The 57,671-nt window shown below is 70.5% G+C and carries 46 protein-coding genes and 7 pseudogenes; 40 read left to right on the forward strand and 13 right to left on the reverse strand.

The window, feature by feature from the left end; genetic code table 11:
• The first annotated feature begins 930 nt into the window (after positions 1 to 930).
• A complete protein-coding gene (locus tag ACI2LW_RS30245) occupies positions 931 to 3,033 on the forward strand; it encodes a serine/threonine-protein kinase (RefSeq protein WP_404734440.1) in 2,103 nt (700 codons plus the stop codon).
• Positions 3,034 to 4,098: 1,065 nt separating this feature from the next.
• Here the strand turns inward: ACI2LW_RS30245 and ACI2LW_RS30250 are convergent.
• The gene (locus ACI2LW_RS30250; RefSeq protein WP_404734492.1) at positions 4,099 to 4,647 is read right to left on the reverse strand and encodes a transposase; all 549 of its coding nucleotides are present in this window, start codon (positions 4,645 to 4,647) and stop codon (positions 4,099 to 4,101) included.
• Positions 4,644 to 5,183 (reverse strand): winged helix-turn-helix domain-containing protein, encoded by a 540-nt coding sequence (locus ACI2LW_RS30255; RefSeq protein WP_404734441.1) that lies wholly within the window; start codon positions 5,181 to 5,183, stop codon positions 4,644 to 4,646. Before ACI2LW_RS30255 ends, ACI2LW_RS30250 begins: the two co-directional genes overlap by 4 nt.
• Positions 5,184 to 5,435: 252 nt before the next feature.
• Here ACI2LW_RS30255 and ACI2LW_RS30260 point away from each other — a divergent pair.
• Positions 5,436 to 5,627: pseudogene (locus ACI2LW_RS30260) on the forward strand (DUF6881 domain-containing protein); the annotation flags it as partial.
• A gap of 397 nt (positions 5,628 to 6,024) precedes the next feature.
• Here ACI2LW_RS30260 and ACI2LW_RS30265 read toward each other — a convergent pair.
• Together ACI2LW_RS30265 and ACI2LW_RS30270 are read right to left on the reverse strand one after the other, a co-directional pair.
• Positions 6,025 to 6,627, reverse strand: a complete 603-nt coding sequence (locus ACI2LW_RS30265) for a DJ-1/PfpI family protein (protein ID WP_404734442.1) — start codon at positions 6,625 to 6,627, stop codon at positions 6,025 to 6,027.
• 146 nt (positions 6,628 to 6,773) lie between these two features.
• A pseudogene (locus ACI2LW_RS30270) lies at positions 6,774 to 7,040 on the reverse strand (ATP-binding protein); the annotation flags it as partial.
• Positions 7,041 to 7,755: 715 nt separating this feature from the next.
• Here ACI2LW_RS30270 and ACI2LW_RS30275 point away from each other — a divergent pair.
• From ACI2LW_RS30275 to ACI2LW_RS30295, 5 genes and pseudogenes are all read left to right on the forward strand, one after another.
• On the forward strand, positions 7,756 to 10,584 hold the full coding sequence (locus tag ACI2LW_RS30275; RefSeq protein ID WP_404734443.1) for a Pls/PosA family non-ribosomal peptide synthetase: 2,829 nt from the start codon (positions 7,756 to 7,758) through the stop codon (positions 10,582 to 10,584).
• Positions 10,585 to 10,912: 328 nt separating this feature from the next.
• Positions 10,913 to 11,916: pseudogene (locus tag ACI2LW_RS30280) on the forward strand (TauD/TfdA family dioxygenase).
• Positions 11,917 to 12,104: 188 nt separating this feature from the next.
• Positions 12,105 to 13,700 (forward strand): acyl-CoA ligase (AMP-forming), exosortase A system-associated, encoded by a 1,596-nt coding sequence (locus ACI2LW_RS30285; RefSeq protein ID WP_404734444.1) that lies wholly within the window; start codon positions 12,105 to 12,107, stop codon positions 13,698 to 13,700.
• 152 nt (positions 13,701 to 13,852) lie between these two features.
• Positions 13,853 to 14,125 (forward strand): acyl carrier protein, encoded by a 273-nt coding sequence (locus ACI2LW_RS30290; protein WP_404734445.1) that lies wholly within the window; start codon positions 13,853 to 13,855, stop codon positions 14,123 to 14,125.
• 245 nt (positions 14,126 to 14,370) lie between these two features.
• Positions 14,371 to 14,562, forward strand: a pseudogene (locus tag ACI2LW_RS30295) (ATP-binding protein); the annotation flags it as partial.
• Positions 14,563 to 15,170: 608 nt separating this feature from the next.
• Here ACI2LW_RS30295 and ACI2LW_RS30300 read toward each other — a convergent pair.
• Positions 15,171 to 15,401, reverse strand: a complete 231-nt coding sequence (locus ACI2LW_RS30300) for a hypothetical protein (protein ID WP_404734493.1) — start codon at positions 15,399 to 15,401, stop codon at positions 15,171 to 15,173.
• A gap of 111 nt (positions 15,402 to 15,512) precedes the next feature.
• Between ACI2LW_RS30300 and ACI2LW_RS30305 the strand changes: the two genes are divergently transcribed.
• The 17 genes and pseudogenes from ACI2LW_RS30305 to ACI2LW_RS30385 form a co-directional block, all read left to right on the forward strand.
• Positions 15,513 to 16,586 (forward strand): lytic transglycosylase domain-containing protein, encoded by a 1,074-nt coding sequence (locus tag ACI2LW_RS30305; RefSeq protein ID WP_404734446.1) that lies wholly within the window; start codon positions 15,513 to 15,515, stop codon positions 16,584 to 16,586.
• A gap of 99 nt (positions 16,587 to 16,685) precedes the next feature.
• Positions 16,686 to 17,780: a sigma-70 family RNA polymerase sigma factor gene (locus ACI2LW_RS30310; RefSeq protein WP_404734447.1), complete on the forward strand. Its 1,095-nt coding sequence runs from the start codon at positions 16,686 to 16,688 to the stop codon at positions 17,778 to 17,780.
• A gap of 109 nt (positions 17,781 to 17,889) precedes the next feature.
• Positions 17,890 to 18,819: an ABC transporter ATP-binding protein gene (locus ACI2LW_RS30315; protein WP_404734448.1), complete on the forward strand. Its 930-nt coding sequence runs from the start codon at positions 17,890 to 17,892 to the stop codon at positions 18,817 to 18,819.
• On the forward strand, positions 18,816 to 19,586 hold the full coding sequence (locus ACI2LW_RS30320) for an MlaE family ABC transporter permease (protein ID WP_404734449.1): 771 nt from the start codon (positions 18,816 to 18,818) through the stop codon (positions 19,584 to 19,586). Before ACI2LW_RS30315 ends, ACI2LW_RS30320 begins: the two co-directional genes overlap by 4 nt.
• A 3-nt stretch (positions 19,587 to 19,589) precedes the next feature.
• Positions 19,590 to 20,414 carry an ABC transporter permease gene (locus ACI2LW_RS30325; RefSeq protein WP_135791989.1) on the forward strand — a complete coding sequence of 275 codons (825 nt, stop codon included), beginning with the start codon at positions 19,590 to 19,592 and terminating at the stop codon, positions 20,412 to 20,414.
• 5 nt (positions 20,415 to 20,419) lie between these two features.
• Entirely contained in the window at positions 20,420 to 21,679 is a 1,260-nt protein-coding gene (locus ACI2LW_RS30330; protein ID WP_404734450.1) for an MCE family protein, read from the forward strand.
• Positions 21,676 to 22,716, forward strand: coding sequence for an MCE family protein (locus tag ACI2LW_RS30335; protein WP_404734451.1), 1,041 nt, complete (start codon positions 21,676 to 21,678; stop codon positions 22,714 to 22,716). The genes ACI2LW_RS30330 and ACI2LW_RS30335 overlap by 4 nt, the downstream gene beginning before the upstream one ends.
• Positions 22,713 to 23,906, forward strand: a complete 1,194-nt coding sequence (locus tag ACI2LW_RS30340; protein WP_404734452.1) for an MCE family protein — start codon at positions 22,713 to 22,715, stop codon at positions 23,904 to 23,906. Before ACI2LW_RS30335 ends, ACI2LW_RS30340 begins: the two co-directional genes overlap by 4 nt.
• Positions 23,903 to 25,012: an MCE family protein gene (locus ACI2LW_RS30345; protein ID WP_404734453.1), complete on the forward strand. Its 1,110-nt coding sequence runs from the start codon at positions 23,903 to 23,905 to the stop codon at positions 25,010 to 25,012. The genes ACI2LW_RS30340 and ACI2LW_RS30345 overlap by 4 nt, the downstream gene beginning before the upstream one ends.
• A complete protein-coding gene (locus tag ACI2LW_RS30350) occupies positions 25,009 to 26,301 on the forward strand; it encodes an MCE family protein (protein WP_404734454.1) in 1,293 nt (430 codons plus the stop codon). Before ACI2LW_RS30345 ends, ACI2LW_RS30350 begins: the two co-directional genes overlap by 4 nt.
• Entirely contained in the window at positions 26,298 to 27,587 is a 1,290-nt protein-coding gene (locus tag ACI2LW_RS30355) for an MCE family protein (protein WP_404734455.1), read from the forward strand. Before ACI2LW_RS30350 ends, ACI2LW_RS30355 begins: the two co-directional genes overlap by 4 nt.
• Positions 27,584 to 28,057, forward strand: coding sequence for a hypothetical protein (locus ACI2LW_RS30360; RefSeq protein WP_404734456.1), 474 nt, complete (start codon positions 27,584 to 27,586; stop codon positions 28,055 to 28,057). The genes ACI2LW_RS30355 and ACI2LW_RS30360 overlap by 4 nt, the downstream gene beginning before the upstream one ends.
• A 34-nt stretch (positions 28,058 to 28,091) precedes the next feature.
• A complete protein-coding gene (locus tag ACI2LW_RS30365; RefSeq protein ID WP_404734457.1) occupies positions 28,092 to 28,859 on the forward strand; it encodes a hypothetical protein in 768 nt (255 codons plus the stop codon).
• A 268-nt stretch (positions 28,860 to 29,127) separates the two neighbouring features.
• Entirely contained in the window at positions 29,128 to 30,789 is a 1,662-nt protein-coding gene (locus ACI2LW_RS30370) for a hypothetical protein (protein ID WP_404734458.1), read from the forward strand.
• Positions 30,790 to 31,323 carry a hypothetical protein gene (locus tag ACI2LW_RS30375; protein WP_404734459.1) on the forward strand — a complete coding sequence of 178 codons (534 nt, stop codon included), beginning with the start codon at positions 30,790 to 30,792 and terminating at the stop codon, positions 31,321 to 31,323.
• 341 nt (positions 31,324 to 31,664) lie between these two features.
• Positions 31,665 to 31,862: a hypothetical protein gene (locus ACI2LW_RS30380; protein ID WP_404734460.1), complete on the forward strand. Its 198-nt coding sequence runs from the start codon at positions 31,665 to 31,667 to the stop codon at positions 31,860 to 31,862.
• A 130-nt stretch (positions 31,863 to 31,992) separates the two neighbouring features.
• Positions 31,993 to 32,510: pseudogene (locus ACI2LW_RS30385) on the forward strand (transposase); the annotation flags it as partial.
• Here ACI2LW_RS30385 and ACI2LW_RS30390 read toward each other — a convergent pair.
• Entirely contained in the window at positions 32,495 to 32,830 is a 336-nt protein-coding gene (locus ACI2LW_RS30390) for a hypothetical protein (RefSeq protein WP_404734461.1), read from the reverse strand. The pseudogene ACI2LW_RS30385 and the gene ACI2LW_RS30390 overlap by 16 nt on opposite strands.
• A 33-nt stretch (positions 32,831 to 32,863) precedes the next feature.
• Complete coding sequence (locus tag ACI2LW_RS30395; protein WP_404734462.1) at positions 32,864 to 33,526, reverse strand: GntR family transcriptional regulator; 663 nt, start codon at positions 33,524 to 33,526, stop codon at positions 32,864 to 32,866.
• Positions 33,527 to 33,981: 455 nt separating this feature from the next.
• On the opposite strand from ACI2LW_RS30395, the gene ACI2LW_RS30400 reads away from it, so the two are divergent.
• The 13 genes from ACI2LW_RS30400 (at position 33,982) to ACI2LW_RS30460 (ending at position 48,986) form a co-directional block, all read left to right on the forward strand.
• Positions 33,982 to 34,857 carry an FAD binding domain-containing protein gene (locus ACI2LW_RS30400; RefSeq protein ID WP_404734463.1) on the forward strand — a complete coding sequence of 292 codons (876 nt, stop codon included), beginning with the start codon at positions 33,982 to 33,984 and terminating at the stop codon, positions 34,855 to 34,857.
• Positions 34,854 to 37,139: a xanthine dehydrogenase family protein molybdopterin-binding subunit gene (locus ACI2LW_RS30405; protein ID WP_404734464.1), complete on the forward strand. Its 2,286-nt coding sequence runs from the start codon at positions 34,854 to 34,856 to the stop codon at positions 37,137 to 37,139. Before ACI2LW_RS30400 ends, ACI2LW_RS30405 begins: the two co-directional genes overlap by 4 nt.
• Positions 37,139 to 37,651 (forward strand): (2Fe-2S)-binding protein, encoded by a 513-nt coding sequence (locus tag ACI2LW_RS30410; protein ID WP_404734465.1) that lies wholly within the window; start codon positions 37,139 to 37,141, stop codon positions 37,649 to 37,651. Before ACI2LW_RS30405 ends, ACI2LW_RS30410 begins: the two co-directional genes overlap by 1 nt.
• The gene (locus ACI2LW_RS30415) at positions 37,648 to 38,619 is read left to right on the forward strand and encodes a polysaccharide deacetylase family protein (protein ID WP_404734466.1); all 972 of its coding nucleotides are present in this window, start codon (positions 37,648 to 37,650) and stop codon (positions 38,617 to 38,619) included. The genes ACI2LW_RS30410 and ACI2LW_RS30415 overlap by 4 nt, the downstream gene beginning before the upstream one ends.
• A complete protein-coding gene (locus ACI2LW_RS30420; protein ID WP_404734467.1) occupies positions 38,612 to 39,718 on the forward strand; it encodes a hypothetical protein in 1,107 nt (368 codons plus the stop codon). The genes ACI2LW_RS30415 and ACI2LW_RS30420 overlap by 8 nt, the downstream gene beginning before the upstream one ends.
• Entirely contained in the window at positions 39,715 to 40,716 is a 1,002-nt protein-coding gene (locus tag ACI2LW_RS30425) for an asparaginase (RefSeq protein WP_404734468.1), read from the forward strand. Before ACI2LW_RS30420 ends, ACI2LW_RS30425 begins: the two co-directional genes overlap by 4 nt.
• A gap of 233 nt (positions 40,717 to 40,949) precedes the next feature.
• Positions 40,950 to 42,332: an MFS transporter gene (locus ACI2LW_RS30430; protein WP_404734469.1), complete on the forward strand. Its 1,383-nt coding sequence runs from the start codon at positions 40,950 to 40,952 to the stop codon at positions 42,330 to 42,332.
• 85 nt (positions 42,333 to 42,417) lie between these two features.
• Positions 42,418 to 43,029: an SRPBCC family protein gene (locus ACI2LW_RS30435; protein WP_404734470.1), complete on the forward strand. Its 612-nt coding sequence runs from the start codon at positions 42,418 to 42,420 to the stop codon at positions 43,027 to 43,029.
• Positions 43,030 to 43,116: 87 nt separating this feature from the next.
• Positions 43,117 to 44,787, forward strand: a complete 1,671-nt coding sequence (locus ACI2LW_RS30440) for a class I adenylate-forming enzyme family protein (RefSeq protein WP_404734471.1) — start codon at positions 43,117 to 43,119, stop codon at positions 44,785 to 44,787.
• A complete protein-coding gene (locus ACI2LW_RS30445; protein ID WP_404734472.1) occupies positions 44,784 to 45,251 on the forward strand; it encodes a PaaI family thioesterase in 468 nt (155 codons plus the stop codon). Before ACI2LW_RS30440 ends, ACI2LW_RS30445 begins: the two co-directional genes overlap by 4 nt.
• Complete coding sequence (locus ACI2LW_RS30450; RefSeq protein WP_404734473.1) at positions 45,239 to 46,234, forward strand: NADPH:quinone oxidoreductase family protein; 996 nt, start codon at positions 45,239 to 45,241, stop codon at positions 46,232 to 46,234. Before ACI2LW_RS30445 ends, ACI2LW_RS30450 begins: the two co-directional genes overlap by 13 nt.
• Positions 46,235 to 46,329: 95 nt before the next feature.
• Positions 46,330 to 47,814 (forward strand): FAD-dependent tricarballylate dehydrogenase TcuA, encoded by a 1,485-nt coding sequence (tcuA, locus tag ACI2LW_RS30455; RefSeq protein WP_404734474.1) that lies wholly within the window; start codon positions 46,330 to 46,332, stop codon positions 47,812 to 47,814.
• Positions 47,815 to 47,879: 65 nt separating this feature from the next.
• Complete coding sequence (locus tag ACI2LW_RS30460) at positions 47,880 to 48,986, forward strand: XdhC family protein (RefSeq protein ID WP_404734475.1); 1,107 nt, start codon at positions 47,880 to 47,882, stop codon at positions 48,984 to 48,986.
• A gap of 279 nt (positions 48,987 to 49,265) precedes the next feature.
• On the opposite strand, the gene ACI2LW_RS30465 is transcribed toward ACI2LW_RS30460, so the two are convergent.
• The 5 genes and pseudogenes from ACI2LW_RS30465 to ACI2LW_RS30485 all read right to left on the reverse strand — a co-directional run.
• Entirely contained in the window at positions 49,266 to 51,293 is a 2,028-nt protein-coding gene (locus tag ACI2LW_RS30465) for a HelD family protein (protein WP_404734476.1), read from the reverse strand.
• Positions 51,294 to 51,438: 145 nt separating this feature from the next.
• Entirely contained in the window at positions 51,439 to 51,627 is a 189-nt protein-coding gene (locus ACI2LW_RS30470) for a hypothetical protein (protein WP_404734477.1), read from the reverse strand.
• 91 nt (positions 51,628 to 51,718) lie between these two features.
• Positions 51,719 to 52,063 (reverse strand): hypothetical protein, encoded by a 345-nt coding sequence (locus tag ACI2LW_RS30475; RefSeq protein ID WP_404734478.1) that lies wholly within the window; start codon positions 52,061 to 52,063, stop codon positions 51,719 to 51,721.
• 145 nt (positions 52,064 to 52,208) lie between these two features.
• A pseudogene (locus tag ACI2LW_RS30480) lies at positions 52,209 to 52,523 on the reverse strand (MFS transporter); the annotation flags it as partial.
• Between the two features lie 315 nt (positions 52,524 to 52,838).
• A pseudogene (locus ACI2LW_RS30485) lies at positions 52,839 to 53,213 on the reverse strand (transposase); the annotation flags it as partial.
• An 845-nt stretch (positions 53,214 to 54,058) separates the two neighbouring features.
• On the opposite strand from ACI2LW_RS30485, the gene ACI2LW_RS30490 reads away from it, so the two are divergent.
• On the forward strand, positions 54,059 to 54,775 hold the full coding sequence (locus ACI2LW_RS30490) for a Clp protease N-terminal domain-containing protein (protein WP_404734479.1): 717 nt from the start codon (positions 54,059 to 54,061) through the stop codon (positions 54,773 to 54,775).
• Positions 54,776 to 55,151: 376 nt separating this feature from the next.
• Here ACI2LW_RS30490 and ACI2LW_RS30495 read toward each other — a convergent pair whose 3' ends face one another.
• On the reverse strand, positions 55,152 to 55,511 hold the full coding sequence (locus tag ACI2LW_RS30495) for a hypothetical protein (protein WP_404734480.1): 360 nt from the start codon (positions 55,509 to 55,511) through the stop codon (positions 55,152 to 55,154).
• Positions 55,512 to 55,785: 274 nt separating this feature from the next.
• On the opposite strand from ACI2LW_RS30495, the gene ACI2LW_RS30500 reads away from it, so the two are divergent.
• Positions 55,786 to 57,009, forward strand: a complete 1,224-nt coding sequence (locus ACI2LW_RS30500; RefSeq protein WP_404734481.1) for a hypothetical protein — start codon at positions 55,786 to 55,788, stop codon at positions 57,007 to 57,009.
• Positions 57,010 to 57,218: 209 nt separating this feature from the next.
• The gene (locus ACI2LW_RS30505) at positions 57,219 to 57,650 is read left to right on the forward strand and encodes a hypothetical protein (protein ID WP_404734482.1); all 432 of its coding nucleotides are present in this window, start codon (positions 57,219 to 57,221) and stop codon (positions 57,648 to 57,650) included.
• Positions 57,651 to 57,671: the final 21 nt, after the last annotated feature.

Here is a 57,671-nt window from a genome sequence, read left to right on the forward strand (position 1 = left end):
GGAACTCCTTCGGATACGGCTTGGGCACTGCAACATCCTTCCAGGCCGCTTCTCAGCAAGCCAGGTCAGGTGTCACCCAACCCTGCAGCAGTCCCGACAGTTCCTAGTAGTGCTTGATTACGTTGGGTGATCTCGGCTGGCGGTGGGAATTTCTTCTCCGGTATGAGGTCGAGGCCGGCCGATCCCGGCATCGCTCCCAGCCGGCTGGATGCGGCCCCGGCGGCAACAGGGTGGCGGCAGGTGCGACGGCGGCATGACGGACGTGGCACTCGGGCTCGCCCGCGACAGGACGGCTCGGTGGCCGCGTTCTTTGCACTGCGTGTGCAGGCCGCTCGCACGCGCCTGCCCCGGCGCAGGGTTTTCCCTGGCGTGGCTCCGAGGCCCCTTCGGGCTCCAGGAAGCCCGAAACTTCCGGCCCGCTCCTGCCAACGGCCGGCCCCCCCGAGACTCCCGGGCGCCGACGACGGCACCCGGGAGCCTTTTCCGCACCGCCCCGAAACCGGTTTGCGCCCCGGCGGCGTCCTGCGGGAGTGCATGGCCCGGACCGTCCTGCCGCCGGGGCGGGCGCTGTTTTCCGGGGCCTCCGCGGTCGGGCGGTCCGGGCCCTTGCCCACCAGCATGATCCTGCCGGGGTGGGACGTACCAGGACGGTACTCAGTGAGGTGCGCGGGCCGGGCGGGGCGCGGATTGCCCGGCCTCGGGGGCGCGGGTGGCACAGCGCCCTGCCTGCCCGCTGGGTGATGCCCCGATGCTCGCGGCTCGCGGCTCGCGCGTGGTCGTTCCTGATGGCGGCACCGCCGAGTGGAGCGAGTGTAGTTTGCCACCTGTTTAGGACGACTTGCCGTTTTTCCAGCGATATGCAATACGTGGAGAGAGACTCTTCAGCGCTCGCCGAGGCACCACTGTCGGCCGGCCTGGAAGAGGGGCGACATGTCAGGAGCGCAAGAGGCCGCCGGGCGTGTGATCATCGGACGTTACCGGCTTCTGCGCCGGCTCGGTACCGGCGGCATGGGATGCGTGTGGCTGGCGTACGACCAGGAACTGGCGTGCGAGGTCACGCTCAAGGAGATCATTCTGCCGCCGGGCGTCTCCGAAGACGAGGCGCGCAGCAGGATCGCCAGGGCCCGCGGCGAGGCCCGGCACGCCGCCCGCCTGCGCAACCATCCGCATGTCGTCACTGTGCACGACATCGTGGAGGAGGACGGCCTGCCGTGGATCGTCATGGAGTTCGTCCCCGACGCCATGGATCTGGAGGCTGTGGTGCGCGAGCAGGGGCCGCTGCCGCCCGGCGATGTCGCCCGGATCGGCCTGGCGGTCCTCGATGCCCTGCTGGAGGGACACCGGCTCGGTGTCCTGCACCGGGACGTAAAACCGGCCAACATCCTGTTGGCCCATCTGGCACACCAGCCCTCCCCGACGGAGAGTGGCGGCCAGGTGATGCTCACCGACTACGGCATCGCGCTGGAGCCGAGCTCCGGAGAGGACCGTCTGACTGCCACTATGGAACTCCTGGGGACGCCGCGCTTCATGGCCCCGGAGCGGGCCAACAGTCATCCGCCCACCCCTGCCGCAGACCTCTTCTCGCTAGGGGCCACCCTGTACTACGCCCTCGAGGGAGCCGGTCCCTTTGACCGCGACACCGCCGTCGCAACGCTGAGCGCCCTGCTGTTCGAGTCCCCGAACCTGCCGCGCCAAGCGACGGAGCTGACCCCGGTCCTCATCGGCCTGCTGGCGAAGGACCCCGTGGACAGGATGGACGGTGAGGAGGCCGCCCGGCGGCTCGCCTCCATCGTCGACCAGTCGGACCCCTCCCTTGTGCAGCAAGCGGCTCCCTCGCTGAAGATGCGCGAGCAGCCTCCCGTCTCGAAGCGGCCGTGCCCCCCGGAATCGGCCCCGCCGACCGTGCTCCTGTCGTCGGCCGAGCCGGAGGCGCCGGGGGAGCCGGCCGAGCCGGAGGCGCCGGAGGCGCCGGGGGAGCCGGCCGAGCCGGAGGAGCCGGGGGAGCCGGCCGAGCCGGAGGAGCCGGGGGAGCCGGAGGAGCCGGGCGAGCCGGCTGAGCCGGAGGCCGTGGCCGGCCCGGCCGGGTCCGTCGCGTCGGGTCGGACACCGCTGCGGAACACAGGGGACGAGGCCCGGCTGCGGCCCCGCCCGCCGCGGCCCGGAAGACGACGCGCCAGGCTCATGGCGGGCGTGGCGCTGGCAGCGCTTGTCGCGACGGGCGCGGGCATCTACCTGGCACAGTCCCATTCCTCGGGTCCCGCCGCACCGACCGTGTCCTCGATCCAGGTCGGCAAATCCCCGGGCGGGGTGGCGGTCTCCCAGGACGGGCGCCGGGCCTATGCGACCAACTACTTCGGCCCGGCCTCAGTCTCGGTGATCGACACCGCTACCAACCGCACCGTGGGCAGCCCCATCCCTGTCGGCGACAAGCCCTACGGGGTGGCGGTCTCCCCGGACGGAAGCCTGGCCTACACGGCCAACTCGGGCTCGGACTCGGTGTCGGTGATCGACACGGCCACCAACCGCACCGTGGGCAACGCCATCCACGTCGGCAAGAGTCCGGTCGGGGTGGTGGTCTCTCCAGACGGACGCTGGGTCTACGTGGCCAACGCCGGTTCCGATTCGGTGTCGGTGATCGACACGGCCACCAACCGCACTGTGGGCAGCTCCATCCCTGTCGGCGACAAGCCCTACGGGGTGGCGGTCTCCCAGGACGGAAGCCTGGCCTACACGCCCGACTCGGGTTCCGATTCGGTGTCGGTGATCGACACGGCCACCAACCGGACCGTGGGCAGCCCCATCCGTGTAGGCGACAAGCCGGTCGCGGTGGCGGTCTCCCGGGACGGACGCCGGGCCTACACAGCCAACGCCAGCCCTGATTCGGTGTCGGTCATCGACACCGACGCCCAGCGCACCGTGGGCAGCCCCATTCGTGTCGGCGGATATCCAGTGTGGGTGACTGTCTCCCCGGACGGACGCCGGGCGTATGCGGCCAACGCCGGCTCGGCCTCGGTGTCGGTGATCGAGTTCTGACCTCCCCTTCTCCTCTGGGGCGGCCACGTCGTGCGCCGCGGCGGGCCGGTGGTGTGCGGCTGCCGGTCGCCGGTCGGGCCTTCGCTGCGGTTCCACGCTGCGGTCCCACGCTGATGGTCACCACCCCACCGCACTCCCATCCCCCCCGACCGTTGACCAGGAAGGAGCAGTGGTTGACAGCCGTCCAGGCTGCAGACCAAGCTGGAGCACTAAACCGACAAACGCGGACTATTCGCCCCAGGTCATGGGAGATCATCATGGTGACAAGGACCCGGAAACGCATCCGGCACCTCCTCGGTGCGTTCTGCGTTGCCGCGCTGCTCGCCGGAACGGTGGGCGTGGCCAGCGCCGAGGCAACGCCTCAGCCGACCAAGACACCGACTCAGTCGGTGAATGAGGACTGCATGGGCCCCCAGAACCCGCCGGGCTGTGTGTGAGGCAAGGCCCGGGACAGGTGTTCACGCTCTGTGTGTGGAGTCCGTCCTAGAACCGCTGCGCGCAGTCGCCGGCGCACGGCTTTACCCACCCCGCCCATATACGAACTGACCTCCATCTTGCACGACGGTCCGCCGACGGAGTCGATGGACCGTTTCGCCTTCTGTGGCTGATGCGCGCACGCCAGGACGAGGGTGACTCCCCGTGTCGCCGCCCGGCTCCACGCTCGCGCCGGGTGCTTCTGCTCGACGGCTTCTCCGAGCAGGGACAGACCGAAGCGAAACCGGGCCCGACCCTCGCGCGGAAAATCGGTGATGTGGCTGGCTGCCTCATTCTTGAGCTGCTTCATCACCCGCTGGACTGGGCGGATTGCTCCACCTTCAGCGGGCTGCAGTTCGACGTTGATCTCTCAGGCCCGGCGCCGGTTGGGCGCTGCGGCAAGTGCCGGCCACCACGAGTTCTCGGCCCCGCGTCTGCACGGAGACGCGAGGAATACCTCGCGCGCCCGCCGACCCGTCGGTGCTCAGTGCTCAGTGCTCAGTGCTCGGTGCCCGCCCGCGCACGTGCTGTGCGAAATCCTAGGACGTCCCGGCGAACCAGGGGCGTGGGTCAGCCGCGGGCGAGATCCCGCTACTGACGTTGTCGCTGTGATGTCGTCAAGGTGAGGCCGGTTTCGGCGAGGCATCCGTTGATGAGGTTGCTGCGGTACTGGATCTGGCGGAGACCGTGTCGGAGGGTGCTGATGAGGTGGTCGGGGTCGGTGAAGGCGGTGTTGGCCTGGCTGCTGCGCCGCAGCAGGGACCAGATGCCCTCGACGGGGTTGAGGTCGGGTGCGTAGGCGGGCAGGAAGTAGCAGGTGATCCAGTGGTGGGTGTCGGTGAACTCCCGTAATCGGCGGTCTTTGTGGACGTTGAGGTTGTCCCACACGAGCACGATGGGCGCGCCGGGTTGCTGGTGTGCGGTGATGAGCAGGTCGCGGTAGTCGGTCCAGGTGAAACTGCGTCTGCCGCCGCGCTTGTGATCAACATGCCGCTTGGGCCGGTAGATCAGCCGTGAGCGTTCACCGTGCTTGTAGCAGGCCAGAGCGGCGACGGAGAAGCGGCGCTGGGAGCGTCTCCGCACCCGGATGACGGGTGTGCGTCCGCGTCGGGCCCCGGTGCGGGTGGTGGGCGGCGTCATCGGGAAGCCGGCTTCGTCTTCGAAGCACAGCCAGGCGTCGAGCGCCGCCACGGACCTTCCACCTGCGGCCAGGTCTCCTTCACCCAGCCCACCACGGCCTCCTCGTCACGCTCGATGGCCCGGCGGGCCGGGACCTGGTGGCTGAAGCCGTGCCGGTGCAGCATCCGCGCGATCGCCGACAGCGTCATGCTCTTGTGGAATCGGCGCCCGATCAGCGTCTTGATCCGCGCCAGCGTCCACGTCTGGTCCGGCCAGCCGTGCGCGACCGGCCCCTTGGCAAGCTCCTGCTCGAGCACGGTGAACAGGGCCTCACTCAGCTTGGGCCGTGAGACGGGCCCGGCAGAGCGCAGCCCCTGGGTGCCGGCGTCGTGCCAGGCCCGGCGCCAGCGCTGCACCGAGCGCACACTCACCCGTAAGTTCTTGGCGATCTCGGCGTTGGAGGCACCCGCAGCGAATCGCTCCGCGGCCTCCAGCCGGATCCGCTCGCGAAACGCCTGTCGTTCCGGCGTCAGCCCACCACCCTGCGGATATCTCACACAACCGGCATACCGCGACGATCACACATCGTCAGCCCCCAACGACAAGACCCCGCAAAGGTCAGTAACCGCGGCCCAACCACCGGCCCGGTGGGGCGAGGCCGACCGGGTCATCGGACACGAGCAACCGCATCGAGAGCCGGGGGAGGAGGAACTGATGACGTCGTATGTGAAGGCGCGTTGGGACCATGAGTTCGCGGAGGAACCAGTGGAGGTCTTCAGTGAACTCGGTGATGACCCCGCTACGAGGCCCGCAAGGTCGAGGTCTACCGGGACGGACGGCTGGACCGGGCCGATACCGGCCGGGACGCGGACACGATGAGCCTGGGCGAGGCCCCGTTCCCGGACCTGGAGGAGATCGACTCCAAGGAGGAGTTCCACGCGGAGACCATCACCGCCGCAGAGTTCGAGGCAGCATGGGCACGCGCCCGCCGCGCGAGATGACGAGAGTTTAAGCGACGCACCGGCATCGGGCAGGCGGAAGCCATGCGTCAGTGGTGAAGAGCTCCGCCATCGCGTCCAGCTTGTCGTGTCGCCACTTCCCGGCGCAGGACAGACAGCACTGGCCGGTCGCGAAGTCCGCGAGGCGAGCTACGGTGCGCCAGCGGTCCACGGAGGTCCGCTGCTGGACGCTGGCCGGCCGCTGGTCGGTTATGGCCGCTCTGCTGTTCATCGATCGCATCTCAGAGACGATCGAGCGCCCCGTTTCCTGGTGCCGGGCGGCTTGTGGCGGTCCAGAAACTCGAACAGAGGCTGGCCGCCGCACACGGCGAGATCCTCCGCCTGCGACGACGGCTCAGCCAGCGTGGCGTGCCTGACTGACCGTCGGCGAGGTGGTCAGTCACACCGGTGGCTGCGGATCGTACTGAATGCCGCGGCGCACCTGACGCGCGCGTTCCGGAGACGACAGCCGGGCGACGAGGTGGAGAGCCATGTCTATGCCGGCCGAGACCCCCGCGGAGGTGACCGTGTCACCGTCATCGACGAACCGCTCGTCGGCCCGCATGTCGATGGTCGGGTCGAGTTCCTTGAGTCGTTCCAATGCGCCCCAATGGGTGGTGGCCGGACGCCCGGTCAGCAGGCCGGCCGCGGCGAAGACCAGCGAGCCGGTGCACACGCTCGTCATGAGCGGAACCGACTGGCGCTGGCGGCGCACCCACTCCAGATGCTGGCTGTCGTTGAGCAGAGGCCGGGTCCCCCGGCCGCCAGGATGCAGCAGGACGTCCAGCGCGGGCATGTCGTCCACTGAGTAGTGCGATCCGATCGTGAGTCCCTTCGAGCAGGTCACGGGCTTGCCGTCGGTGGAGAAGCAGAACGCCGCCCACCCGTCCTCAGGGAAGACCCGAGTCCAGTAGGACAGGACCTCCCAGGGGCCGACCGCGTCCAACTCCTCGACGTCGGGGAACAACAGGATCCCGATCTGCCGCACGTTTTCGTTGCTCATACAGTGATCCAAGCAGGCTCGATCTCGCGCAGTCACGACGTTTCCGCCCGGCCCTCAAGCCGACTTCTACCCGGCACATCACCGACGCGTCAGCAACGTTCCGGACCAGGGCATACGCCAGTCCATTGAACTCTAATCCCGGATAAGTCGAGCGTTTTGTGGTGTGTGAGCCGGGAGAGCCGTAGTCCCTGGGGGAAGCGACGGTCGTCACGGACGGCAAGTTTCTCGGACAGCACCAGGTCAAGAAAATCGAGGTAGCCCATCTTTCCTTCGTCGTCGGCCCGCCGGATGTACTCGTTGACGGTTTCGTTGAGGTGAGGCAGGCCGAGCTTGCCGGACGTGGTGCGGATGCGGATGCGGGTACTGACCAGCTCGCTGTGCGACGGCTCTTGCCGGTGGGCAGGCCGTCCCAGTGGCTCTCCTCGACGACACGGACCGTGCGGCCCACCGCGCGGGGGTGTATGGGCAACCGCGTCTCGCCACTGGTGTCCGCGACGGTGGAGTGCAGCCTGACCTGTGGCTTCGTGGCCCGGACCTCGACCAGATGCCGAGGGCGGACCTTGCGGGCGGGCACTGAGTAGAGGTTGCCGTCGAAGGACGTGAACCGGGACAACCCGCCTGAAAGCCGGGGCCCTGGCTCCCGCCTCTCCTGCTCGGCAGGCGTCGGCTCGCCCCCTTGCGCACACAGTCGTAGCCTGAGAAAAGACCCGTGGTTTTCTGCTCTCACGGCCACTGTTCAGGACACCAGGATTGCGCCGAGGGGACGGGGTAAGGGATCGAGGCGGGGCTGGCCGCGAAATCCGGTGTGATCTTCCCGCACCTGGATGAACGGCAGCAACGGTTGCCGATGGGGACGGAAGATCCATCGGCCGGCCCCTTGCCGCCGCGGTCGAGGGAGGCGTTGCACGTAAGCAATATTGTCGATCCAGTCGGCCGGATCAGACCGCTGAGTCGGGCCAGCCAAAACCGCCACGGTCAAGGTGGGCGATCACTTAGCTGTGTTCCGGCCTCAGCCTCCGTAGCAGTCCAGGCGAGTGCGTAAATCTCGTTCATGCAGTTCAGCGTGCCCGCCTCGACCACTCTGACCTTCTTCAAGGGACCCAGCCGATGGGGAACTCTCACGACGTCTTGACCGCTGGTCCGGCTGACAATTCGACCACTCTCGCCAGGTGTGAGCAGCGCTTCGCCGAGGTGCTCGCCGATATTATGGGCGCCGAAAGCCTGTCTGTTGACAGTCACTTCTTCGATGACGTGGGTGCCGATTCGATGGTGATGGCGCGTTTCTGTGCCCGGGTGCGGAAGCAGGCCGATCTGCCCTCGGTGTCGATGCCGGACGTCTACAAGTATCCGACGATTCGAAGGCTCGCAGCGGCCCTTGTCAACGACGTCTTGACCGCTGGTCCGGCTGACGCTCCGACGACTCTGGCCAGGTGCGAGGAACGCTTCGCCGAGGTGCTCGCCGATATCACGGGCGCCGAAAGCCTGTCTGTTGACAGTCACTTCTTCGATGACCTGGGCGCCGATTCCATGGTGATGGCGCGTTTTTGCGCCCGCGTGCGGAAGCAGGCCGATCTGCCCTCGGTGTCGATGCCGGACGTCTACAGGCACCCGACGATTCGAAGGCTCGCAGCCGCCCTCGCCACCACCAAAACCGACACCACAACCAGGCCTGCCTCGCAGCCGGCAACTCCGGCAGCTCTCGTGGAGCCGCCGAGGCGGGCGCGCAATGGTGAGTACATCCTCTGCGGGGCGTTGCAACTCCTGTTCCTCCTCGGCTACCCCGCCCTTACCACGATCGTCGCGGTGAAGGGCTACGCATGGGTCATGGCCGGCCCGGGCCCCGTCAACATCTACCTGCGTGCGGTCGCGTACGGCGGCGCGATGTTCCTCGGCCTCTGCGCCCTTCCGATCCTGATCAAGTGGGTGCTTATCGGCCGGTGGAAGCCGCAGCAGATCCGTGTCTGGAGCATGGCGTACTTCCGCTTCTGGCTCGTCAAGACCCTGGTCCAGCGGAACCCGATGGCCCTGTTCGTCGGTTCACCGCTCTATTTGCTCTACCTCAGGGCCCTGGGCGCGAAGGTCGGGCGCGGCGCCGTCATCTTCTCCAGGAACGTGCCCGTGTGCACCGACCTGCTCAGCATCGGCGACGGCGCGGTGATCCGGAAGGATTCGTTCTTCAACGGCTACCGGGCCCACAACGGCATCATCCACACGGGCGCGGTCAGCCTGGGCAAGGACGCGCTCGTCGGCGAGATGACGGTGCTCGACATCTGGACCTCGCTGGGTGACGGGGCCGAGCTGGGGCACTCCTCCTCGCTGCACTCGGGACAGACCGCGCCCGACGGGGAGCGCTGGCACGGCTCGCCGGCGCAGCCGGCCGACGTCGACTGCCAGCGGATGCCCACGATGGACGTCAGCACCCGGCGACGCGTCGCCTTCGCGACCGTGCAGCTGGTGAACCTGCTTCTGGTGGGTACGCCGCTGATGTTCGGCGTCGTGGTCCTCGTGCTCACGAAGGTCCCGCAGCTCGCCACGCTGTCGGCCGCGGGACCGGTCTCCTTCACGAGCTGGGCGTTCTACCGCGACGACGCGCTGGTCACATCCGCCGTGCTCTTCTTCGGCGCCGTGCTCGTGGGCCTCGTGTTCGTGGGAACCGTTCCGCGCGTGCTGAACCTCTTCATCAAGCCGGACAAGGTCTACCCGCTGTACGGATTCCACTACTGGATCCACCGCGCGATCGCCCGCACGAGCAACAGCAGGTTCCACACAACTCTCTTCGGTGGCACCTCCTGCATCGTCCACTACCTGCGTTGGCTGGGCTACGACCTTCGCGGAGTGCGACAGACCGGTTCGAACTTCGGTGAAACGGTCAAGCACGACACCCCGTTCCTCAGCGCTGTCGGCAGCGGAACCATGGTCGCGGACGGGCTGTCCATCATCAATGCCGATTTCTCGAACACGTCGTTCCGGATGTCCCGCGTGTCGATCGGGGCAGAGAACTTCCTTGGGAACATGATCGCCTATCCCGCGCAGGGCAGGACGGGGGACAACTGCCTCCTCGCGACGAAGGTCATGGCTCCCGTCGGCGGACAGGTGCGCGAAGGCGTGGGCCTGCTGGGCGCGCCCAGCTTCGTGATCCCGCGGTCGGTCAAGCGTGACAAGCAGCTCGACGTGGGGAGCGAGGACGAGCTGCGCCGCCGCCTCCGGGCCAAGAACGTCTACAACACCATCAGCATGACGCTGTTCCTGCTGGTGCGCTGGCTCCTCATCTTCATCGTCACCGTGCTCTACCTGGCCGCCCTTGACCTCTGGGCCTCCCTGGGCGCGCTCGCGTTTGCACTGGCCACCGCCGGGGTCTTCGTCCTCACCGTCGCCTACAACGTCCTGGTCGACCGGCTGGTCCGGCCGCTGCAGGCCTTGCGGCCGCAGGGCTGCTCGATCTACGACCGCGCCTTCTGGCGGCACGAACGCTTCTGGAAAATGAGTTCCCTCGCCTATGTCCTCCTCTTCAACGGCACCCCGCTCAAGAACGTGATCTGGCGGCTGCTGGGTATGCGGATCGGCCGCCGGGTCTTCGACGACGGCCTCCGCGTGCCCGAGCGGACGTTCACCACGATCGGGGACGACTGCACCCTCAATGCGGACACCGTCATTCAGTGCCACTCGCAGGAGGACGGAGGATTCAAGTCGGACCGCGTCGCGATCGGTGCCGGCTGCACGCTCGGTGTCGGCGCATTCGTCCACTACGGCGTGACCATGGGCGACGGCGCCGTGCTTGCCACCAGCTCCTTCCTCATGAAGGGCGAGGAGATGCCGCCGCACGCGCTGTGGGGCGGGAACCCGGCCAGGAAAATGCGCGAGCAGTCGGCCGACGTTTCAGGTGCGCAGGATCAGCCTCCACGACTGCGCCGCCGTGCTGGTCCCCATCGACTGACACCCGGCAAACGTCCAACGTAGGGACGATTCGATGGACAACCGGGTGGAAACCGGCCGGGAGTTCTGGCGGGCCGTCCCGCGCGCGGGCCGCGCGACCGCGATCCCGCGGTGGACGCTCGACCCGGCACCGGGCGTCACCGAGCACGTCGCTGTCGGCGGTGCGGCCGGCGATCGCCCTGGATCGCGCAGTCTGTCTCGAGGACTTCACCCACCACCCGGTCCGCGCCGATCTGGCCGTGCTGGTCGACGACAGGCTCGAGACAGCACCGGGCGTGCCACGTGTCACCGAATCGGTGGCTCCTTCCTGCGTGGAAATCGAGGAATCAAGGAGAAGTCAAGGAGAGATGAGATGTCGTCCTCTTCCCAGGCGGCTCTGCTCGAGGTCGGCCTGCAACCCGGCAAGCCGCCGATCCTGCACACCAGACCTGCCGGCGACGCGGTGCGCTGGGCAGCCGAGCACCGCGTGACGCTGCGCGCGGTGGTCGCCGAGCACGGATCGGTCATCGTCCGCGGCCTCGGGCTGCGCGACGCGGCCGAGACCGTCGCCGTTTTCCACCAACTGGCCCGCACCGGCCCGATGACCGAGAGAGAGGCCTTCGCCTCCCGCCGGACCTACGCAGAGGGCGTGTACTCCTCCTCGAAGTGGCCGCCGAACCAGCCGATGTGCATGCACCACGAACTGAACTACCGGCTCGAGTTTCCCGGCCTGATGCTCTTCGCGTGCCTGTCCGCGCCCGCCGAGGGCGGCGCGACCGGTGTGGCGGACTCGACGGCCGTGCTCGACGCGCTGCCCGGTGACCTCGTCGAACGGCTCGAGCGAAGGGCTGGATGCTCGTCCGCAACTACAACGAGGAGACCGGCACGTCGGTCGCCGAGGCGTTCGGCACCGAGGACCGTGGCGCGGTCGAGAGCTACTGCCGCGCTCATGCCATCGAGTTCGAGTGGCAACCCGATGGAGGGCTGTGCACCTGGCAGCGCCGCAGCGCGGTGGTGCGGCATCCGGTCACCGGGCGGCGCTGCTGGTTCAACCAGATCGCCTTCCTCAACGAGTGGACGCTCGACCCCGAGGTGCACGAGTTCCTGGTCGACACCTACGGCGCCGAGGGGGTGCCGTTCACCACCCGCTACGGGGGCGGCGACCCGATAGGCGAGGACGTCGTACAGCTGGTCAACGATGTGTACGAGGCCGAAACCGTGCGGGAGGCCTGGCAGGTGGGCGATCTGATGCTCGTCGACAACATCCGCAGCGCACACAGCAGGGAGCCCTTCACCGGACCGCGTGAAGTCCTCGGGATGGTCGACCCGGTGCGCCTGGCCGACTGCTCGCAGGCCGTCGGGGTCAACGCCGGATGACCACGTCCATCGTGGAACCGTTCGCGGTCATCTCCGGTGCTGGTGCCCAGGTCCACCGCGCGAGCTGCCGACCTCCGCGTCCAGCGCCCAGGCGGTCTGGGCCCTGCCCCAGGAGACGAGCCGGCGCAGGGCAGAGGGCTGGGATACGTCGGCTGCCAGGCAGAAGCGACAGAAAGGAATCCGCCGAGATGATCACCCGTTTGCCGGACCTCGTTGCGAGGTCCGCCCAACGCGACTGCGACGCGCCCGCCCTGACCGCACGGACGACCACACTCTCCTACACCGATCTGCACGAGCGGACGGAGCGCGCGGCCGCCGGCCTGCGCGACCTCGGCCTCGATGGTGGCGAGCGCGTCGCGATCTTCCTCGACAAGCGGATCGAAACCGTCGTGGCGCTGCTCGCCTGCTCGCGGGCCGGTGGCGTGTTCGTCCCGGTGAATCCCATGCTGCGGGCCGGGCAAGTCAGGCACATCCTCGACGACTGTGCCGTCCGGGTACTGGTGACCTCCACGGACCGGCTGCTGACCCTGCGCGCCGAACTCGCCGCCTGCAAGTCACTTTCCCACGTCCTCGTACTGGGCGACTCGCTTGTTGAGGACGATGAAGCCCCTTACCGCGTGCTCCCCTGGCCGCAGGTCGCCGAGCGCGCGAGCCAGGCCGTGTGCCCTGCGGCGGACGGCGTCGATACGGATGTGGCCGCGATCCTCTACACGTCGGGGAGCACCGGCGCCCCCAAGGGCGTCGTGCTGTCGCACCGCAACCTCGTCGTCGGCGCGGAGAGCGTCAGCACGTACCTGAACAACACGGCAGAGGACCGGATCCTGGCCGTTCTCCCGCTGAGCTTCGACGCCGGACTGAGCCAATTGACGACCGGCTTCTGTGTCGGCGCCCATGTGGTGCTCGCCAACTACCTGCTGCCGGGGGATGTCGTCCGGCCGTGCGCCGAGCACCGCATCACCGGGCTGGTGGGCATACCGCCGCTGTGGAGCCGGCTGGCGGCCCAGACGTGGCCGCCCGAGGCCGTGGCCGGGGTGCGCTACTTCGCAAACACCGGGGGGCGGCTCCCACGCGTGACCCTGGAACGACTGCGAGGGATCTTCCCGACCGCAAGGCCGTACCTGATGTACGGGCTCACAGAGGCGTTCCGCTCCACCTACCTCGATCCCCGCGAGGTCGACCGGCGGCCCGATTCGATCGGCAAGGCCGTCCCGAACGCCGAGATCCTCGTGGTCCGGGAGGACGGCGGCCCGTGTGGTCCCGGAGAGCCGGGTGAGCTGGTGCACCGGGGTCCCCTGGTCGCGTTGGGTTACTGGAATGACGCGGAGCGTACGGCCGAGCGGTTCCGGCCGCCGCCGAACCGTCCGGTCGAGCTGTGTACGCCCGAGCTGGCGGTCTGGTCCGGCGATGTCGTCGTCCGGGACGAGGAGGGCTTCCTGTACTTCGTCGGACGGCGTGACGACATGATCAAGACACGGGGATATCGGGTCAGCCCGCAAGAGATCGAGGAAGTGGCGTACGAGACCGGCCTGGTCCACGATGCCGTCGCGCTCGGCCTCGAGGACGAGGTACTTGGCCACCGGGTCGTCCTCGTCGTGACACCGTGCGATCCCTCCGGCTTCGACCCGGCCGCGGTCACCGCACGCCTGGCGCAGGAACTGCCCGGCTACATGGTGCCCGCCGAGGTGGTGGTTGTCAGTGACCTGCCCCGAACGTCGAACGGCAAGTTCGACCGGGCATTGCTTCGCCACGAACTCACCGCCTCCCGCCCTCCCGACCCTGTATGAACGCAGCCCCACGCGATGAACGCAGCCCCACGCGCACCCCGCGAGCAGCCGGTTCGCGATCGCCGACAGCATCTTCCACATCGGCGGCCTCCCGGTCGGGTTGCTTGCTGAGCGCGCCCGTGTCGTCTGCACGACCGATGAGGAGAAGCCATATGACTCGCTCGCCAGAGATCTCGCAGGCGATTTTCCAGGACGTCAAGGCCGTCGTGGTGCTCACGCTGCGCATCGAGGACCAGGCCGATCACCTCGGGCCGGAGACGGGACTGTACGGCAATCTCCCTGAGCTCGACTCGCTCACCGTCGTCAAGCTCATCGTCGCGTTGCAGAAACGGTTCGGGATCGGGATCGAGCGCGAAGAGATCGTCGGTGACACCTTCGACACCCTCGGGCGGCTGGCGGCCTTCGTGGAGTCCAAGATGCGCTGAGGGGCACTCCTCGAAGTCGGGTACCAAACCCGGATCCACCGTCCGGACCTGTCGAAGAGCGACGTGCCCGGAAAATCAGATGCCTTCTGACCAGGAACGACATGCCCTGCGACGGAGACATCAACCGGAGGTCGCGGGCGTGTGCTTGAGCGTCCCGACCGTTTCCCTGACAGCCGCACAGTCTGTGTGGTTCCGGTCGGCCGCAGGCCGGGCGCGTGCTGAGTGGGCCGTGGCGGGTGAGGGAACTGTGGGACTCCGACCCGGTGCTGCCCGTCGCCCGAGCCGCAGACGTCGGTCGGGTGGGCCAACACGGCCTGGAGATCGTCATGGCCGTCTGTCAGAGCTTCGAAGCACAGAGGGAACCGGCCGGCAAACGCATCACCGCCCGAATCGCCCTGCTGGACGACCCAGGCGGCGCCCTCGCCGGCCACCGCCCCCTGTGGCAACGGGAGCGACGAGCGCTCGCGGAGCGAGTGTCCCCCGCTCTGGAGCCACGATCATCCGGATGACGGCGGTCGCGACCTCTCCCCTGCCGAGTGCGCGTCGCTTCTCGTCCGGCTGGAGGCGATCACCGGCCAGCTCCTCCAGCAGCACATCGAGGACGGCCGCCAGCTGACGGGCGTCCCACGGGTCTGCATGGAGAGGAACGTCCTGCTGGCGTTCCTCTGAAGCGCCACCAGGCACCCGCCTGGGCTCGGCCCTGCAGGCGCGGCCTGCCCCACGCGGCCGAGTCCCGGCCCTGCTGGCTGCCGGCGCCGCGGAGGCGGTACTGGAGGACGGCCGGTCCGCGCTTGGCGCGGCACAGGCCGGCGACGCCTGCTCGCACCCGGACGGCACGGCCCGCTTCCTGCTCACCGCGCTGGACGTCTTCGCCGAGGACGTCGAGGTCCATCCGACCGGCCCAGGGCTGCGGCCGTCCCGCACGCGGGGTGCTGCCCCTCCCGCCCGCCAAGGACGCCCGGCTGGGGGTGGACTGGTCCCGCTGCACCGGTCACGGGCTGTGCGCGGTGCTGGCCCCCGACCTCATCCGTCTCCGCCCGCACGGCTACCCGACGACCACCAGCGTCCCGGTCGCCCCCTGGCCGGAGCAGGCGCCCGCCGCCTCGTCAGCCAGTGCCCAGCCTTGGTGTGCGGCTCCAGCACCACCGGTGACGTACTGCGGCACCCCACCGCGGTCCAGCAGGAGCAGGCCGCAGGCGAACACCCCGTCGGTGGCGGTGAGGCCGCGCGCCCGCATCACCGAACTCCCGGTGGACCAGCGGTCCTTCGCGGCCACCGTGCCCGCTCCCTCGGAAGCGCCCGCCCGATTCCGCCGGTTCCGTGCGACGGACCAGCCCGCCGGCCGCGTAGAGCAGACGACGGACTCGCCCAGGGAGGGGACTGCACAGTGACAGCGCGTGCACTGAAGGGTGCCAGAGGTACGGCGATAGCGGCGGCGGCGATGGCCGTGCTCACGGCGTCGCAGGCGCCGCGAGCGGTCTCGGCCGAGGCCGCGCAGCCGGCGCGGAGCACGGCACCGGCCGAGCACGGCCCCAGCGTGTCGGGGGACGCCCCGTACCGCACCGGCCTGCCCCCGCTGCGGACGCGGAAGGAGGGCCGCCCGGCACAGGAGGCGACGGGCGGCGGCGGTGCCCTGCCCGCGAGCGTGTTCGCCGCGTACCGGCGCGCCGCGGCGGAGCTGGCGCGCAGTGCGCCGGGCTGCCGGCTGCGCTGGCAACTGCTCGCCGCGCTCGGCCAGGTGGAGTCCGGGCAGGCACGGGGCGGCCGGGTGACCCGGGACGGTACGACCATGACGCCCATCCTCGGTCCGCGCCTGACGGGCGGCGCCTTCGCCGCCGTCGCGGACACCGACGGCGGCGCGTACGACGGGGACGCGGTGTACGACCGCGCGGTCGGCCCCATGCAGTTCATCCCGTCCACCTGGGCCCGCTGGGGAGCGGACGGCAACGGCGACGGACGCAGGGACCCGAACAACGTCTACGACGCGGCGCTCGCCGCCGGCCGCTACCTGTGCGCGGGCGGCCGGAACCTGTCGAACCCCGCCGACCTGGACCGGGCGATCCTCGGCTACAACCACTCGGACGCCTATCTGCACACCGTCAAGGCGTGGTACGCGTACTACCTGACCGGGCACCGCGTGGTGCCCGACGCGTCGGGGGGATCGCCGTCGGACCGGCCGGAGCCGTCCGGTCCGAAGAAGCCGAAGCCCTCGCCGTCGAAGCCGTCGAAGCCGTCGAAGCGGTCGAAGCGGTCGAAGCCGTCGGACGACCGGAAGCCGGTCCCTGGTCCCTCGCGCACGCCGTCGGCGCCGCCCGCCCCACGCGCGCCCGGCCCGTCCCCCACGGCCGGTCTCCCGAAGGCGTCCGGGACGCCGCTGGTTCCGATCCCCGGACCGACCCTCACGCTGCCCGGCGGCGGTGTCCTGCCCAGCGCGGGGCAGCTGACCACCGGCAACGGCTAGAACACGATGGGCGCCGCCCCCTCCACAACTTTCCCTACTCGGCGGTAATGTCGCCCCCGTCGTAAGTACAGGACCGGCGGGTGGTGCGAGGGGGCCCTCATGGCGACGGACGTGCCTGCGGACACAGTGGCCGCCGACGAGCGTTGGCAGCGCATGTGGAGCCATCGTGAGCAACTGCTCAAGGTGGCCCGGCGGCGGTCCATGAGCCAGGAGGACGCCGAGGACGCCGTGCACGAGGCGATGCTGCGCGCCGCGGAGCGCCCGGACCTGGACGACGAGCGGCTCGGCGCCTGGCTGACGACGGTGACGATGCGGCTGTGCGTCGACCGGTACCGGCAGGTCAACCGCGAGGCCGAGGTGGGCAGTCGCCCCACACTCGTCGCGCCCGGCCCGGTACCCGTCGAGGAGGCGGTGTGCGACCGGGCCGAGGCCAAGTGGCTCGCCGTGCGCAGCGGTGAGCTGCCCGCCCGGCAGGCGGAGGCGCTCCGGCTGAGGTCGGAGGACCTGGACGTGAGCCAGGTCGCCGTGCGGATGGGGCTCAGCTACCGGACCGTCGAGTCGCTGCTCGCCCGGGCCCGGCGGACGCTGCGCGCCTCGCTGGCCGGGACGCTCGGGCTGGTGCTGTTCCTGGTCGGGCGCGGGCGGCTGCGCGGCGGCGGCCATGTGCAGGCGCTCGCGGTCACCTCGACGGCGGCGACCGTGGTGGTGGCGGGGTTCGTGCTGCCGTACGCGCTCGGCGGCGGCGGAGACGGGAACGGTCCGGCGCCGTGGCCGGCCGTGTCCGGCCACGCGCAGGTCCCGGACGGCGAGACCGCGGGCCAGGGGCGTGCCCCCGGGACGCCCGCCACCTCCCCCTCGGCGCCGGGGGACCGGGGCCGGACGCCCTCACTCACCGGAGAAACGTCTCTGCTGCCGGGGTCCGAGGCACCGAGGATGCCGAAAGTGCCGTCCCTGCCCGACATGTCCGCGTCCGCGCTCCCGAAGCTGTCGGTGCCGCGGGTTCCCCAGGTGCCCGAGGTGCCGGGCCCGACGGCCGCCGCGCCGGACCTGCCGACCGCGGTGCCGGACCTGCCGGCGAAGTCGGCCGTCCCGTCGCTCCCGTCGCTTCCCACGGTCTCCGTCCTGCCCGCCGCCCCGCTCCCCGTCCCCGTCCCGGGGACGCCTTCGCGCACGCCGTCGCCGACGCTGCCGTAGCACCCCGTACACGCGGCCGTAAAAAAATCCCCGTCCGCAGCGACGGACGCCCCTTCCCTCCCCGTAGAGCAGATGTCGGAGCCGCTCCACGGGCGAAGGGTGTGACCGGATGGGTGTCGAGATCTGTGTGGAAGGGCTGACCAAGTCCTTCGGCCACCAGGTCATCTGGCAGGACGTCTCGCTGACCCTGCCCGCCGGGGAGGTCTCGGTGATGCTCGGCCCCTCGGGGACGGGCAAGTCGGTGTTCCTCAAGACGCTCGTGGGGCTGCTGAAGCCGGAGCGGGGCTCCATCACGGTCCAGGGCCGGGACATCACCAGGCTCCGCGAGCGCGACCTGTACGAGGTACGGAAGCTGTTCGGCGTGCTGTTCCAGGACGGCGCGCTGTTCGGCTCGATGAACCTCTACGACAACATCGCCTTCCCGCTGCGCGAGCACACCCGCAAGTCCGAGAGCGAGATCAGGCGGATCGTCCTCGAGAAGATGGACATGGTCGGGCTGCTCGGCGCCGAGGGGAAGCTGCCCGGCGAGATCTCCGGCGGCATGCGCAAGCGGGCCGGACTCGCCCGCGCCCTGGTCCTCGACCCGGAGATCATCCTGTTCGACGAGCCGGACTCGGGCCTGGACCCGGTCCGCGTGGCCTACCTCAACCAACTCATCGTCGACCTCAACGCACAGATCGACGCGACCTTCCTGATCGTCACCCACGACATCGCCTCGGCCCGCCAGGTCCCGGACAACATCGGGCTGCTGTTCCGGCGCGAGCTGGTCATGTTCGGGCCCCGCGAGAAGCTGCTGGCCAGCGACGAGCCCGTGGTACGGCAGTTCCTGAACGGCCGGATGCGGGGGCCGATCGGCATGGCGGAGGAGAAGGACGCGGCCCAGGTCGAGCAGGAGCTGGCCCAGATCGACGAGGACGGTCCGGCTGTCGCGCCCGCTCCCCGTCTGCTGCCCGGCCCCGGCATCACCCGCCCGCCCCGCTGGGAGGCGATCGCCAGACGTGAGGCGGAACTGCACGGGGCGGAGGTGACGAGCCCGTGAGGCTCTCCCCGACGGGTGCCCTCCGCCAATCGGGCAACCTGTTCGCGATGGCGCTGGACGTCGTCCGGTCCCTGCCCCGACGGCCCTTCCAGGCGCGGGAGTTCATCCAGCAGGCGTGGTTCGTCGCCAGCGTCACGATCCTGCCGACGGCCCTGGTCTCCATCCCCTTCGGGGCGGTCATCGCCCTGCAGATCGGCAGCTTGACCCGGCAGTTGGGCGCCCAGTCCTTCGCCGGGGCCGCGTCCGTGCTCGCCGTGCTGCGGGAGGCCTCGCCGATCGTCACCGCGCTGCTGATCGCGGGCGCGGGCGGCACGGCCATCTGCGCGGACCTCGGAGCACGCAAGATCCGGGACGAGATCGACGCGATGCAGGTGCTCGGCATCGACCCGATCCACCGGCTCGTCGTACCGCGGGTGCTGGCGTCGATGGTCGTGGCCGTACTGCTCAACGGCCTCGTCTCGGTGGTCGGTGTCGCGGGCGGCTACTTCTTCAACGTCGTCCTCCAGCACGGCACGCCCGGCGCCTACCTGGCGTCCTTCACCACCCTCGCTCAGCTGTCCGACCTGTGGGCGGCGGAGATCAAGGCGCTGGTGTTCGGGGCCATCGCGGCGATCGTCGCCTCGTACAAGGGGCTGACGGCGCAGGGCGGCCCGAAAGGCGTGGGCGACGCCGTCAACCAGTCCGTGGTGATCACCTTCATGTTGCTGTTCGTGACCAACTTCGTGATGACCGCCGTGTACTTCCAGGTCGTCCCCCAGAGGGGTTAGCCGATGAGACCGAGAGACGTCCTCGACCGCCCCCTGCGCTCACTCGAAGAGCTGGGGACGCAACTGTCCTTCTACGGGCGCTCCCTGGCGTGGACGGGCCGCACCCTGCGCCGCTACAAGAAGGAGATCCTGCGGCTGCTCGCCGAGGTGAGCTTCGGGCGCGGCGCGCTCGCCGTCGTCGGCGGCACGGTCGGCGTGATCGCGTTCCTGTCCTTCTTCACCGGCACCGAGGTCGGCCTCCAGGGTTACGCGGCCCTCAACCAGCTCGGCACCTCCAACTTCGTGGCGTTCCTGTCGGCGTACTTCAACACCCGGGAGATCGCCCCGCTGGTGGCCGGGCTCGCCCTGTCCGCGACCGTCGGCGCCGGGTTCACCGCGCAGCTCGGTGCGATGCGGATCAGCGAGGAGACCGACGCGCTGGAGGTGATGGGCGTCCCCTCGCTGCCGTTCCTGGTGACGACGCGGATGATCGCCGGCTTCGTCGCGGTGATCCCGCTGTACGTGGTCGGGCTGCTGTCCTCGTACCTGGCCGCCCGCACCATCACCACCGGCTACTACGGGCAGTCGACCGGCACGTACGACCACTACTTCCACCAGTACCTGCCGCCCGTCGACGTGTTCTGGTCCTTCGGCAAGGTGATCGTCTTCGCGGTGCTGATCATCCTGGTGCACTGCTACTACGGCTACCACGCGAGCGGCGGCCCGGCCGGAGTCGGCGTCGCGGTGGGCCGGGCGGTGCGGACCTCGATCGTCGCCGTCAACGTCCTGGACTTCTTCCTGAGCCTCGCGATCTGGGGCGCCAACACGACCGTACGGATTGCGGGGTGAGAGCGGTGCGGACGCACAGAACAAGGCTCAGGCTGTACGGCATCGCGTTCCTCACCGTGCTCGCGCTGCTGCTGTCGCTCGCGGTGGCCGTCTACCAGCAGGCGTTCACCTCCGTCGTGCCCGTCACCCTGGAGGCCGACACCCTCGGCAACCAGCTCGACCCGCGCGCCGACGTCAAGCTGCGCGGGCTGCTGGTCGGCGAGGTGCGCGCGGTGCACGCCGACGGCACGAAGGCGACCCTCGACATCGCGCTCAAGCCGCGGTACGTGCCGTACATCCCCTCGGACGTGCACGCGCGGCTGCTGCCCAAGACGCTGTTCGGCGAGAAGTACGTCGACCTGGTCGCTCCCGCAGGCGCCGTGCGGCCGGCCCGGTCCATCCGCGCGGGCGACGTCATCACCCAGGACCGCACCAAGGTCGGCATCGAGGTGCAGCAGCTGATGAACGACCTGCTGCCGCTGCTGCGCACGGTCCGGCCGGGCGAACTCGACGCCACCCTCTCGGCGTTCGCCACCGCCCTGGAGGGCCGCGGCGACCGGATCGGCGGCAACCTCACCCGGGTCGAGGGCTATCTGCGCCGCCTCAACCCGCACCTGCCCTCCCTCAAGGAGGACATCACGCGGTTCGCCGACGTCGCCGAGGTGTACGGCGACGCGGCGCCCGATCTGATGCGGATCCTGCGCAACACGGTCACCACCAGCCGGACGATCACCGAGAAGAAGGACCAGTTGGCATCGGCCCTGCGCGCGACCGCCACCGTGGCGGGCACGGCGAACGACTTCCTGTCCGAGAACGGCGACCGGCTGATCACCCTGGGCCGGGTCTCCCGCCCCACGCTGGAGCTGTTCGCCCGCTACTCCCCGGAGTACCCCTGCCTGTTCCAGGGCCTGGCCCGGCAGGAGAAGGCGTCCGAGGACGCTTTCCGGGGCGGCGAGATGCGGATCACCCTCGAGGTCGTCCGGCCGCAGGGGGCGTACCGGCCCGGTGAGGAGCCGGTGTACGGCGAGCGGTCCGGACCGGACTGCCGCGGCCTGCCGCATCCGCAGGTGCCCGGGACGAAGCCGCACCTCCGCGACGGAACGTCGGCCCCAGGATCCGGCGGCGCCCAGCCAGGAGGCGCCGGCGTGTCCGCCACCCGGGCCGAGCAGCGGGCCGTCGGCTCGCTCGTGGCCCCCCTCATGGGCGTCCCGGCGGACCGGGTGCCGCCCGTGGCGACCCTGCTGTTCGGGCCGCTCGCGCGCGGGACGGCGGTGAGTGTCGCATGAGCAGGTCAGGAGCCCGGCAGACCGCTGCCCCACTGGTCAAGTTCAGCCTCTTCGCGCTGGTCACGATCGCCGCGACGGCGCTGCTCGCCGCCACCGTCGTCAACATCTCCTTCACCCCCAAGGACACGTACCACGCGGTGTTCACCGACGTCACCGGGCTGGAGACCGGCGACGACATCCGGGTGGCCGGAGTGCGGGTGGGAGAGGTCCAGGGAATCCGGATCAAGGACCGGACCCTGGCGGAGGTGACGTTCACCGTCAGCACGGAGCGGCCGCTGCTCGCCGGGACCCGCGCGGTCGTCCGCTACCGCAACCTGGTCGGGCAGCGGTACATCGCGCTCACCGAGGGCGCCGGCGACGCCACCGCCCGACTGCGGCCGGGCGGCACCATCCCGCTGTCCCGGACCCAGCCGGCGCTGGACCTCAACGCCCTGCTGAACGGCTTCAAGCCGCTGTTCGCCGCGCTCAGCCCGAGCGACGTCAACCAGCTCGCCACCGAAATCGTCCGGACCCTCCAAGGCGAGGGCGGCACGGTGAACAGCCTGCTCGCGCACACGGCGTCGCTCACCAGCACCCTCGCCGACCGGGACAAGCTCATCGGGTCGGTGATCGACAACCTCAACACCGTCCTGCAGACGCTCGACGAGCGCGGCTCCCGTTTCTCCGGGCTGCTCACGCAGCTGCGCCGGGTGATCTCAGGGCTGTCCGCCGACCGCAAGCCCATCGGGGCGTCGCTGGTGAGCATCGGCGACCTCACGGACGTCACCGCGGGGCTGCTGAAGGACGCGCGTCCACCGCTGAAGGACGACATCGCCGGGCTCGGCGATCTCACCGGAACGCTGAACAAGAACGAGAACACCGTGGAGGGCGTCCTGAAACGGCTGCCGAACAAGCTCGAGAAGCTCACGGGGACCGCCTCGTACGGCTCGTGGTTCAACTTCTACCTCTGTGACTTCGACGGCCGGATCGTGCTGCCGAAGACCAAGCAGGTGATCACCCCGGAGCTGCACGTGGCGCGGGCGAGGTGCGGCGGATGAGCACGCGTGTCTGGCGGCGCGACGCCCGCCGTCCCGAGCCGCTGGTGAAGGTGCGTGTCCTGCCGCCGAAGCTGCCAAGGCTTCCCCGGCTGCTGCCCAGGCGCGCACCTCGTCCCGAGCCGCTGGTGAAGGTGCGCGTCCTGCCGCCGAAGCTGCCCAGGATCCGGCTCCAGCGCCCGCGCCTGAAGCCCTTCCGCGTGGGGGCACCTCCCCGCGGCAGCGGGGGGAGGAACCCGGTCGTGGTCGGCGCCGTCGGTCTCACCGTCCTCGCGCTGCTCACCGTCGCCGCCTTCAACGCCGACAGCCTGCCGCTGATCGGCGGCGGCGACACCTACAGCGCGGCGTTCTCCGAGGCCGGCGGACTCAAGCCGGGCGACGAGGTACGCATCGCCGGGGTCAAGGTCGGCAAGGTCAAGGGCGTCGACCTGGACGGCGACCACGTCAAGGTGACCTTCAAGGTGAAGGACCGCCCGGCGTTCGGCACCGGCACGGGCGCGGCGATCCGGGTCAAGACGATCCTCGGCGCCAAGTACCTGGCCCTGTACCCGAAGGGGCCCGGCCAGTTGAAGCCCGGCAGCGAGATCCCGCTCCGGCGGACCGTCTCGGCGTACGACGTCGTCCAGGCCTTCAGCGACCTGACGACCACCACCGAGGAGGTCGACACGGACCGGCTCGCGAAGGCACTGGACACGATCTCCCTCACCTTCCAGGACTCCCCCGGGGAGGTGCGGGCGTCGATCAAGGGGCTCTCGCGGATCTCCCGGACCGTCGCCGCCCGCGACGAGGCGCTGCGCGGACTCCTCGACCACGCGAACTCAGTCACCAAGGTGCTGGCCGGCCACACGAAGGACTTCTCCGCGCTGGTGAAGGACGGTGACGCCCTGCTCAAGGAGATCGACCGGCGGCGCGCGGCGATCCACCAGCTGCTCAAGAGCTCCGCGCTGCTCGGCATCGAGCTGTCCGGCCTGGTCGACGACAACAGCAAGGAGATCGGGCCCGCGCTGAAGAACCTCAACACCTTCGTGACGATGCTCGAACGCAACCAGGCGAGCCTCGACCGCAGCGTCCGGCTGCTCGCCCCCTACGTACGGCTCTTCACCAACACCCTCGGCAACGGCCGCTGGTTCGACTCCTACATCCAGAACCTGGTCGCCACCCCGGTCACGCCGCGGACGGGAGGCACCCGATGACCCGCAGACTCCTGGCCCTGTTCACCGCGCTCGCGCTCCTCGCCGGCCTGGCCGCCGTCCTGTGGCCGGGCCCCGGCCCCGTCCGCGTCACGGCGTACTTCCCGCGCACCGTCGGCATCTACCCCGGCTCCGACGTCCGCGTCCTCGGCGTCCGCATCGGCGAGGTCAGGAAGATCACGCCGGAGGGCGGCCGGGTGCGGGTCGAGCTGGAGTACGACCGGGGCCGCAAGGTGCCGGCCGGCGCACAGGCCGCCATCGTCAACTCCTCCGTCGTCAGCGACCGTTACGTGCAGCTGCTGCCGGTGTACCGCAAGGGCGCCGTGCTGGGGGACGGAGACGTCATCCCCGAGTCCCGGACGGCCGTCCCCGTCGAACTGGACCGGATCTTCGACAGCCTGCACACCACCGCCGACGCGCTCGGCCCGAACGGCGCCAACAAGAAGGGCTCGCTGTCCCGGCTGCTCGGGGTGAGCGCGGACAACCTCCGCGGGCAGGGCAAGGACCTCAACCAGACCGTGGAGGACCTGTCCCAGGCGGTCACCACGCTGTCCGACGGGCGCGGCGACCTGTTCGGGACCGTGCGGAACCTCCAGGTGTTCACGGCCGCGCTGGCGGCGGACGACGCCAGTGTGCGGTCGTTCAACACCGACCTCGCCGACGTGGCCGGGCAACTCGCCGGGGAGCGCAAGGACCTCGCGGCCGCGCTGAAGTACCTGGCCGCCGCGCTCGGCGACGTGTCCGGCTTCGTGAAAGGCAACAAGAAGGCGCTGACGTCGGACGTGCGGGGCCTGGCCAAGGTCACCAAGGTCCTCGTCACCCAACGGAAAGCTCTGGAGGAGCTGTTGACCGTCGCCCCCACGGGCCTGTCGAACCTGCAGAACGCCTACAACCCCGCCGCCGGCACCCTCGACACCCGCAACAACGCGCAGATCCCGCAGGATCCGTCGTCCCTCCTCTGCTCGATCCTGAAGACGACCGGCGAGGACCACGACAACTGCGCCGGCCTGAAGAAACTCCTCGACTCGCTCCCCGGCATCCCGTCGGCGCCCGCCTCGACGGGCACGGTCGACAAGACCCTCGGCGGCATCCTGGGGGCATCGGCATGAGCGCGCGGCGCAAGGCGCGGACGGCCGCCTGGACGGCGGTCGGCTCGCTGCTGCTGACCGGCTGCGAGTTCAACGGCTGGTACGACGTCCCGCTCCCCGGCGGTGCCGTCTCGGACGGCCACGCCTACCACGTCACCGTCGACTTCCGAGACGTCCTGGACCTCGTGCCGCAGTCGGCGGTCAAGGTCGACAACGTCACCGTCGGCGCGGTCGAGAAGGTGGAACTGGACGGCTGGCACGCCCGCGTGCGGCTCAGGATCGCCGACTCGGTGAAGCTGCCCGGCAACGCGGTCGCCGACCTGCGGCAGACCAGCATGCTCGGCGAGAAGTACGTCGCCCTGTCCCCGTCGGCCGGCACGCGGCCCGTCGGACGGCTCCGCGACGGCGACCGCATCCCGCTGTCCCGCAGCGGCCGCAACCCGGAGGTCGAGGAGGTGCTGTCGGCGCTCTCGGCGCTGCTCAACGGCGGCGGGGTGGCCCAGCTGAAGACGATCACCGTCGAGCTGAACAAGGCCCTCGGCGGCCGCGAGGACCAGGTCAGGTCCCTGCTGAAGCAGCTCGACACCTTCCTCGGCGGCCTCGACGGCCAGCGGGCGGAGATCGTGCGCGCGCTGAAGGGCGTCGACCGGCTCGCCAAGCGGCTGAAGAAGGAGAAGAAGACGATCGCCCTGGCCGTCGACACCATGCCGCCCGCCCTGAAAATCCTCGCCGACCAGCGCAAGGACCTGACGAAGATGCTCACCGCCCTCTCCGGGCTCGGCAGGACCGGCACCAGGGTGGTGAACGCCTCCCGCGACGACACCGTCGCCAACCTGAAGAAGCTCCAGCCCATCCTCCAGGAGCTGAACAAGGCGGGCGACGACCTGCCCGGCTCCCTGGAGATCCTCACCACCTACCCGTTCCCGCGCAACGCGACGGACGCCGTCAAGGGCGACTACGTCAACCTGGGGATCACCGCCGACCTCGACCTGGCGGACCTCTACGGCAACGTCACCGGCAAGCCCGGCAAGGGCGGGAAGTCCCCGGCCCCCGGGACACCGCACCTTCCCGGCGTCCCCACTCCCGTCCCCCTGCCGTCCCCGCCGTCCGTCCCGCCCCTGCCGTCGGCCCCGCCGCTGCCGTCCACCCCGCCCGTGCCCTCGGCGCCCGCGACGCCCTCCGCCGGGAGCTCTCTGCTGTGCCCGCCGGTGTGCACCGCCGCCTACGGCACCGGGAGCGGCTCGCGCCGCCTCCCGCCGGGCATCGACACCGGCCTCGCCGAGCTGATGCTGAAGGGGATGCTGCCGTGATCACACGTACGGTCAAGGCCCAGCTGCTCGCCTTCGCGACCGTCACCGCCCTCGGGGTGTCGTACGTCGGCGCCCGGTACACGGGCCTGGTGGACGACGTCCTGCACCGCGGGTACACCGTGCGCGCCGACTTCGGCGAGTCCGGGGGCATCTTCTCCGGCGCCGAGGTCACCTACCGAGGCGTGCCCGTGGGCCGCGTGGGCGACCTGCGGCTGACCCGGTCCGGGATCTCGGTGGCGCTCAGGATCGAGGACGGCGCCCCGCGGATCCCGGCCGACACGCTCGCGGTCGTCGCCGACCGCTCGGCGGTGGGCGAGCAGTACGTCGACCTCCAGCCGCGGCGGTCCGGCGGGCCGTACCTCGAGGACGGCACTCCGATCCCGCGCAGTCGCACCCGGACCCCGCTGCCGGTCACCGACCTGGTCCTCAGCCTCGACCGGCTGGTCAACTCGGTCGGCAAGGACGACCTCCGGGTCACCGTCGACGAACTGGGCAAGGCGTTCGCCGGCACCGGGCCGAACCTGAGCCGGCTGGTGGACTCCGGCGACGCGCTGGTCGAGTCGGCGTCCGAGTCACTGCCCCAGACGGTCTCGCTGATCGAGGACTCCCGGAGGGTGCTCAAGACCCAGGCCGACAAGGGCTCGGCCATCAAGTCCTTCTCCCGCGACCTCGCCACCCTCACCGCGCAGTTGAAGTCGAGCGACGGCGACCTGCGCCGGCTGATCGGCAACACGACGCCCGCCGCGCAGCAGGTCGACTCCCTGCTGAGGTCCGCGCGGCCGCACGTGCCGGTCCTGCTGGCCAACCTCGTCAGCGGCGGGCAGGTCACCGTGGCCCGGCTGCCCGGCGTCGAACAGGCCCTGGTCACGCTGCCGCTCACGGTCGCGGGCAGCTACACGGTCATTCCCGGCGACGGCACCACCCACTTCGGGATGGTCGTGAACGCGGGCGACCCGCCCGCGTGCACCCAGGGCTACGGCACCCGGCGGCGCGACCCCGCCGACACCAGCACGCGCCCGGCGAACACCGCCGCGCGCTGCACGGCACCGCGCGGCAGCAAGACCTCGGTGCGCGGAGCGCAGAACGCGCCCGGCGCGACGACCGGCCGGCACGGCGCCGACCGGGCCGCGTTCGTGGCCCCGTACGACCCGGAGACCGGTACCGCGACCGGCCCGGACGGAACGCCCGTCGAGATCGGCTCGACGGGCGGAGAACTGACCGTGTTCGGAAAGGAGTCGTGGCAATGGCTGCTCGTGGGACCGATGGCGGGAGAGGCGCACGCATGAGGCTGCTGTCGGCGGGGCTCACCGCCGCGACGGTGCTGACGACCGTGCCCGGTGTCTGGCTGGGTGTGAAGCTGTCCGACCAGCACGCGGCGGAACAGCGCCGCCAGGACATCCTGGCGGCGGCCCGCCAGTCGGCACTGAACTTCACCTCGCTCGACTACCGGCACTACGACCGGGACAGCGGCAACGTGCTGAAGGGCGCCACCGGTGAGTTCAAGAAGGAGTTCGCCGCGCAGACCACGCAACTGACGAGGCTGGTCGCGCGGAACAAGTCGGTGTCCGAGGGCCAGGTCCTGGAAGCGGGCATCGTGCGCTCCGACGCGCGCTCGGCCCGGGTCCTGGTCGTCGCCGACAGCAAGGTGACCAACTCCGCCGCGCCCCACGGCCAGGCGCGCACCTACCGGCTCCAGCTCGACCTCGCGCGCGTGTCCGGCCGCTGGCTGACGTCCGACGTCGCGTTCGTGGGCTGACCCACCCATGAGTCCATCGATGAGGAGAGAGACCGTGGCGCATCAGACCGCCCGCACCCGCGGCACCGGCTCACCGGCCCGCCGCACCATGCCCGCCGCCGCCCGCGCGGCGGCCAAGCGCACCAGGCGGCCCGCGCGCCCCGAGCGGGGCGCCCGCGAGGAGGAGCGGACGGCCGCCGGGCGCACCCTGCTCGTCGAGCCCCCGGCGAACGGCTGGGAGGACCCGCCGGAGCCCGAGTCGTTCGACTCCTTCGAGTCGTTCGAGGGGGATCCGGAGGACGGTGCGCTCCCGCGCACGACCTGGCGGCGCGTGCTCACCGCGGTGCTGGGCGCCGTCCTCGTGGCGGCCCTGGCCGCAGCCGCCGTCCTCGGGTGGCAGTACCGGCAGGGGCGGCAGACGGAGCAGGCCCGCGGCGAGGCCGTCGCGGCCGCGCTGAAGGCGGCGCCGGTCGTGCTGTCGTACGACTACCGGCACCTGGACCGGGACTTCTCCCGGGCCCGCGCCCTGCTGACCGGGCACTTCCGCGACCAGTACGGCAAGACCACCAAGGCGGTGGTCGCGCCGACCGCGACGAAGTACCACGGCGTGGTGAAGGCCACCGTGGCCACCCCCGCCGACGGCGGCGCCCCGGCGGCCTCCGTCGTGTCGGCCGCACCGGACCGGGCCGTCGTCCTGCTCTTCGTCAACCAGGTCACCCGGAGCACCCAGGTCCCGCAGCCCCGGCTGGACCTGAACCGGGTGCGCATGACGCTCACCCGCACCTCCGACGGCTGGAAGGTGAGCGCCGTGGACGCCCTCTGACCCCTCTGACCAGGCCTCCGCAAGGGCCCTGGCAGTGCCTGCGGAGGCACCGCCAGGGCCCCCTCACCGCCGCACACCACCACCCTCCGTCCGACTCGCGAAAGTCGAGGTACCTGTGGCCCCCCTCTCCGCACTCCGTCGCCACCACCCCCCGCGGTCGCTGGGGCGTCTCACCGCCGGCCTCCTGGCGCTCGTCGCCGGAACCCTGCCGAGCGGGGCCGCCGACGCCGCCACCCCGTCCTCCGGATCGGTCAGCGACACCGCGCCCATGACCACCTGGAGCGCCGGCCCCTTCGCCGTCCCCAACGCCTCCGGCACCGCCGGGGCGTTGAGCTGCGGGGCCGCGCAACCCTGCGACGACTACGTGCTGAAGGTGTCGGTCCCCGCGGGCTACGACGCCGGTCACAGCCTGCGCATCGACGTCCGATGGCCGGACTCCGCCGCCGACTTCGACCTGTACGTCCTCGACGCGAACGGCAGAGAGGTGGCCGCCTCGGCCTCCTCCAGCGACCCCGAGACCGTGCTGCTCCCGGCGGTGTCGGCGTCGTACACCGTGCGCGTGGTGCCCTACGCGCCGCTCGGCGACAGCTTCACCGGCACCGCGAGCCTGATCACCCCGCCGGCCGACCCGCCGCCGAGCACGGCCACACCGCCGACGTACGCGAACTCCTCGGCTCCCGAGGGCATCACGGACGCGCACAACGCCGGTGAACCCTCGATCGGCGTCGACCGGGCGAGCGGCGCCGCGATGTTCCAGGCGAACACGTCGACGCTCAAGGTCACCTACGACGGTTCCGGTGCCGCCACCTGGCAGGACAGGAGCGCGAACGCGGCCAACGGCTGCCCCCAGGGCAGCACCACCAGCCTCGACCCGATCCTCTTCACCGACCCGGCCACCCACCGCACCTTCGAGTCGCAGCTCGCCGGCAAGACCGCGTTGACCTGCTACACCGACGACGACGGCGAGACGTGGACGCCGACGGGCGGCTCGGGCGTCAACTCCGGCGTGGACCACCAGAGCATCGGCGGCGGCCCCTTCGCCGCGGGCACACCACGCGGCCTCACCGCGTACCCGGACGCCGTCTACTACTGCTCCCAGGACATCGCCGACGCCTCCTGCGCGGTCAGCCGGGACGGCGGACTGACGTACGGGCCCGCCGTTCCGATGTACTCGCTGCTGGAGTGCGGCGGCCTGCACGGGCATGTGAAGGTCGCCCCGGACGGCACGGTGTACGTGCCCAACAAGGGCTGCGGCGGCCATCAGGCCGTGGCCGTCTCCGAGGACGACGGGCTGACCTGGACCGTCCGCCCCAACCCGTCCAGCACCCCCGGTGACTCTGACCCGAGCGTCGGCGCCGGGGCCGGCGGGACCGTCTACCTGGGCTACCAGAACAGCGACGGCACGCCCCGCATCGCCGTCAGCCACGACAAGGGCAGGACGTGGCTGTACGACCAGAACGTCGGCGCCACCCTCGGCATCAAGAACGTCGTCTTCCCGGCCGTCACCGCGGGCGACGACGACCGCGCCGCCTTCGCCTTCCTCGGCACCACCACGGGCGGCAACTACCAGGACCCGGCCTTCCAGAGCGTGTGGCACCTGTACGTGGCCACCACCTACGACGGCGGCCAGTCCTGGGTCACCGCCGACGCCACCCCCACCGACCCCGTCCAAAAGGGGTCGATCTGCACCGGCGGCACCACCTGCGGCAAGGACCGCAATCTCCTGGACTTCATCGACGTCACCACCGACGCCCAGGGCCGCGTGCTCGCCGCCTACGCCGACGGCTGCACCGGCACCTGCGCGACCGGGGGCGCGCAGAACTACGACGCGCTGGCCTCCGTCGCCCGCCAGTCCTCCGGCGGCACGCTGTACGGCGCGTACGACGCCGTGGCCGCCGGCAAGCGCAAGAAGTCCGGAGGAAGCCACTAGATGAAGCCGTCGCCCTCGGCTGCCGTACTGGCGGCAGCCGTCCTAGCCCTGGCCGGGGTCACCGGGTGCTCGGGCACGCACGCCGAGCACGCGGGGGCGACGCCGTACGCGGCGGAGCGGGTGACCGCTCCGCCGGCCGGGCGCGCCGCCGGCCCCGCGCCCGGCGGCTGCCCCACCGCCGCCTCACCGCCGCTCCCGCTCCCCAAGGAGTTCCCGGCGGACCTGCCGGTGCCCCACGGCGCGATCGTGACCTCGGTGGAGCACCGCACCGGCGGCCGGCTCGTCGTCGCCACCGTCGTAGGCGACGGCTTCGACACCACCCTGGCCTTCCTGCACAAGCGGCTCCCCGAGGCCGGCTACACCCCCGAGGAGGGCGAAGTGGAGGAGGATGACGCCGAGTCGGACTTCTCCTCCGTCACCGTCCGGGGCCGCTGGACCCTGCGGAAAGCGTCCGACTGCGGGGGAGGGGTGTACCTCACGTACCTGACGTCCGGACGCCGAATATCCGATGAACCCTCACACCGTTCACCGTGAGGTCGTATCCAACCTGAATAACCGTCATGAAAAGGTCGGAAGATGCTGGCTTCGGTGAAGCCGTAACCGTTCTGGACCAGGGCGGCAACCACCGTGTCCGCACCTGCTCCGCAGGTCATGTGGAGAATTCGATATCTTCGGTCATAATGTGGTCACATTGGTGAAGATGCATTCCGGTCCGCGTCCCGGCCGGGACCCTGGCGGCTGGCCGCCTCATGATCGACCTGCTTTGATTGTTCGCGTAGCGCCGACTCGCGAAAAAAGAATTCCGGCACCGCTCCCGGAAGTCGAGCGAGCGAACGCTGCCATTCAGAGTGCTCATTCGAAGGGAACCGCACGCAATGAACTTCGTCCCCCAGGTCGCGACCACCGAAATCTCCGACGCCGATCTGGACAACGTCTCCGGCGGTCTCGCGGTCGCCGGCTCCGGCGGCCTCTGCATCGAGACGCCGATCACCTCCGTCGCCTCGGACGCCCTGGCTGTCGCCACCCCTGCGGGTGTCACGACCGACATGGCCTTCCACACTGCGGCTGACTGACAGCGGCAGCGTCCGAACGCTGCGGCAGGAGCGGCCCGCCGGCTTGTCGGCGGGCCGCTTGCATGCAGGGCGCGAGGCCGGCGGCCGGCTGCCGGCTTGCCGCCGGGTCAGGAAAGTCGCCGGCCCCGAGCGCGAGGCCAAGCTCGACCGGATCGATGAGGTGCTGGACCGCTTTCCGGACCGGGTTTTCGCCTTCGACGAGTTCGGCCCCCTGGGGATCCGGCCGGCCGCCGGCTCCTGCTGGGCGAAGCAGGGCAAGCCCGACCGCCTGCCGGCGACCTACCGCCGCACCCACGGTTGCGGCGGCGGTTGACGCCCCACAGCCGGTCGTCGCCGACGGAGCAGCAGCCGTGGAAGTAGGTGACGGGCACCGCCAACACCCTGGCCGCACTGAAGTCGATCCGCGCCGCTCGGCCCGACGGCGCCCCGGTCTGCATCATCTTGGACAACCTCTCCGCCCACACCGGAGCGGACATCCGCCGCTGGGCACAGGAGCACAAGGTCGAACTGTGCTTCACCCCGACCTACGCCTCCTGGGCCAACCCGATCGAGGCCCACTTCGGCCCGCTGCGGCAGTTCACCCTGGCCAACTCACACCATCGCAGTCACCCCGCGCAGACCTGGGCCCTCCACTACTGCTGCCCTTGAAGAACGGGAGCCGCGCCATCGCGAAGGCGCTGTGCGGCGGCTTTCTCCGCCTGTGTGGCCGGCACCCGGGCGGCGGCGAGACCCGCCCTGTGCCATTCACGGGAGCAGGCCGACGCGATCCCCATGACCACCGTGCGCCGCGTCATCGTTTCCTCAACACCCTCGGTACCGACCCCGAAGGTCCCGTCCACCAGGTCGATGCCGTCCCGCCACGCTTCCCGATGGGCACCCAGAACCCTGGCGTGCCGTCGCACGCCCAGGCCCGCCTTGCGGGCGACAAGCCCCCGAACCGGGGTCACCGCACCGGCGGGCTGCACCACGACAACCATCGGCAACCCGGGAAGAGGGACACGTCAGACGATGCTCTGTTCCCACAGCTTGAGCCGGATGTCGCGCGCCGCGCTGAAGTGTTCCCCGGCGATCTTCTGGGCCCTCGCCTCGTCCCGTGCGATGACCGCGGTGACCAGCTCACGGTGCTCGCGCAGCGACTGCTGCCAACGACCGGGGGTGGTCAGGGTGGTGACGGGGTATCGCAGCAGGTGCAGATTGATCCGGTCCAGGAGGTCGATCAGTGTCTGGTTGTGGCTCGCGGCCCAGATACCGCGATGGAATTCTCGATTCCGTTCGGCCAGGACGTCCCCCGGAGCGTCGTCACTCGTCTCGGTCAGCAGCGTCATGAGGCGTTCGAGGCGGATCTGGTCGATACGTGTGTGCCGCACCGCCGCGAGTCGGGCCGCCGTGACCTCGAGCGCGATGCGTACTTCGTAGATGTCGAGAATTTCCTCGGGGGTCCGCTCCCGCACCGCCATTCCGCGGTCGGTCTTGTTGACCACACCATCGCGTTCCAGTCGACTCAGAGCTTCACGCACGGGCGTTCGGCTGACGCCGCACCATTCCGCGAGCGCCGATTCAACAAGGGCGGAACCGGGCGCAAATGTACCGTCCAGAATTCCCTGCTTGATTTTCTCGTACGGGGAATTTCCATCCCTTGAGTCATTGGTCCTTTTTTTGGTCATGACGACTCCCCCATGAAAGTGACCAGAATCAGGCACTCCGCTTCGACGTCATGGACACCTTGACGAAGCGCATGAATGCAACACCCGGCGCAGAGTACCGATCGCTACGACGGTACGCAACCACACACAGTCGTATACCAAGCGAGCTGAGAGTGTTACCCCCGGCCGGCATGCGCCAGCCATCTCCGCACCAGTCCGCCCGACCATGTCGGCTGGGCCGGACCGGGCTCTGCTCTCGACTCGGCGGCCGGCGAACCCTCGACAGCGCAACCGCCCGTCGTGAGCCACCATCGCTGACCTGGCCAGTCTCCCCCGGATCTCCACAGACTCGCGCCGGGGGACCCGGGCAGTCACCACCGCACACCCGCCCAACTGCGGATGAACCGCTTGCTGGACAGGGTCTTGCGCATCCCTGCATACCTCTGTATACATCGGGGACCTGCTTGGGAGGTGACATGCGAGTCCATAAGCCGCAGTCCGTTGCGGCGACTCTCCGGCTGCTGGACGAAACCGGCGACGAATCCAAAGTGATCGCCGGTGGAACAGCACTGATGATCATGATGCGCAATGGCCTGCTGCTCCCGGAGCAGTTGATCGCCCTTGAGCGTCTGTCCGAACTGGACTACATACACGCCGATTCGGAAGGCGCGATCCGGCTCGGGGCGCTGACTTCACTGAAGAAGATGCAGAGCTGTCCCGAATTGCGCCGGTCGCTGCCGACCCTGACCGCGACGCTCGGTCTCGTCGCGAACCACCGTGTCCGGCAGCGCGCCACCATCGGCGGAAACCTCAGCGAAAGCGACTACGCCTCGGACCCGCCGGCCGTGCTGACCACGCTCGGCTGCCGGGTGCATATCGCGAGCACCGGGTCGCAGCGGGTACTGCCGTTGTCCGAATTCCTGGTCGACTACTACGAGAACGCGCTGGAACACAACGAGCTGGTGACCGAGGTGGAGATTCCCCGCCCGTCTCCGACGGCGCGCACGACCTACCTCAAGTACGTCAGCCGAAGCGCCGAGGACCGGCCCTGCGTCGGCGTGGCGGCCTATGCCGACACCGACTCCTCGGGCCGACTCACCGAGGTCCGGGTGGCGGTCTCGGGCGCCACGCCGACACCCTTCACCCTGCCATCGGTGACCGACGACTGCCGGGGCGCGAAGCCCGACGGCGGCCTGTGGCAGGAGGTCGGCGCCGCCTACGGCGCGGCCATCGAGCCCATCGACGACGTCAGGGGATCGGCGGACTATCGCAAGCACCTCACCACGGTGCTCGTCCGCCGGGCCCTGGAGACGGTGTCCAGCAGCGGGGAGAACGGAGCGTCGAGACTATGAGCGGTACCACTGTGGGCCGGTCCGTCGACATGTTCGAGGCGAAGGCGCGGGTCACCGGCACGGTCGGCTACGCGCTCAACGCCGAAGTGCCCGGCATGGTCTTCGCCAAGCTGCTGCGCAGCACGGTCCCGCACGCCCGGATCCGCTCCGTGGACGTGTCGGCGGCGGAGAAGATGCCCGGCGTGGTCGCCGTCCTGACGGCGGCCGACCTCGACCAGCCCGGCGGGCCGGCCGGCCACCACGGGCCGGTCATCCGCGACCAGCCCGTGCTCTGCCGCGACAAGGTGCGGTTCGTGGGCGACCCGGTGGCAGCGGTGGCGGCCGAGACCGAAGAGGCCGCGGCGGCCGCACTACACATGATCGAGGTCGAGTACGAAGAGCTGCCCTTCGTGACCACCGTGGACGAGGCTCTCGCCGAAGGGGCGGAGCAGGTCCACGACGCCCCGCCGCCGCCGCGCGAGCGCTCCTACTCGGACATCAACCTGGTCGGGCGCGAAGGCAACATCTGCACCAAGTTCCAGCTGCGCACCGGCGACCTCGAGGCCGGCTTCGCCGCCGCCGACCTGATCATGGAGAACGTCTACGAGAGCCCGGCGGTCCAGCACGTCCCCATGGAACCGCACGTGGTCATAGCCTCCTTCAAGGACGGCCGGCTCCATGTGATCAGCTCGACGCAGGCACCCTTCGCCGTCCGCGACAGCCTCAGCGAGATGTTCGGCCTGCCGGCCTCGGACGTCCGGGTCACCGTGCCCCCGCTGGGCGGCGGATACGGCGCCAAGACCTACGCCAAGTTCGAGCCGGTCACCGCCGCGCTGGCATGGAAGGCCAAGCGTCCGGTGAAGCTCGTGCTGACGCGCGAGGAGGAGTTCATCTCCATCACCAAGCACGCCGCCCGCATCCATCTGCGCACCGGCGTCACCAAGGACGGGCGGCTGGTCGCCCGCGAGGTGAAGGCCTACTTCAACGGCGGCGCCTACGCCGACATCAGCCCGCGGCTGATCAAGAACGGCGGCTACAGCTGCGTCGGCCCGTACGCCATCCCCCACGTCCAGGTGGACTCCTACGCCGTGTACACCAACCTGCCGCCCGCCGGCGCGTACCGGGGCTACGGGGTGTCGCAGGCCGCCTGGGCGTACGAGCAGCAGATGGACGAGCTGGCCGACGCACTCGGCCTGGACCCGGTGGAGTTCCGCCGCCGGAACCTGCTGCGGGAGGGCGAGCGCTTCGCCACCGGCGAGGTGATGGAGGAGGCCACCTGGGAGGAGCTGCTCGACCGCAGCGCCTCCGCCATCAACTGGCCGGCCGACCGGCGCCGCGAGGTGGAGGGCAACCGCGTCCGGGGCAAGGGCCTGGCGGTGATCCTGAAGTCCACGATCACCCCGTCGACCTCCCACGCGTCGCTGCGCCTGGACGCCGACGGCAGCCTCCAGGTGCTGACCTCCTCCGTGGAGATGGGCCAGGGCGCGCACACCGTCCTGGCGCAGATCGCCGCCGGCCCGCTCGGCATCCCCATCGAGGCGGTCAACGTCACCGCGCCGGACACCGACTACACCCCCTACGACCAGACCACCAGCTCCAGCCGCACCACCCGGGCCATGGGCGGTGCGCTGGTCCAGGCCGCGGAGATGATCCGCGACAGACTGCTGGCGCTCGCGGCGGACCTGCTGGGGGCCGCTCCGGAGGACCTCGTCCTCACCGAGGGCGCGGTGGCGCTCCGCTCGGACCCCGCCACCCGGCTCACCGTCCAGGACGTCTTCTGGCGCACCCGCACCGGCAGCATCAGCGGCCACGGCGAGGTCCGGACGACCGGCGGACTCGACGCCGAAACGGGCCAGGGCGTCGCCAGCGACCACTGGCACCAGGGCGCGGCCGGCGCGGAGGTCGAGGTGGACCTCGACACCGGCAAGGTCTACGTCAAGCACCTGCACGTGATCGCGCACGCCGGGCAGGTCGTCAACCCCAAGCTCGCCGACATGCAGATGCACGGCAGCGCGCTCTTCGGGATCGGCCACACCCTGTACGAGGAACTGGTCTACGACGACGGCGTCCTGACCAACCCGAGCCTGTCGGACTACTCGATCCCCGCCATGGACGACCTGCCCGAGGTCCTGCAGATCGAGTACCTGGAGGACGACGCCCCGGGCAACATCCACGGCCTGGGCGAAACGGTTCTGCCCCCGGTGATCGCGGCCATCGGCAACGCGGTGAACGCGGCCGTCGGCGGCCGGGTGCGCTCCCTGCCCATCACCCCCGAACGAGTTCTGCGAGCGAGGAAGCCGTAATGGACGCCATGGACCAGAACAGCGACGAGATCTCCGTCACCTGCGTGGTGAACGGCGTCCAGACAGCCCTCACCGGGGACCCCGCCGCCGCGCTGAGCACGGTCCTGCGGGCGAACAGCCTGTTCAGCGTGCGCGAGACCTGCGGCCTGGGGGTCTGCGGGACCTGCACCGCGCTGCTCGACGGCGAACCGGTGAGCACCTGCATCCTGCCGCTGTACGCGGTCGAGGGCCGCAGCGTGCAGACCGCGGAGGGGCTCGCCGACGAGGGCCGGCTCACCGAGCTGCAGCGGCAGTTCATCGAGAAGCAGGCGTTCCAGTGCTCGTTCTGCACCCCCGGTTTCCTGATGAGCGGCCACGCGCTGCTCGAGTCCGCCGGGGGCCGGCAGCTCAGCGACCAGGAGATCGTGGACGGACTGCAGGGGCACCTGTGCCGCTGCGGCTGCTACGCGAGCATCAAGGAGGCGGTCAGCGCCTGCGGCGGCCGCGCGGGCGGTTGCCCGCCGCGCGCATGACCGCGGGCGGGAACGGGACGGGCGCCGCGGCGGCGTACCCGCACGAACGCCCCTTCGACCCGGTCCACGACCGGCTGCCCTACGCGCCGATCGTGGACCGCCCGCCGATCGCCTGGCCCGGCGGGGCGCGGATCGCCGTCTGGGTCGTGCCCAACATCGAGCACTACGAGTACCTCCCGCCCGCCGGCGCGGTGGACCCGTACCCGCGCACTCCCCACCCGGACGTGCGCAAGTACGCCTACCACGACTACGGCAACCGGGTCGCGTTCTGGCGGATGGCCGAGGTCCTCGACCGCTACGAGGTCCCGGCCACCGTCTCGCTGAACGTCGCGGTCCTGGACCACTATCCGCAGATCGCGGCGGCGATGGCCGAGCGGTCGTGGGACCTGATGAGCCACGGCCTGTACAACACCCGCTATCTGACCGGTATGGACCGGGACCAGGAGCGGGAGTTCCTGGAATCGTGCAACCGGGCGCTGGAGCGGCACACCGGCCGCCGCTTCAGCGGCATGCTCGGCCCCAACATCACCGGCAACCGGCACACCCCGGACCTGATGGCCGAGGCCGGCATGCGCTACCACGCCGACTGGGTGCACGACGAACGGCCCTCGCCCCTGCTGACCGCCGGCGGCGAACGGATGGTGGCGCTCCCCTACAGCTACGAACTCAACGACGCCCCGCTGCTGATGCGCTCCCACGTCGAGGGGAGCGCCTACGCCGACCGGTGCATCGCCCAGTTCGAGCGGCTGTACGGGGAAGAGGACGGCGCGGGCCGGATGATGTGCCTGCCGCTGCACCCCTTCACCATCGGCCAGCCGCACCGCATCGGGCACCTGGACCGGGTCCTGGCCCATCTGCGCGCCCGCGACGACGTGTGGATCGCGACGGCGAGCGACATCGTCGACCACTATCTGCGCCACCACTACGACGCGGATCTGAAGGAGAGTTGTGGGGGCCGCCATGAGTGAGCGGACAGCGACGGGGCGGGCGGCGGCCGAGCGGACGCCGAACGTCACGGACGCCACCGGCACCCGCGGTGCCGAACCCGGCTACGACCACGGCTGGTACTCCTGGCTGCCGCTGCCGGCCCGCCCCCCGCTGCGGTGGCCGGGCGGCGCGAAGGTGGCGGTCGGCGTCGTGCTGGATCTGCGGGCCGCGGAGTGGGACGACCCGCGGCACGCCACCCCCGTCCCGCCGCCCGGCGGACGCGGTGTGGCGCCGTACCCGGACTTCCCCCGCATGTCGCACCGGGAGTTCGGCCACCGGGTCGGGGTCTTCCGGCTGCTGCGGATCCTGGAGCGGCTGGGCATCGCGCGCGCCGTCGCCGTCGATGTGCTGACCGCCGAGGAGTACGGGCCGCTGATGCGCCATCTGCGGCCCGCGGCCGCGGAGTTCCTCGCCGGCGGCCTCAGCGCCAGCCGGCCGCTGACCAGCCGGATGACCGAGCCGGAGGAGGCCCACTACATCCGGCTGACCCTGGACCGGCTGGAGGCCGCGCTCGGGGTGCGCCCGTCGGGCTGGCTCAGCCCCGAGCACAGCGAGTCGGCGCGCACGCCGGCGCTGCTGGCGGGGGAGGGCCTGAAGTACGTCGCAGACTGGGGCAACGACGAGCAGCCGTACCCGCTGCGCGGCACGGCCGACGGCCTGTGGGCGTTCCCGCTGTCGTGGGAGCTGAGCGATCTGGCCGCGATGTTCCTGCGCGAGGTCCCGCCGGCCGACTACGGCCGCGGCCTGCGGGAGGCGTACGACGTGCTGTGCCGGGACGCCGCGGCCTCGGGCCGGGTGCTCGCGCTCCATCTGCACCCCTGGGTCTCCGGTCAGGCGTTCCGGGCCGGCGTGGTCGAGGAGGCGCTGCGGCACATCGCCGCGGACGGCGGGGCGTGGCTGGCCACGCCCGGCGAGATCGTCCAGTGGTGCCGCACGGCCGAGGGCGCTCCGGGTGAGAGCGCTCCGGCCGAGGGCGCTCCGGGTGAGAGCGCTCCGGGCGAGGGCGCTCCGGGCGAGGGCGCTCCGGGTGAGAGCGCTCCGGACGAGGGCGCTCCGGACGAGGGCGGGGTGGTCCGGTGACCGCCCGCCCCCGCGTCGCCCTCATCCAGACCGGCGGCACCATCGACTCGGTGGGCGCCTCCCGGCTGGACCTGGCCTGGTACTACGAGACCGGTGAGCGGCTGCCCGACGGCGGACTCGTCGCGTCCGTACCGGAGTCGGGCGAGTTCGCCGCGGTCGAGGAGAAACCGTTCCGGCGGCTGTCGAGCTCCGCGCTGACCACCCGGGACTGGCTGGAGCTGGCCCGGACGGTGGAGGCGCTGCTGGCCGGCGACGACTACGCCGGCGTCGTCCTCACCCATGGGACGAACACCCTGGAGGAGACGGCCTACTTCCTCCATCTCGCGCTGCGCTCGCCGAAGCCGGTGGTCCTGGTCGGCGCGATCCGGCCGCCCTCGGCGCTCAGCCCCGACGGCCCGCTCAACCTGCTGCGCGCCGTCCAGGTGGCGGCGTCCCCGCAGGCGCGCGGCCACGGCGTGCTGGTGGTCGCCAACGACACGATCCACTCGGCGCGGGACGTCACCAAGACGGCGCCGTTCCGGGTGCAGGCCTTCCAGGCGCCCGATCTGGGGCCGCTGGGCTATGCCGACGCCGACGGCCGGGTGGTCTTCTACCACCGCCATCTGCGGGCCGGCCCGGACCGCCCGGGGTTCGACCTGGCGGGTCTCGACGATCTGCCGCGGGTCGATGTCGTCGCCTCCTATGTGGGAGCCGACGGTGCCCTCGTCGAGGCGGCCGTGGCCGCGGGGGCGCGCGGCATCGTGAGCGCGGGCACCGGCGGCGGCCGGCCGACGCCCGCCGAGGACGCGGCGCTGGACCGGGCCGCCGCGGCCGGCGTCGTGGTGTGCCAGAGCTCCCGGGTGGGCTCCGGCCGCATCCCGCCGTCGCCCTCCCTGCGTGCCCGCGGGGCGGTGGCGGGGGACAGCCTGCAGCCCTGGAAGGCCAAGGTCCTGCTCGCGCTGGCGCTCACCCGGACCACCGATCCGGATGCGGTGCAGGACCTCTTCGACCGTCTCTGATTCCCCGAAGATTCTCCGGAAGATTCTCCTCACTGAAGGATTGACCGCGCTGTATACCGCTGTATACAGTCGCCACGAAATGGCCGCCGGACGACGTTTCATAAAACGGCTGCCGACCGTACCGCCCGAAATCAGCACCGCCCCCCGGATCGCATGGCGAGGGGGAAGAAAGCGGAATTTCGATCACAGGCCCGAAAGGCCGGACCAATCTCCAGGAGAGGTCGGGTGTACTTGTGCGTACCGGCGATGAAGTAATTCAGAACCTGCCATGGAGATGGCGCGTTCACGGCAAGATCGCACTACTGGCCGGACTCGGCCTGCTTTTCGACGGATGGAACGTCGTCCTGGCCGGCTATGTCCTGCCGCTGCTGAAGGCCGACATGCTGCTCAGCGCCGCGCAGCTCGGCCTGTTCGGCGCGGCGGGGCTGGCCGGCATGGCGGTGGGCGCGTTCGCGTGGGGCACGGTCGCCGACGTGATCGGCCGCAAGCGGGTGTTCATGCTCACCGTGCTGGTCTACGGGTGCGCCTCGCTGGCCTGCGCGCTCTCCCCGAACTTCGAGATCCTGCTCCTCGCGCGCTTCATCGAGGGCACCGGCCTGGGCGGATGCCTGCCGGTGGACTACTCCCTGGTCTCGGAGTTCACCCCGCGCAAGGTCCGCGGCCGCGTCATGGCGCTGATGGGCATCGCGTTCCCGCTGGGCGCCACCCTGTGCGGCCTGATGTCCACCCTCATGCTGCCGCTGGAGGACTGGCGGCTCATGCTCGGCCTGATGGTCGTCCCCGCCATCCTGGCGGTGTGGATCCGCAGAGGAGTTCCTGAATCGCCGCTCTTCCTGCTGCGGCGCAATCGGGAGGCCGAGGCACGCGCGGTCATCGATGACCTGGTGCGCCGCACCGGCGCTCCGGTTCAGGAATGGCGGAGCCCGCAGCTCAACGACGAATCGCGACTGTCCCCCGTGGTGTTCGTCAGCCGGCTCGGCGACATCTGGAAATTCAGCTGGAAGAACACCATGCTGATCTGGGGGCTCTTCATCACCGTGTTCTTCCTCTACTACGGTGTGCTGAACTGGATGCCGTCCATTCTGGTCGGTGAGGGACTCGGCCGCTATGCGGCCTTCCTCAAGACCACCCTGATGACCGGTGCCGGCGTCATCGGCACCTTGCTCTCGGCCTGGCTGGTGGACGTCCTCGGCCGCAAGAGCGGGCTCCTGGTCGGCGGACTGGGCTCGGCGGGCGGGATCGTCATGTTCGCCCTGTGGCTGGACGTCGGCCGCGACGCGGCGGTCTGGCTGGCCGTCTACGGCTTCTCCGTCCAGCTGCTGATCGCCACGCTCTACGTCTACGTCCCCGAGATCTACCCGACCCTGCTGCGGGCCACCGGGTTCGGCTGGGCCTCCGCGATCAGCCGGATCGCGGCCAGCCTCGCCCCCATCCTGCTCGGCAGCGTCCTGTGGCCCGTGCTCGGCCTGGTCGGCGCCTTCGGCGTCACCTCGGCCGTGGTCGGCCTGGTGCTGCTGCTGACCCTGGTCCTCGGCCCGGAGACCAAGGGGCAGGGACTGACCCTGCACACGGAGCCGGCCGAGCGCACCCCCGAACCCGGCGTCCGGGTGCCCTGACCGCCGCCCCGCCCCGCCCCGCCACCCCGACAGCCCGCCGCCCCGGCCGGCACCGACCCGCCTTGAGCACAGTGGAGGCAGACACATGCGCATCGAATCCGAATTCCACGTCAACGCGCCCGTGGAGAAGGTCTGGGAGTACCTCCTCAACGTCGACGAGGTCGTCACCTGCGTCCCCGGCGCGGAGATCCTGGAGAAGGTCTCGGAGGACGAATACCTGGGCCAGGTGACGCTCAAGGTCGGCCCGCTCGGCCTCAACCTCCAGGGGACGGCGGTCATCGAGTCCCGCGACGAGGCGGCCAGAGTCATCACCATCTCCGGCAGCGCCAAGGACAAGCAGGGCAAGGGCGGGGCCAACGCCCAGGTCGTCGCCCGCCTCACGGACTCCCCGGAGGGCGGCACCCAGGTGGCCATCGAGCAGGACCTGCGGGTGACCGGACGGATCGCCCAGTTCGGCCGGGGCGTCATGAAGGACGTCTCCCAGCGGCTCTCCCGCGACTTCGCCCAGCGGCTGGAGGCCAAGATCGCCGCCGACTCGGCGGCCGGGCCGGGCACCGCGGCGGCCGGGCAGCCGGCCCCGCAGGACACCGCCGCCGCACCGGTCGGCGGGCTGTCCTTGCTGTTCTGGGCGATGGCCAGGGCCGTCGGCCGGTTCCTCCGCCGCATCACCGGCCGCGAGTCCGCCACGGCACGGTGACATGACATCCCGCCACCCCGCACCGGAGCCGAGCCGTCGGCTGCTCGGCACGACCCCCTGGACAGACAGAAGCCGGAGACACACCGCATGACCTCTACGATGCTGACCCTGCTGAGCGGAGAACGGCTGCGCGCCTTCTACGCGGCCGGGCACTGGCGGGACGACACGATCCACTCGATGGTGCGGGCCCAGGCCGAGCTCCGGCCCGACGCGATCGCGATCCAGGAGCGCTTCCGCTCCGTCACCTACCGGGATCTGCTCGACGCGGCCGACCGCCTGGCCGGGGCGCTGGAGGCGGGCGGGGTGCGGCCGGGCCAGCGCGTCGCGGTCTGGCTGCCCAGCCGCATCGAGACCGCGGTCGCCGTACTGGCCTGCTCGCGCAACGGCTATGTCGTCTCCCCGTCCCTGCACCGGGACCACACCGTCGCGGACATCGTCGAGGTGCTGCGGCGGATGCGGGCCTCCGCGCTGATAGCCGAGGACGGCTACGGGGCCGACGCCGACCGGCGCGACCTGTTCGGGCGGCTGGGCGAGGTCGACAGCCTGCGGTACGTACTGCGGCTGGAACCGCTCGGCGAGCACGCCGCCGGCCGCCCGGTGCTCGCCGAACTGCCCGCCCCCGCGGCGCCCAAGGAGGTCTGGCGAGACCCGGACTCGGTGGTCTACCTCGCCTTCACCTCCGGGACGGTGGGCCGGCCCAAGGGCGTGATGCACTCGGACAACACCCTGCTCGCCCCGGCGCGGGCGCTGGCTAAGGACTGGTCGCTGGACCAGGACATGGTGGTGTACTCGGCCTCCCCGCTGAGCCACAACCTCGGATTCGGCGCCATGATCATGGCGCTGACCGGGGGCGGGCGGCTGGTGGTGCACGACCTGCCGCGCGGCGCGAGCATGCTCGAGCGGCTGCGGGAGACCGGGGCGACCTTCCTGTTCGGCGTCCCCACCCACGCCATGGACCTGCTGGCGGAGCTGCGGCGGCCCGGGGCGCCCGGCCTCCCCGCCCTGAAGGGCTTCCGGGTCTCCGGCGCCGCGATGACCCCGGTGGTGGCCGAGGGACTGCTGGCACACGGGATCGTGCCGCAGAGCGGATACGGCATGACGGAGGCGGGGTCGCACCACTACACCCGGCCCGACGACCCGCCCCGGCTGATCGTCGAGTCCTCCGGCCGGCCCTGCGCCGGGCACGAGGCGCGGATCTTCTCGCGCGAGGACCCGGACCGGGAGCTGCCACCGGGCGAGGTCGGCCAGATCGGCGGCCGGGGCGCCTCCCTGATGCTCGGCTACTTCGACGACCAGGCGACGACCGAGGAGTCCTTCAACTCCTCCGGCTGGTTCATGACCGGCGACCTGGGCTGGGTCGACGCGGCGGGCTACATCAGGATCACCGGCCGCAAGAAGGACGTCATCATCCGGGGCGGCCACAACATCTTCCCGGCCCGGATCGAGAACCTGGTCACCCGGCACCCTGCCGTGGCCAAGGCGGCCGTCGTCCCGGTGCCCGACGACCGGCTCGGCGAGAAGGTCTGCCTGGTCGTCACGGTGAAGCCCGGTCACGAGGTCGAGCCCGACGAGCTCCTGGTCCACCTGGACACCCTCGGGCTGTCCAAGTACGACATGCCGGAGTACTTCCTGCGGCTGGCGGAGATCCCCCTGCTGCCGTCCGGCAAGGTCTCCAAGCGCGACCTGGTGGCGCAGGTCGAGGACGGGCGGGCGGTGCCCACAGCGGTCCGCTTCAAGGCACCGGCGGTGAACGCGTGACCGCCGCCGCCCTGGACCGGCTGGAGACCGAGCTGGCCCGCTGCCCGTACCACGACTTCCTGCGGCCCCAGGCCGTCGCGGCGGACGCGGACGAGGGCACCGTGGTCGTCCGGCTGCCGTACCGCCCCGAGTTCCGCCTCGCCCGGGACAGCGACTTCTTCCACGGCGGGGTCCTCGCCTCGCTCGTCGACATCACGGCGCACGCCGCTGTCGCCGTGCGCACCGGCCGTGTGTCCCCCACCGTCGATCTGCGGATCGACTACCTCAGGGCCGCCGCCGGCGGCCCGCTGACCGCCAAGGGGAAGGTGCTCCGGGCCGGCCGCTCCGTCGCCCGGGCCGATGTGGAGGTGCTCGATGCCTCCGGCGCGCTCGTCGCGGCCGGACGGGGCACCTTCAGCACCTCCGCCCCGCCCCGCGCCGAGCGCGGACCCGAGACCGGAGGTGAGGCCGTATGCGCGCGGTAATGGTGGACGAGCTGGGCCCGTCCTACAGCGCCGCCCTCCAGGAGACCCCCGATCCCGTCCCCGCGGCGGCCGAGGTGCTCGTGAGGGTCGAGGCAGCGCCCGTCAACTACGTCGATCTGGTGACGTTGACCGGCGCCTACCAGTTCAAGCCGGAGCTCCCCTACACCCCGGGCAAGGGGCCCGCCGGGGTCGTGGAAGCCCTCGGAGCGGGGGTGAGCCATCTCGCCGTCGGCGACCGGGTACTGGCCATGGCCGAATACGGCGGGTACGCGGAGCTGGTGAAAGCCGACCACCGGCAGGTGTACCGGCTGCCCGACGCGATGCCGTTCGCCGACGCCGCCGCGATCTCGCTGGCCTTCGACACCGCCTGGATGGCGCTGCGGGAGCGGGCGCGCATCCAGCCCGGCGAGTCGGTGCTGGTGCTGGGCGCCGGCGGGGCGGTCGGCGGGGCCGCGGTCCAGCTCGCCAAGGCGATGGGCGCGGGCCTGGTCCTGGCCGGGACGTCGTCCCCGGACGGTTCCGCCGCGGTACGCGCGGCCGGCGCCGACGGCGTGGTGGACCTGTCCCGGCCGGACCTCAGGGAGAGCGTCAAGGAACAGGTCCTCGCCGCCACCGACGGGGCCGGCGTGGACATCGTGATCGACCCGCTGGGCGGCGACCCGTTCGACGGCGCGATCCGCTCGGTCGCCTGGCGGGGCCGACTGGTGGTCGTGGGTTTCGCCGCCGGGCGCATCCCGACCCTCAAGGTCAACTACACGCTGCTGAAGAACATCGAGGTGTCGGGGCTGCAGATCAGCGACTACCGCAGGCGGCGCCCCGACCTGATGGCGGAGTGCTACCGCGAACTGTTCGCGTTCTACACCGCCGGCGCCGTCAAGGCCCCGCCCAGCACCGCGCTGCCGCTCTCCCAGTGGCGGCGGGCACTGACGATGATCGCCGAGCGCGCGGCGCCCGGCCGGCTCGTCCTCGAGCCGCGGGAGTAGGCCCGCCGGCCCCCCATCGACAAACCCAGGTACTCACGGCCCCCGGTCCCGCCATGGACGGGTGCGGCCGTACGACATTCGTGGAGAGGGACATCATGGCCGAAGAGTGGGACGTCATCGTCGTGGGCAGCGGCAACGCCGGGTTCTCCGCGGCGCACTCGGCACGGCAGCAGGGCGCACGCGTCCTGCTGCTGGAGAAGGCGCCGAAGCAGTGGGCCGGCGGCAACTCGTACTTCACCGCGGGCGCGGTCCGCACCACCCACGGCGGCCTCGCGGATCTGCGGCCGCTCCTGGACGACCCCGCGGAGCAGCGGCTCGACCGGGTCGACCTCGCCCCGTACTCCGCCGCCGACTTCCTCGCCGACATGCAGCGGGTCACCCGCAACCGCACCGACCCGGTGCTCGCCCAGATCCTGGTCGACGAGTCCCGTGAGATCATGACCTGGCTGCACGACCTCGGCCTCCGCTTCGAGCTGATGTTCCACCGGCAGGCCTACGAGAACGACGGCCGGTTCCGCTTCTGGGGCGGCCTCGCGCTCGGCGTGGTCGGCGGCGGCAAGGGCATGATCTCCCAGCACCAGGCCGCGGCCGACGCCGCCGGCATCGAGGTCCGCTACGACGCCAACGTCACCGGCCTGGTGACCGGCGACCACGGCGAGGTGCGCGGCGTGCTCGTCGCCGACGGCTCCACCGTCCAGGAGCTGCACGCCCGCAGCACCATCCTGACCTGCGGCGGCTTCGAGGCCAACCCGCAGATGCGGGCCGCCCACCTGGGCCCCGGCTGGGACATGGCGCTGGTGCGCGGCACCCCGTACAACACCGGCGACGGCCTCACCATGGCGCTCGACGCAGGCGCCCAGCCGTACGGCAACTGGAGCGGCTGCCACTCGGTGGCCTGGGACGCCGAGGCACCGCCGACCGGCGACCTGGAGCGGACCAACCAGCTCACCCGCGGCGGCTACCCGTTCGGCATCGTGGTCAACACCGAGGGCCGGCGGTTCCTCGACGAGGGCGCGGACTTCCGCAACTACACCTACGCCAAGTACGGCGCCGAGATCCTCAAACAGCCCGGCAGCACCGCAGTCCAGGTCTTCGACGCCAAGGCGGAGCCGCTGCTGCGCCCGGAGGAGTACCGCTCCGCCGGCGTCACCAAGGTCGAGGCCGACACCATCGAGGATCTGGCCAAGGCGCTCGGGATCGACGAGGCCGAGTTCGTGCGCACGGTGGAGGAGTACAACGCGGCCGTCACCGGCAACGCCACCTTCAACCCCACCATCAAGGACGGCAGCGCCACCACCGGCATCACCCCGCCGAAGTCCAACTGGGCGCAGCGCCTGGACACGCCGCCCTACACGGCGTACCCGGTCACCTGCGGCATCACCTTCACCTTCGGCGGACTGCGGATCGACCCGCAGGCCCGGGTGCTGGACCGGGCCGGGCGCCCGATCAGCGGTCTGTACGCGGCCGGTGAGCTGGTCGGCGGCCTGTTCTACTTCAACTACCCCGGTGGTTCGGGCCTCACCTCGGGGGCCGTCTTCGGCCGCCGCGCGGGCCGCACCGCCGTGGCCGACGCGGCGTAGCCGCACCGCCGCCCGCCCACCGCCCGGCGGCCCACCCCATGACGGCGATCGGAGGACGAACACCCATGCGTGACGTGCTGCCACAGTTGCTCCACTGGCACGAGGAGAAGACCGCGTTCGCGTTGGCCACCGTGGTCGCGGCACGCGGCAGCGCGCCACGCCTGCCCGGGGCGGTCATGGCGGTGAACGGAGCGGGCGAGGCCGTGGGCAGCGTCTCCGGCGGCTGCGTCGAGGGCGCGGTCTACCAGGCCGCCACCGAGGTGCTGGAGACCGGGCGACCTCGGCTGGAGACCTACGGCATCGGCGACGAGGATGCCTTCTCGGTGGGCCTGACCTGCGGCGGCACCCTCGAGGTCCTGGTGCAGCGGGTCGGGCCGGACTCACCCCTCGGCGCGGTCCTCGGCTCGCTCGACCGGACGGAGCCCGTCGCGGTGGCAACGGTCACCGGCGGCGGCGCGCCGCTCGGGGCACAGCTGTACGTCTGGCCGGACCGCACCAGGGCCACACTCGGTGACCCGGAGCTGGACGCGGCGGTCGCCGACGACGCCCGCAGCATGCTCACGCAGGGCGTGAGCGGCGCCAAGCACTACGGGGCACAAGGGCAGCGGCGGATGGACGAGGTGCACGTCCTCGTGCAGTCCTTCGCCCCGCCCCCGCGGATGCTGGTGTTCGGCGCCATCGACTTCGCCGCCGCGCTCAGCCGGATCGGCGCTTACCTGGGCTACCACGTCACGGTGTGCGACGCCCGCCCGGTGTTCGCCACCCGCAAGCGGTTCCCGGACGCCCACGAGGTGGTGCGGGCCTGGCCGCACGACTACCTCGCCGCCACCGAGGTCGACGAGCGCACGGTGGTGTGCGTCCTCACCCACGACCCCAAGTTCGACGTACCACTGCTGCTCACCGCGCTGCGCACGCCGGCCGGATACATCGGGGTGATGGGCAGCCGGCGGACCCACGACGACCGTTTCGACCGGCTGCGCGAGGCCGGTGTCACCGAGGCCGAACTGGCCCGGCTCGCCTCACCGATCGGCCTGGACCTCGGTGCCCGCACACCCGAGGAGACGGCACTGTCCATCGCCGCCGAGATCCTCGCCACCCGTACCGGAGCCACCGGGCGGAGGCTGGCCACCCTCACCGGGCCCATCCACGCGTCAGCCGCTCCGGGTCCGTGAACGCGCCGCGCCACGGCGGCCTCGTCGGGACTGGTCCTGTGTACGGCGAACTCCAGCCGTGCATGTTGCCCGGCCACTACCGCACCCTCTGGCTCCTTCGGTACTTCCCCCACGCCGAGTGCACCCACAGCTTCGACTACGGCGACACCGGACTCCCGCGAGGAGGCCATGAAGGAACTGATCAACCACGCCGCGCAGCAGCCGCGGTGGCCGCGCCCGCACCGGCGTCAGGGGACCGTGCGCCCGCCCGCGACGGCGACACGGGCGGGCGGCGAGCCGTCAGGCGGGCTGGACGGTGACGGTGCACACGCGCTTGGTGGCCCGGGTCAGGGCCACGTACAAGTCCCTTTCACCGCCGGGGCGCGCCGCGACGATCTCGTCGGGGTCGACGACCACGACCCCGTCGAACTCCAGGCCGCGCGCCTCGGACGCCGGCACGATGCGCCCATGATGGGCGACGCCCTGGGCCGTCAGCTCGCTCACCCTGCTGTCCGCGCAGATCACGCCCAGCAACTCGCCCGGGTGCGCGGCGCTCTGGGAGCGGAGTTCCTGCACGACGGCGGCGACCAGCCCGTCCGCGGGTGTGGTCACGGTGCGAGGACTCTCACCGCTGCGCAGTGACCGCGTGGGCACCTGCTCCGGAGCGATCCGCGCGAGCAGGTCCCGGACGCTTTCCAGGATCTCCTGCGTGGTGCGGTAGCTGACGGTCAGGTTGTGCAGTCTGAACCGCGGTCCGACATGAGGGCTCAGGGCTTCCTTCCAGTCGCGTGCCGTGGTGACCGGACCGGCCTGGGCGAAGTCACCCACCAGCGTCATCGCCCGTGCCGGGCAGCGGCGGACGATCATCCGCCACTGCATGGCGGTCAGTTCCTGCGCCTCGTCGACGACGACATGCCCGTACGTCCGCTCGGGAGCGCCGTCGACCAGGCCCGCCGTCTCGTCCAGCAACGGCACGTCGGCATCCGTCCAGGGGTCGTCCGGCCCGCGCAGCAGAAGGGACCGCTCCTGCGCGGACAGGTGGGGCAGGTGCTCGGCGAGTGCGCCGGCGTCCGTCAGCAGCGCCCGCACGAGGTCACCGGGTATCAGCCACGGCCACAGCGCCTCGACCGCTCGGTCGAAATCGGCGTCGTCGAGGAGGTCGGCCCGGATGGCGTCCAGGTCCAGTTCGTGGACCGGACCCGGGTCGGCCGCACCCTCGGCACGACGCTGGGCGGCCCCCGTGAACCGGTCGAGGTTGATGCCCGTCATCCGTTCGGCATCGACGTCGATCTGCTCCAGGAGATCGCTCATGTCTCGTTGCATCGCGTCGGTGACGGCGTCGACCAGGAGCTCTTTGAACACCTCGCGCGCGGGGTTGTGCCCGGACACGGCTGCCAGGGCTGCCTTGCGCGCCGCGGCGACCTCCTCGTGGGGGAGGTGGATCCGCTCCTGTCCGACCCGCACGGTGAAGTCACCGGCGGGGGCCTGGTGGACGCGCAGCAGGCCGGCCAGCGCGTCGGCGAGGTCCGAACCGCCCTTCAGGCGCGCCGTGTCGAGCGGTTCCGTCGTGTCCGCGGACACTCCGGCCAGCTCCGGAAGGGTGGCCAGGACGACGTCGTTCTCGCCGAGTGAGGGGAGGACCTGGGAGATGTAGTCGAGGAACCGGGCGTTGGGGCCCACGACCAGGACACCCTCCTCCGCGGCGCGCGGGAACGCGTACAGGACATAGGCCGCGCGGTGCAGGGCGACCACCGTCTTGCCGGTGCCGGGCCCGCCCTGTACGACGGTCACCCCGCGGTGGGCGGAGCGGACGATCTCGTCCTGCTCGGCCTGCAGGGTGGCGACGGCCGCGTGCATCCTGCCCGTGCGCCGTGCCGACAGAGCCTCGGTCAGCGGGCCGTCTCCCACGACGTCCTCGTCGGTCGGGGCGGACCCGTCCAGGATCTCGTCGCTCACCGAGACGACCGTGCGCTCCTCCAGGCGCAGGTGGCGGCGGCGCCGCAGGTTCATCGGGTGGACCGGGGTCGCCTCGTAGAAGGGCCGCGCCGCGTCCGCGCGCCAGTCGACGAGCAGCGGCAGGTCGTCCTCCTCCGTGTGCAGCCCGATCCGCCCGATGCGCAGGGCCATGCCGTCCGTCCAGTCGATGCGCCCGAAGACCAGCCCTTTTTCGGCGCCCTCCAGCCGGCTGATTTCCTTGGTCAGACGCTCGGTGGCGATTTCTCTCTCGTAGGCCTCGTCGGGGCTGTCCGCCGACGCCTTCAGCACACCGGCCCGCTGTTCCCGTGCCTCGGAAAGCCGCTCCGTGAGCACCTTGTACAAGCAGGACACATAATCCTGCTCCGCCGCAACCGCACGCTCGGCGGGATCATTGATTGCCGACAACAGGGCCCCTTCGATTTCGAGCCGTACTTGACTTCTGGGGTGAAATTTGCCGCTGCCGCCCGCCGCACGATCCGAAGCACCGCACCGTCCATCAGGCGGTGGAGCGCGGCTCGGGGCTGAGGCCCTCTTCGTGGTCCGGTTCCGGGGCCGGACCCGTCTTCCCGCCGGTCTCCTCCGCCGTCTCCTCCCCGGCCTTCTTTCCGGCCGCGGACAGGGCGATCACCAGCACGGCCGTGGCGAAGAGGGCGATGACCATGATCCAGACCGCGCCGACGTGCATGGCGTGGATGAACGCGTGATCGGCAGCCGTGCGCCCAGGGGCACCCCCACGACAGCGCCCAGCGCGGTCGGAACATTGGCCAGGCCGGCCTTCATCGGCGAGTGGCCCAATGCGTGGGTTCCTTGGTCCTCGCTTCGACGAGTACGAAAGCGGCCAGCAGGACGAGCCCGGCCGCGATCGGTGCCCAGGCGTCCGGACGGCTCCAGGCGCCCACCTGCCCCGCGCGGATCAGGCCGTAGGCCAGCGCGGCGAGTCCGCTGATGGACAGCAGCATCCCGCCGGGGTTCAGCGGCCGGACCGCAGCGCTGCGGAAGTTGGGGACCAGCAGGACGATACCGGCCAGCGCCAGCGCGACGATGGGGACGTTGACGAGGAAGACCGAGCCCCACCAGAAGTGGTCGAGCAGGACACCCGCCAGTACCGGGCCCGCCGCCATGCCGACACCGGCGGACGTCGAGGAAATGGCGATGGCGGTCGCCCGCCCGGGGCCGGTGAAGGTCCACAGCAGGATGCCCGAAGTTCGCGGGCATGATCAGCGCGGCGCCGACGCCCATCGCGGCCCGGGCGGCGATCAGCTGGCCCGCGTCGCCGGCGTACGCCGCCCAGATCGAGGCGCCGGCGAAGACAACCAAGCCGACCTCGAGTACGTTCCGGTGGCCGAAGCTGTCGCCCAGCGCGCCGGCGGTGAGCATCAAGGTGGCGAAGACCAGGGTGTAGGCGCCCGTGGCCCATTGCAGCTCGGCCGGGCTGGCACCCAGCCCTTCGACCGGGTCGGCGAGGGTCTTGAGGGTAATGCTGAGGACGGTGTTGCCGAGCCACATCAGCAGCGAACACACCATGAGAACGGCGAGGATCGACCGCTGCCGGGACTTGGGCAGCGTGGGAGGCGCGGTCATGAATACCTTTGGATATCGATCGGTAGAAACGAGAAGCGACGAGGACTATAAGCAGGCCCCACAATGATGTCAAGCTTATGAATTCCGTCAAGGCTCTTGCGATCGAACGGGGTGGTATGCCTCCGCTGGATTTGCGCTCCGAATTATTTTGTGCCTCTGTCGGACTCGCCTTTTGGAGAATTCCGCCGCCGGATGGAGTTGCAATTGAGCGGAAATTCTGCCCTGGGTCGCGGGACACCGCTGCAGGCGGCATGATCGACGGTCGGCGTCCCGCCGGGGGAGTGGTGCCCCCGGGGGGTGCCTCTATGTCTTTCGTCAAGCGAGGCGCGGGCTCCTTGGTTCGTAGAAGGTTCCGTCGCGGAGCAGGGCCAAGAGGACGCTGATGCGGTGGCGGGCGAGGCGGAGGAGGGCTTGGGTGTGGGTTTTGCCGCGGGCTCGGCAGCGGTCGTAGTAGGTGCGGGAGGCGTGGTCGTGGAGTGCTGCGAACGCGGAGAGGAACATTGCGCGTTTGAGCTGCCGGTTCCCGCCTCTGGGGGCGTGTTCGCCGTGGACCGAGGTGCCGGACTGCTTCGTGGCCGGGGCGAGGCCGGCGTAGGAGGCCAGGTGAGCGGCGCTGGGAAAGCTGGTGCCGTCGCCGACGGTGGCCAGGAGGACTACGGCGGTCCTGACACCGATGCCGGGTATCGACGTCGATGAATTTCTGGTTGTGGGCGGAGCCATCACAGAGACAGCCATCGGTCACACCTCCCGTTTCTCACTCGGCAGAGAGCAGCGGCCAACGGCCACCGCGTGAAGCGGGCTTCACCCAAAGGCGCCCGCATTCGGGCGGCTCCGATTTTTCGGCACGAAACCCGGCGACGCCATGGCCCGACGCTGCCCGGTCTGCGAGACCGTCTTCGCCGTCGCCGGCAGCACCAGTCGGCAGGTGTTCTGCTCACCCACCTGCCTCGAGGTCAACCGGCGGAAAATCCCTGCCCAGATGACCTGCCCGGTCTGGCCAACGGGTTCACTGTCTACGGCCGCGTGAAGCGTCGCGTCTACTGCTCTCCCGAGTGTCGGCACAAGGCGTTCAACAGCAGCGAATACCACGAGCAGCGAACCTGCCCTGCCTGCGAGAACGTCTTTGACGCGCCCCCACGGCGGTGGGGCGGGTCTTGTGGCTCGCCCGCATGCCGCAAGGATGCCGAACGGCGGCGTGAGCATGAACGTGACGAGGCCCGGGCCCGCCGCCTGGTGAGGCGCCGCTTTCACCGCCGCAGATACGGCCGGAGTTCCCACCGCCACCCAAAACCGTCACTCGCCCCGGGCGCCAACTCGTCGCCGAACGAGACCCGTTGGAGCTTATGGCAACCCGCAACTGCCTCCACTGCCAACAGCCCGTCACCCTCGTCGCTCTGCTGGACGCCCCAGAAGTCGCACGTCCTCCCATGCCCATCGGTCCCGACGTCATCCCGATGCGGAGATTGCCCGGACACACACATGCTGCAAGGCAAGTACGCCTTGACAATTTTGAATTGTCAAGGCGTACTTGCCTCATGGCTCTTCCGGACCTGGACGATCTCATCGCGGAAGTCGACCGCAGATGCGACACCGCGCACCGCCCCGGCGGACAAGAACAGCCGGACTGGCTCGCCCTCCTCACCGTTGCCGCCCAACTCGCAGGCCAGTTGCAGGCGCTGGCAGACGACCTGGTCGAGGACTACGTCGAGCACTGCCGGATGCACGGCTCTTCATGGACCGACATCGGCGCCGCCCTGGGCGTGACCCGACAGGCGGTCCAGCAGCGTTTCCGCGCACCGCACAAGCGATACAGCCCCGAGACGATGACCGACGACCTCCGCCAGGCCATGGCCCACGTCAAACAGGCAGCAGTGCAGCACCGCAACAACTACATCGGCACTGAACACCTGCTCTGGGGACTGACCGCACAGGACAACAGCGCCACCCAGCTCCTGCAGTCCGGCGGCGTCTCACCGGAGACGGTCCACCGGTCCGTCGGCACCCGGCTGAGCATGGGCGCCTCCCAAGCAGCCGAACGCATCGCATGGACGCCCTACTCCCGCAAAGCCATCGCCATCGCGGAGGCACGGTCGGAGCAGAACGGCTCCGAGCGCATCGACTGCGAGGACCTGCTGATCGGCCTTGCCCAGGTCGGCCGCGGAGTGGCCGCCAATGTCCTGACCGAGGCCGGCTTCGACCCAGCCGCCCTCAACGCCACGACGGCGGACACCCACTCATCCCAGAACCGCTGACCCCCCACCCACCGCACCACTTCCCAAGGGGCCGCCGACCTCACGGTCGGCGGTCCTCATGGCTCGTCCCGGGAAGTCCCATCACCGGTGCCTGCTGCCCCTGCTGTGCGGCTTGGTCGACCGGGACCGTGGCCGGCTGGGGTCACATGTCCGTCCGGTGGTGGAGGCCTGGCTGCCTGCCTTCGGGCGGAGTTTGAGGGAGCCCGTGAACCGGCATCACGCCGGCCTGTTCGGTCTTCCTTCCGGATGAGCCGTGACCACGGCGGGGCCCCGGCCCCGGGGACCGCGCCCGGGGCGGGGTGGGGGTTTTTCCGGTGTGCGGGTGGGCCGACCGCATGCTGAGCTGTGTTGTGCTGGTTTCGGTGCGGGTGGTGTGTCAGTGGTCGGAGTAGCTGAAGTCGCCGATGGTCCAGGCGCTGATGTCTTCGATCGCTACGCGGTACATTCCGCCTGTCTCGGGGATGCCGACGGCGCCCTGCAGGATCCGGGCCAGGTGGAAGTGCAGATGGGTGGGCGGTCCGTCCGTTTTCGCGGGGGAGTGGAAGGCGGTGGAGAATGCGCGGAGGTCGGCGGAGTCCGTGAGGACTTCCGACACCCTCTGGCGCCACATGGCTTCTGGAGCGAGCCGGCCGGTGATGACGGCACCACCGATGACCACGGTCATGGACATCTGATTGCTTTGCCCTGACTCCACGAGGGCGGCGATGGCAACGATCAGCTCGTCAGGCTTTGGCATGGGAGCGGATTCTACGCATCGTCGCGCGCGGGTGGCCGGGGCGGGGCTTTGGGGCTGTGGAGAGGTGAGACGGCTTGGCTTGATTCCTGGCGGGTCGTCGTAGTCTGCGGCCTGTTCGAGTGGGGTCTGGCTGAGCGTGATCGGGCGTCGTCGTTCCGTATGGCTGCGATCATCACCTTGGTGGTTGGGCAGGGGGAGCGCCTTTTGGCGGCTGCGGGCCTCTTCGTGCACGGGATCGGCGACGGCTTGGGCCTTGTGCGGCACGGTGACGGGCGTGGACATCGTGCAGTCCACCGCGCACGGTGTGGCCCTGGCCCGGACCGCGACCGGCCGGGCGGGCATCGGCAGGGTGGGCTTCGTCGGCATCTACTGGCCTTCCTTGTGGTTCCCGCCCACGCAGGCGACGCCTCCACCAGCGGCCGGCGCGACGCAGGCCGGGAGCGGCGCCGTGGTGGATCTCAGCGCCGGGACGGCAGCGCTTTCCGGGAGGGAGATCGCCGCTTTTCTCCAGCCGGGGTTCGCGGACCCGTCGCAGCAGCGGACGGTGATGGAGATGGGGCGGCTCATTGACCAGGGCGAGATCGCGGTCGCCTCGAACGAGTCCGGGGCGGAGAAGGAGGAGCGGCTGCGGCAGATCCACCAGCTGCTGAAGTCTCTGGTGCCGTCGGCGCCCGATGGCGAGTTCGAGGACTCGGGTGAAATTGCACTGCTGCGGACGGCAGACCCCAAGACGGGATACGAAGCGGCTGCCGAGGTTTTCGGCAGCGCTCCGCCCGGTTCCGCGACGCAAGGCATTGGCGACTGGTTCGAACGCGCCATCAACGGTGCCAAGGACGCTGTGCGAGTACTCTCGTACACGATCATGAAGGCTCGCGCTGGTGACATCGGCCGCAGCGGGCTGGGGCCGCTGCTTGAAGCACTGCAGGGACGGTCGTCCTCCGTGCGGGTGCATCTGATCGGCCACAGCTTCGGTGCCCGCCTGGTTGCCTTCGCCTTGTCCGGCATCAGCGCGCCGGCGCAGAGCCCGGTAGCGTCACTGCTGCTCCTGCAGGGTGCGTTCTCTCACTGGTCGTTCTCTCATGCGAAGGACAACCCTTTCGGTAGCCCGGGTGCTCTGAACGCCTTTGCCGATCGGGTACATGGCCCTCTGGTGGCCACGTTCAGCGTCTTCGACTGGGCAGTCGGCGTGTGGTACCCGAAGGCTTCCTTCCTGGCCCGGCAGGACGTGGAGGCCAAGGCCGCGGGGCGCTGGGGTGGCATGGGCGCCGACGGGTACCAGGCAGTGAATCCGTCGGAGGACCGGGTGATGTCGGCCGAGCACGACACTGACTACGGGTTTGCGCCCGGCACCTTCTACCGGGTCAACGCCGCCGGCGTCATCAACAACGTGGAGGGAGAGCCCTTCTCCGGCGCGCACTCCGACATCCGCAAGCGCCCGGTGGCCGGGCTCGCCGTGGATGCCGCAGCAGCGCACGACTTCAGCAGCCGATCCCACTGATCGCCCCGCAGTCTGGTGGGTCGCAGGAACGTCAGCGGCGCCTTCAGGGCCCCATGTTTTTCCCAGGGCGAAACCGGCTGCGCCTCCGGGCGGGTCAGGCCAACCTTATGAAAGTAGGCCAGCAAACGATTTTGCGATGCAGGCAGGCCGCGTACACACCTTACGGTCGAGAACGAGAACGTCACGAATGGCCCAGCAGCTCGGGATCATTGGAGGAAGCCTTGCGTTCAAAGCGCTCAGTCATCGCCGCCCTGGCGGTGGCCTTCGCCGCTCTCTCGGGGCCGTCTGCGGCCGCCACCGCCCCTGGCGCAGGATCCGGCGCCGGGCATCAACTGGATGCGGAGGTCGGCCCGCTGGGTGTCTGCTTATTCCACGGCCACATCTGCGGCAACGTCTACAACCGCGACGACCGGTACAACCTCCTGATCACCGATAACTGGGGGAAGTATCGCGACAGGTCGACCTGGCATGTGCTCAAACCAGGCCAGAACGGTCACGACGTCGGCGTCAAGGATGTCGACGGATACTGGGTGGGCCCCGGATGCAAGGTCAAGCGTTCGCTTGGGCTGAGGACGGTCGGCCCGGGCTGGCACAAGGTACGGGACGGCCAGAAAATCCAAATCGTCGACATTCGCTGCTGACGTGCCCGTCCGGTAACAGGA

Origin of the sequence: Streptomyces sp. NPDC004065, from assembly GCF_044903565.1 — a bacterium.
Lineage (GTDB): Bacteria > Actinomycetota > Actinomycetes > Streptomycetales > Streptomycetaceae > Streptomyces.

Bases quoted from the DNA above. Each gene is read 5' to 3' on its own strand.
- ACI2LW_RS30245 (WP_404734440.1), top strand. From the start codon at position 931: ATGTCAGGAGCGCAAGAGGCCGCCGGGCGTGTGATCATCGGACGTTAC.
- ACI2LW_RS30250 (WP_404734492.1), bottom strand. From the start codon at position 4,647: ATGACGCCGCCCACCACCCGCACCGGGGCCCGACGCGGACGCACACCC.
- ACI2LW_RS30265 (WP_404734442.1), bottom strand. From the start codon at position 6,627: ATGAGCAACGAAAACGTGCGGCAGATCGGGATCCTGTTGTTCCCCGAC.
- ACI2LW_RS30285 (WP_404734444.1), top strand. From the start codon at position 12,105: ATGATCACCCGTTTGCCGGACCTCGTTGCGAGGTCCGCCCAACGCGAC.
- ACI2LW_RS30290 (WP_404734445.1), top strand. From the start codon at position 13,853: ATGACTCGCTCGCCAGAGATCTCGCAGGCGATTTTCCAGGACGTCAAG.
- ACI2LW_RS30310 (WP_404734447.1), top strand. From the start codon at position 16,686: ATGGCGACGGACGTGCCTGCGGACACAGTGGCCGCCGACGAGCGTTGG.
- ACI2LW_RS30315 (WP_404734448.1), top strand. From the start codon at position 17,890: ATGGGTGTCGAGATCTGTGTGGAAGGGCTGACCAAGTCCTTCGGCCAC.
- ACI2LW_RS30325 (WP_135791989.1), top strand. From the start codon at position 19,590: ATGAGACCGAGAGACGTCCTCGACCGCCCCCTGCGCTCACTCGAAGAG.
- ACI2LW_RS30335 (WP_404734451.1), top strand. From the start codon at position 21,676: ATGAGCAGGTCAGGAGCCCGGCAGACCGCTGCCCCACTGGTCAAGTTC.
- ACI2LW_RS30340 (WP_404734452.1), top strand. From the start codon at position 22,713: ATGAGCACGCGTGTCTGGCGGCGCGACGCCCGCCGTCCCGAGCCGCTG.
- ACI2LW_RS30345 (WP_404734453.1), top strand. From the start codon at position 23,903: ATGACCCGCAGACTCCTGGCCCTGTTCACCGCGCTCGCGCTCCTCGCC.
- ACI2LW_RS30350 (WP_404734454.1), top strand. From the start codon at position 25,009: ATGAGCGCGCGGCGCAAGGCGCGGACGGCCGCCTGGACGGCGGTCGGC.
- ACI2LW_RS30360 (WP_404734456.1), top strand. From the start codon at position 27,584: ATGAGGCTGCTGTCGGCGGGGCTCACCGCCGCGACGGTGCTGACGACC.
- ACI2LW_RS30370 (WP_404734458.1), top strand. From the start codon at position 29,128: ATGACCACCTGGAGCGCCGGCCCCTTCGCCGTCCCCAACGCCTCCGGC.
- ACI2LW_RS30375 (WP_404734459.1), top strand. From the start codon at position 30,790: ATGAAGCCGTCGCCCTCGGCTGCCGTACTGGCGGCAGCCGTCCTAGCC.
- ACI2LW_RS30380 (WP_404734460.1), top strand. From the start codon at position 31,665: ATGAACTTCGTCCCCCAGGTCGCGACCACCGAAATCTCCGACGCCGAT.
- ACI2LW_RS30395 (WP_404734462.1), bottom strand. From the start codon at position 33,526: ATGACCAAAAAAAGGACCAATGACTCAAGGGATGGAAATTCCCCGTAC.
- ACI2LW_RS30400 (WP_404734463.1), top strand. From the start codon at position 33,982: ATGCGAGTCCATAAGCCGCAGTCCGTTGCGGCGACTCTCCGGCTGCTG.
- ACI2LW_RS30405 (WP_404734464.1), top strand. From the start codon at position 34,854: ATGAGCGGTACCACTGTGGGCCGGTCCGTCGACATGTTCGAGGCGAAG.
- ACI2LW_RS30410 (WP_404734465.1), top strand. From the start codon at position 37,139: ATGGACGCCATGGACCAGAACAGCGACGAGATCTCCGTCACCTGCGTG.
- ACI2LW_RS30415 (WP_404734466.1), top strand. From the start codon at position 37,648: ATGACCGCGGGCGGGAACGGGACGGGCGCCGCGGCGGCGTACCCGCAC.
- ACI2LW_RS30420 (WP_404734467.1), top strand. From the start codon at position 38,612: ATGAGTGAGCGGACAGCGACGGGGCGGGCGGCGGCCGAGCGGACGCCG.
- ACI2LW_RS30435 (WP_404734470.1), top strand. From the start codon at position 42,418: ATGCGCATCGAATCCGAATTCCACGTCAACGCGCCCGTGGAGAAGGTC.
- ACI2LW_RS30440 (WP_404734471.1), top strand. From the start codon at position 43,117: ATGACCTCTACGATGCTGACCCTGCTGAGCGGAGAACGGCTGCGCGCC.
- ACI2LW_RS30450 (WP_404734473.1), top strand. From the start codon at position 45,239: ATGCGCGCGGTAATGGTGGACGAGCTGGGCCCGTCCTACAGCGCCGCC.
- tcuA (WP_404734474.1), top strand. From the start codon at position 46,330: ATGGCCGAAGAGTGGGACGTCATCGTCGTGGGCAGCGGCAACGCCGGG.
- ACI2LW_RS30460 (WP_404734475.1), top strand. From the start codon at position 47,880: ATGCGTGACGTGCTGCCACAGTTGCTCCACTGGCACGAGGAGAAGACC.
- ACI2LW_RS30470 (WP_404734477.1), bottom strand. From the start codon at position 51,627: ATGCACGTCGGCGCGGTCTGGATCATGGTCATCGCCCTCTTCGCCACG.
- ACI2LW_RS30475 (WP_404734478.1), bottom strand. From the start codon at position 52,063: ATGGCGGCGGGCCCGGTACTGGCGGGTGTCCTGCTCGACCACTTCTGG.
- ACI2LW_RS30490 (WP_404734479.1), top strand. From the start codon at position 54,059: ATGGCTCTTCCGGACCTGGACGATCTCATCGCGGAAGTCGACCGCAGA.
- ACI2LW_RS30495 (WP_404734480.1), bottom strand. From the start codon at position 55,511: ATGCCAAAGCCTGACGAGCTGATCGTTGCCATCGCCGCCCTCGTGGAG.